The following is a 50,505-nucleotide window of genomic DNA, read 5'->3' as shown; positions in this document are numbered from 1 at the left end:
GTTTTGATGGATAAAAGCATTTGCTGATGTCAACACTATACTTTATTATTTAATTCTGACACATTTTGCCTAATTTTTTAGTCAACTTATTCCATGTATACGTCAAATACTTGTAGTTTTGTATGTACTTGTATAGGTTTGTCTAGTAAATTGTCAACTTAGGACAAGCTCTTTATTTATCAAAAATGGGAGTGGGGGGACTTGAACCCCCACGACCGTTTAAGGTCAACGGATTTTCATTCTCTCGCAGCTTTCGCTACTTCCTTACAGGTTTTGAGAATTGGACTCTCCCTTTACCCTCGTCTTAACGTTAGGGTAGCTCCCGTCGAGTCTCTGCACCTTCCCGGAATTTTAACTTTGAAATTTGAGTTTTGGATTTAACCCCAAAATCAATTCTCAACTCTAAAGGTTCTGGGCTTGGCTCAGGATTGCCATATCTGTTCACTTAGATTACAGATTTAGGTTTCCCTGAATTTGAGAGCTTCCACTTGAAAGATTTCTCTATCAAGGCTCAGTTTTCTAAGTCCGTAGCGTCTACCATTCCGCCACACTCCCAAAGGGTTTTTTGTTTAGGGTTTTTTGTTTTTGTATCTCAAAACACCCTTGATAATCCTACCATTAACTGCGTTTTTTGTGCAAGTAGTTTGAAAAAAATTTTTTAACTTTTTTTTAAGTTGGATTTTTCACAAGCTACGGTGTTTGATACACTTGCATTTAACAGCCGATTTCTATTGTCACACAATCTTACCTGGTTTTTATAATTTTGCCAAGTATTTGGCAATTTTTTTTTCATTGTCAGCTACAACTCTTGAAAATAGGCAGGTTCAGGGGAGATAGGGACATAGGGCAGGTAGGGGAAGAAAGGGAAGTTAATAACCCAGTCACCAGTCCCCAATCACCAGTCCCCAATCACCAATACTTTCCTTAGTTGACAGGTTGGGCATATCATGGGTAGTAGATGCACCAAATGGTATTCTCAAATCTAAACAAAGAATTATGGTTGTAGCACTACTGTATTTAGCTTTAGCGGGAGCTTATCTTCTGGTAGTACCAATGATTGTGATGTTTTATCTCAAGCTGCGTTGGTATTCTGCCAGTTCTGTAGAACGTGGATTCATGTACTTTTTGGTGTTTTTCTTCTTTCCGGGTCTGTTGCTGCTCTCCCCAATTGCCAATGTTCGACCCCGGCGCAGACAAATTGTTTAATTTGTTCAATTAGTATATTGGTAGGTCATAACTCTCATGCGACGTATTGATGCAATCGGTATTACTTTGGGCGTTTTTTTGGCTGGTGGACTGGCTTATGTAGGATTACAGTTAGTCGGTTTAGATGTCCAAGACGCTGGAATTTGGAGTCAAGCTTTACTGGTTGTGGGTTTGATAGGTTGGTTAGCCACATATCTTTTCCGTGCAGGGAGTAAAAAAATGACCTACCATCAACAACGGGAAGAGTATGAAAAAGCGTTCTTAGAAAAGCGACTAGATGAACTCTCTCCCGAAGAATTGGCGAAATTACAAGCTGAAATTGAATCAGGTGATTAGCGACTGGGGATTGGGGACTGGTGACTGGGTAAGAAAATTTTAGATTTTAGATTTTAGATTTTAGATTGGAATTGACAAAAACAATCAAAAATCAAAAATCCAAAATCCTTTCATTGAATTACCAATTACCAATAACCAATGACCAATTACCTGATAACTGACCACTGACCACTGACCACTAACAAATGACTGCAATTTCTCGTTGTTTTGAAACTTTAAGACGGAATCACGAGTGCGCTCTGATTCCGTTTATTACTGCTGGTGATCCTGATTTAGAAACTACTGCTCAGGCTTTGCAGGTTCTAGATCGTTCTGGTGCGGATATTATTGAACTGGGTGTTCCCTATTCTGATCCACTGGCAGATGGTCCGGTGATTCAAGCTGCTGCTACCCGCGCTTTACAAAAGGGTACTACTTTGGATCAAGTGCTGGAAATGTTACAAGCTACTACTCCCAGTTTGCAAGCGCCAATTATTTTATTTACTTATTACAATCCAATTTTACACCGAGGAATTGATAAGTTTCTGGGGCAAATTAAGGCTGCTGGTGTGGCAGGTTTGGTAGTTCCTGATTTGCCTTTAGAAGAGGCAGCAGGGCTACTGAAACCAGCGAGTGAGATGGATCTTGATTTAACACTTTTGGTAGCTCCTACCAGTTCTGCTGAGAGAATTGAAGCGATCGCCAAAGCATCCCAAGGTTTTATCTATTTGGTAAGTGTTACCGGGGTAACGGGAATGCGATCGCAAATGGAAAGTCGTGTTTCTGACTTACTCACACAAATTCGCAGTTTTACAGATAAACCCATTGGTGTGGGTTTTGGAATTTCCGATCCTGAACAAGCGCGGCAAGTGCGAGAATGGGGAGCGGATGCAGCCATTGTTGGTAGTGCGGTGGTGAAGCGTTTAGCAGAAGGAACACCAGAACAAGGACTCTCGGCGATCGCTCAATTTTGCCAAACTCTCAAGCAAACAATCAAAACTCCCTCTTGATGATTTGGGAAAAGTAGATTAAAAAAGATAACAGCGTAGTTTTTTTATCATTCCCTGGTGGACAATTTGACTGATATAGTCTTGAATATTAACAATACATACCAGGCTGAAAAAAAACTACCTGATATATTTGCTTATAGGTTGAGTCCTATGTGAATTAAAGCTAGGCAATAAATTTATGAGTGTGAGAGAGAGTATAATATTGTGTCAGTCACAATTAAATTATGGTTTGGTATTAGTTGAGGGGTAAATTTTATGAGTGAAAGTATGGCATTTATCGGCGGAGTGGCTGTAGCTGGTTTAGCGGCTCTCCTGTTGCTCAAAGGAACGAATACCCCTATACAACAACCTAACTTTGCTGTGGCTCCACAAATGCCATCTGCGGTTGTAGCGCCCCAATTGATGCAGCCTTCAATGCAATATCCCCCTAACTATGGGCAACCAGTATATCCTAACCCCCAACCCATTGCACCCAATTCCGACCAACGTCTGGAAATGGAAAAGCTGAATATGCAGATGGAGAAGTTGAAAACCGACAATGAACAACTCAGATTACAAAATCAGCAACTCCAAGGTCAGGTTCAAAGTTTCACTCAACATCAGTGGCAGTTAGCTCAACAGCAAAATCAGCAAAAAGTCGCTGCTGCACTACCATCTGAACAAAATCCCTGGTGGTCTTCACCTATAATTTGGGCTGTAGGTGGGGCAACTCTGACTATTGGTGGTGGTGTGGTTGTCGCTGGAGTTCTATCCCTGTTCTCTCCTAAGCAACGTCCTACCCGTACCGTCCAAGTAATTCACCCCTATCACGGACCCACACCTCCTTTAGCTACAATTAGACGGGCTGAATTTTTACCATCTTCCCGCCCAGAAACCAGAAGAGTGGAAACGGCGGAATACGACGAATTACATTAATTGGTAATGGGTAATTGGTAATGGGTAATTGGTAATGGGAAAAAGAACATTTCCATTACCATCTGATTAATTAGGGTTTGCTGAATAAACCTAAAACCTTGATATATCAAAGGTTAGAGGCTGATAAACACAGAAATTAGTGCAAGGGTTTTGAAGGGTATACCGGAAAAAGTGTGCATTTTTTGGGATTTCAAGAGATGGCAAAGAAATTTTCAAATCTCCTCCTGACTCCTGACTCCTGACTCCTGACTCCTGACTCCTATGCCCTCACAGAAAGACTTTCTCAGCAACCCCTAATTAGCACTATCTTCCTTTTCCTCAGTGGTGGGTGTTTTGGAAGTATTTGCTTGATTTTGATTGGGTTTTTGGTCTTGGTTAGGAAGAACCTGTTTAGCAGCGTTTTCTGCTGCTTGTTTAAACAATGGTTCTAGTTTATTTTGCCAATATTTAATATTAGGTAATTTTTCGGGTTGGTCTCGATAAGCTAAAACTTTATCCCATTGACCATTATCAATAGCTTTATTAATTTCATTAGCTATTGCTTCAGCCTTAGCCCAGTCTTGCTGCCATTGATTAATTATTTCCACAGTTTCTTTAATACCAGAAGCTGCATTTTGAGGAATGGTTTTGAGTTGAGCGATCGCCCCCGGTAAATCTCCTGATTCAAATTTCTGCCTAGCCGTTTCGACAATTTTTTTCTGCTCCTCACTAGTTGGAGATTTTTCAGATTTTACTGGGTTGGGAGTAGCAACAACAATTGGTTTTGGTTGTGGTTTGGGAACAGGTCGAGATGCAATTAAAGGCAGATCATCTACTGTTTGAATAGAAATTCCTTGATCCCGCAAACAAGCAATCCATTCATTATTATTAATAATAACATCAGAGTGCGCCCAAGCCAAACGACCAGATTTAAGTTTTAATTCTATCCAACCGCGTTTTGTTCTTTTACCAGTGACATCGAACTCACTAGCATCACCAAGAGTCTTTAAAATATTATCAGAATTAATCGCACTAGGTTCAGAACGGACATTAGAATTAGGCTTGACTATAGCCAGGCAATTTGTAGCTGAAGTGCTACTTTTCCCAGTCCAATTAGCAGCGATATTTGTCACATTTGGATATAAATTTGTTACCAAAGCTGCTGCACCACCAGCTAATAATAAACCAATAATCAGGGGTAATGGATCAGGTTTGTTATCCTGTTGTTGAAGAACAGGTTGAGGAACAACAGGACTAGAATTACCAGGTGCAACTGCGACGGTTTGCTGTGAAAAGATTTGAGATAGTTTGCTGGTAGAAGCGGGTTTGGGGGGATGGTAGCTAACTTGTTTGGGAGGTTCGGAATAAACAGAAGATGTAGAAGTCATATTCACAAACTCTCTACAAGCTTGTAGTGCTTCTGTTGCGGTTTGGTAGCGATCCTTGAAGTGATAACGCACCATTTTACTGAGAATTTCCGCCAATTGATAATTGACAGGTCTAAAATGCTGCCAAATAATTTCACCAGTATCAGGATCTTCTGGAAATTGGTTAGCGGGTACTCCAGTTAAAGCTTGAATAGCAATAATTCCCAAAGAATAAATATCACTATTAGGACGGGGTTTACCTTGTCCTTGTTCTGTGGGCATATAGCCAGGAGTGCCTATAGCAACTGTAGCGGTGAGTTGTGCGCCAATAGAGACTAAAGGCGACCTTAATTGTTTAACTGCCCCAAAATCTACCAAAACTAATTTATAATCAGCAGCACGACGGATGATATTATCTGGTTTGATGTCACGATGAATTACACCTTGTTGATGGACAAATTCTAAAATTTCCAACACTTCCAACAACAACTGCATCACCTGGTTTTGACTCCAAGGTTGGCCGGGTATCAGTTCTTCTGTGAGAGTATGTCCGTCAATATATTCTTGAACTAAGAAAAATTCTTGATTTTCGTCAAAATAAGCGAGTAGTCTGGGTATTTGGTCATGATTACCCAATTTTTCTAAAGTTTCTGCTTCGCTGTTAAATAGACGTTTAGCAGTTTCAAAGATTTTTTGGTCTGTGCTGGCAGGTTTAAGGTGTTTGACAACGCAGATGGGATTACCAGGCCGCCTAGTATCTTCAGCAATATAGGTTTGACCAAATCCTCCCGTTGCCAAAATGCGTATGACTTGGTATCTATGGTCTAGTAGTTTGCCAATCATCATTCCCTCCCCAGTTTTAACACCTAATTTTGCAAACGGTAATAAATATCTCCAAATTTTCTGTCATGAGATCCGCTATCTTGAGAAAAGATTTAGACTAAAATTGCAGTTTTTTAATAAAAACAACAAATTGTTACTGTTTGTTTAGTATTTTTCTTAACTAACAATGCCACCTAAGATAACAAACTCTACCACATGGCAGCAAGCTGAAATCCTCATGCAACCGACTTTTATTCGCGTTGTTGATAATATTCGTAAGCATCTGGATACATCCTCTTGGAAAGGAACTTACCATGATGTACTGATTTGGCCACCTGGTACAACTGATGAAACCAAGGCTATGGTGACACAGTTGTTGCAAGATATGGAAACTGCCACACCGGAACAGGTGGAAGATATTAAGGCCAATCTTGCTTTGTTGCCTATGCCCCATCCAGGATACCATTTGCGCTTGCAACGTCAAGAGCAACAAGTGAATGTGGATTTGTGGGATCTGTGTTATCAAGTGTGTTTTGTTAATTACAGTCTAGAAAATACAGATGTTGATATTGATACTAATTTATTAGATGAGTTTGGGGAAGTGGATTGGCAACATTTGGAAAATAAGACTAAGCAGTTAGTTCAACAGGTATTTGACAGTTTACCAGAGGGTTAATGTCTGGGGAGTGGGGGGTTTGGGGTGTTGTTTCGGATTATACATAAGGTATCAGGCAGGGGGCAGGAGGCAGGAGGCAGAAGGCAGAAGGCAGAAGGCAGAAGGCAGAAGGTGTTAATTTTTTGAAGATGTGGATAATAAAACTTGATAAGGTTGGTTATTTTGTTCCCAGACTTGAATCAATTTGTACAACTGTGTATTACGGAAATAGGATTCTTCGTATGCCAGTCTTAAAATTTTCTCTAATACTTCTGGTTTAACATCATTACTGTTCCAGAACCTTCAACAATTATAAAAGTTCCTGAGTAAGCACTGCGTCTCATCCGAATTTGATTAGCAATAAATTCAGGTGTGATAAATTCTCTCATCTCTGAGGATCTTTTAATTCAACAGTTAAGTCCCATCTATCATGAATTATACCAGGTGAGTGAGTCGCTAGTAAAATATCAATGTTACCTATTTCTGTAATTTCTTTTAAATCTTTTAAAAAATTCACTTGCCATTCTACGTGCAGTGACAGTTCTGGTTCATCAATTAAAATTAATGAATTTTGTTTAACTTTAAATAATAATTCATAAAGCATAACTAATTCATGTTGTTCTCCAGACGATAATTTTTCAGGGGATAAGGAATTACCGTCATAAGTAAATGTAAACCCTTTTTCTTTGTCAATATTTATTGCTTTGTAAGAAAATCTTTGATTTATTATTTTCTTCATCAGTTCTATTCTTTGAGAGAGATTATCAAATACAGCAAGCTTTTTTTCTACATCTTCTATATAAACTGATAAAACTTGTTTGATGTTGTCATCTATTTGTTCGGAAATTTGAAAGTTGGTATTTTCATCTTTATCTAAGAGTCCAGCATTTATTAAATGTTTTCTCTTTGTTTCAATTTCATCTAGTTTTTTAAGAAGTTGATCATTTGCAAGAGAATTTGTTGATGCTTTTTGAACTAATCTAACGGGAAATGTTCTATCTAGTGATTGTGATAATGTACCATATTCAGCTAATTTTTCCTGGATGTTTTCTGCCAGTTCATTGGCATAAGCATTTACAGATGGTATCATTTCCTGATATTCTGATATGTTTAATAATCTCTGGGATTCTATTAAATGAATATCTATAGAATTAATTATATCTTGTAACCATTCTGGTATTTTTTTAGGTTGGAATCTATAGACAAGTTTTACAGTTTCTTCAAGGTTTTCTAGAGCAAGTACAAATCTTTCTTTATCGCTCATCGAATCTTCATTAATTTTAAAAGGTATCCTAAATGATTTATTTTCTACACGGTCATCATGATAATTTAGATAAAATTCATATTCATCGCTACTAATATTTGTTTTGGCAACAATTCTTATCTCGGATTTTTGTGTATTAACATCAATATTTGATCCTGCTTGTACATGAAAATACAGACAACTACCATCATCAAAATCTATTTGTATCTCTTTGAAAGGGAAATTTGCTAATTCTAAGAACTGAAAACTAAAAATATAATTCAATAATTTCAATATCGCAGTTTTACCAATACCATTTAAACCGTATATAATAGTTATTCTGTCTTCTGTATTCAAGGGAATAACATGATTGAAAATACCAAAAAGTTCTGTTACTGAAATTTGCTTAATTCTCATGTTGTCCTCATGAAAAAGTAATTGAACTGGTTGTTATCGCTGATGATGTTACAGTAAATTAAGATTATAGGTTTTCTTGCTTTTATCTTTATATTACCCGATTCTTACCACAAAACCCCTGAACATAGTGAAAACCAGATTTGTAACCAGAGATATCTCCATTGTGTAAAGATTTCCAGTAAAGTGCCTAATAGACTTAACACAGATTAATATAGTAGTAAAATCACTACATCTATACGATAAAAAATCAAGGCATCTAAAATATATATCTGTGTAAAATGATACAATTTAAATCATTATTACCAGGTTGTTATCAAATCAGCCCTTTCCGGGTTAGGATGATAACTTAATGATGACTTGATTAAATATCAATATTGAGTTCTGAAGATTTTATGGACAAAAGTCCACCAGATGGCAGTAGTATCCTCCCCTAAGCTGGCGAGAAAGTCTCCCAGCGAGGGGGAGACATTAGGAGGAATTTATTATGCTGACACAAGATGTTCGCAATTCATTGGATGTTGCTGACTTAAATCAATTAAAATGTGATTTAAATAATCTACAACCTGTGGATGTGGGGGAATATATTTCAGAATTACCTGAAAAACAAAGGGCGATCGCTTTTCGTTTACTGAACAAAAATCAAGCTATTGATGTATTTGAATATTTACCCACAGAAGTACAAGAAGAACTGATCAACTCTTTACATGATGCCCAAGTAGTACATCTTGTAGAAGAAATGAGTCCTGATGAAAGGGCATATTTATTTGATGAATTACCCGCAGGAGTTGTTAAACGTTTATTACAACAACTTAGCCCAGAACAAAGACAAGCAACAGCAACAATTCTCGGTTATCCTGAAGGTACTGCGGGCAGGGTAATGACAACAGAATATGTACGGTTGCGAGAAGGTTTAACTGTAGGTGAAGCGTTAAGCAAAATTCGTTTACAAGACGAAGATAAAGAAACAATTTATTATGCTTACGTCACCGACGATAACCGTAAATTAGTTAGTGTTGTTTCTTTGCGTCAGTTATTATTTACATTTCCCGAAGTCTTAATTAAGGATATTGCTAGTTCTCATGTTGTGAAAGTGAAAACTGAAACCCTACAGGAAGAAGTTGCCAGAATTATGCAACGTTATGATTTAATTGCCATGCCTGTGGTGGATAGGGAAGAGAGATTAGTCGGGATTATTACCATTGATGATGTCATTGATATTTTAGAAGAAGAAGCTACAGAAGATATCCAAAAATTAGCTGCTGTGAGTGGCGATGAAGAAGCTTTGTCTCCTCCTCATGTTACCATTCGTAAACGGTTGCCTTGGTTATTAGGTATCATGGCATTGTACATCGGTGCGGCTAGTGCGATCGCTCCCTTTCAACAAGTTATTGCGGCTGTACCGGTTCTAGCAGTAATTATGCCCATATTTTCTAACACCGGGGGAACTGTCGGTATTCAAGCCTTAACCGTGACTATTCGCGGTTTAGGTGTAGGAGAAGTAACAGCAGAAGATACTGGGAAAATTCTCCGCAAAGAACTTTTAGCAGGTTTAGGAACAGCTATTGCATTAGGTGTAACAATGATCGCCCTTTCTCTTATTTGGGCAAAACCGAATGAAAGATGGGTAGCTTTAGTTGCCGGAAGTGTCATGGCAACGAATACAATGGTGGCGGTGAGCTTGGGAACTTTGCTACCAATGGGATTACAAAGGCTAAAATTAGATCCAGCTTTAATGAGTGGTCCATTAGTAACCACCATGCTGGATACTATCGGTTTTGTCACCTTCCTGAGCATAGTTTCTATTGCTTTGAAAGTCTTTCATTTACCAACTTAAAATTTGGTAATGTGGAATAGGGAATAGGGAACAGAACAATTAAAAAACTCCTGAAGTGCGAAGCGTGGCGAAGCCATACTTCTGAACTCCTGAACTCCTGTACGGGCGTTCGCGAAGCGTGCTGGAAGCATCAGCATTCGGGCAAACAATTATTAATTGTATGAAAAGGTTATTTTCCTGTAAGGGCGAAGCATTCAGGCGATAAATTATCAATTTTATGAAAAGGTTATTTTCCTGTAAGGGCGAAGCATTCGGGCAAACAATTATTAATTGTATGAAAAGGTTATTTTCCTGTAAGGGCGAAGCATTCGGGCGATAAATTATCAATTTTATGAAAAGGTTATTTTCCTGTAAGGGCGAAGCATTCAGGCGATAAATTATCAATTTTATGAAAAGGTTATTTTCCGAATGCTTCGCCCCTACTTCGTCCCTACTTCGCCCCTACGACTCCTGACTCCTTACTGAAAATATCAATGCCTACAACTACTTGGAATCGTCATCACATTCTTTCTTTATCTGACTTCACAACGGCTGAATATAATGCGGTTTTACAAACTGCGGCTTCATTTAGAGAGGTTCTATCACGCAGAACTAAAAAAGTACCCACTTTGCAAGGACAGGTAGTGGCAAATTTATTTTTTGAACCTTCTACCCGCACCCGGAGTAGTTTTGAAATAGCTGCTAAAAGGTTAAGTGCAGATACTCTGAATTTTGCTGCGGCTACATCTTCCATGACTAAAGGAGAAACAATATTAGATACCGCTAAAACCTATTTAGCAATGGGTACAGATATTATGGTAATTCGCCATAAAGAAGCAGGAGTACCCCAGGCGATCGCCCAAGAAATGGATCGTTTAGGTGAAAAAGTCAGTGTCTTAAATGCAGGTGATGGACAACATGAACACCCATCTCAAGCATTATTAGATTTATCTACAATTTGTAGTTTAATTAATCCCGAAAAACCGAGAATCGAATTATTAGCAGGTAAAAAAATTGCCATTGTTGGAGATATTTTACATTCTCGCGTTGCCCGTTCTAATATTTGGAGTTTAACCGCCAGTGGTGCAGAAGTGCATTTAGCAGCACCTCCCACTTTATTACCTAAATTCTTTGCTGAATATTTAGGAGGTACAGCAAATGCAGAACGGTTATTTATCCATTGGCAACTAGAACCAGCTTTAGAAAATGCTGATTTTGTAATGACATTGCGTTTGCAAAAAGAACGAATGACAGCCCATTTATTACCCAGTTTAAGAGAATATCATCAATTATTTGGAATTACTAGAAATCGGTTGAAAGCCTGTAAATCAAATGTGAAAGTTTTGCATCCGGGTCCAGTTAATAGAGGTGTAGAAATTAGTTCAGATTTAATGGATGATCCTGAATTTAGTTTAATTCAAGATCAGGTGACTAGCGGTGTAGCTGTGAGAATGGCATTGTTATATTTTATTGGTGGTGGTAGGGGTTAGTAAAAGAGAGTTAAGGCGGTTAGTTAGGTGTTTTTATGGTATCTAACTTTCACCTTAATTTTTACCCACATTCCGCACTTCATCAAGTTTTCTGGTGCTTCAGATATCAATAATATGTGTATTTACATAATTTATGCGGTTTTGCACACCATACTTATGTGCCTGTTGCGTCAGTCCTGCATTAATAACTATGGACTTTTTTTTGATTTACAGTTAAAATACACTAATTTGATAGAAATAGTGTATTTATGAAAAATTTATCCGTAACCAGTCAAAACTTTGATCCCACTTTAGAAGAGAAAAAAGAAACCACCTCCCACCAACCAAGCAGCAATATTTGGAAAAAATTAAGAGGAGGGTTTTTTGTTGTTTTCGGATATTTGCTTTCTCCATTATGCTGGTGGAATGATTTATTATTCAATCTACCGATAGCGTACTTTTTTGGTTATGTGTGCAGTTTTTTGTCAGAAAATTTACTTTTACCTTGCACAATTATTGGTTACTGGTTATCAAATATTATTGGTATTCTCATGATGCAATTTGGAGCAGGTGATATTTTTCAAAAACAACCCCAGGAGCGTAATCTTAAAAAAGAGATATTCAATACTTTGATTTCTTCAACTGCATATACCTTATTAATTGTGTTTTTACTTCAGTTGAAAATTATTGATATTCCTCTAGAAATTTTCAACAATTCATAAACAATAAAATCCCCAATTGTAACCAAGAGGGGATTTAAAATCAAGATTCATGATTAAAAAAATAACTGTAAGCATTCAGCTATCAGCTAACAGAAATCAGCTTTTTAAGGGTTAGACTAAAAATCACATATTGATAATCTACTGATTTATCCAATATTCTGACTACTGACTCCTGACTCCTGACTCCTGAATTATTACAAATAACTTAATTTTCACTTGCTGTAATTAACTGTTGAATATCGCCAATTTTAAAATCTTCTTTACCGACAATTAACGGTAATTTACCATTCCACTTTTCTAATGCTTGTCTTTGTAATAATTCTGGAGTCAAAATATTTTTTAATAAACTCAAAGATTCAGCTTCACCCTTGGCTAAATTTACCTTAGCTTCCGCTTCCTTAGCTGCTTTAATCGCTAAAAATTCCGCCCGTTTTGCTTCCTGTGCAGCAACTTGTTTTGCTTCTACAGCTTCTATAAACTGATCAGAAAAGTTGATATTAACTAAAGATACATCGTCAACTACAATATAATAATTATCTAATCTTTGTCTTAAAAAATTATCTAATTTATTTTTCACATCTTCACGTCTAGTAATGATTTCTTCTGCTGTATATTGAGCGACTATAGCTTTTACAACTTCTGCAATTGCTGGATCAATAATCATATCTATAATGTTTTTTTCATCGCCAATTTGTTGAAATACTAGATTTGTTTTTATGGGTTGAATATGCCAATTTAGCACTACTTGAGTAAAAATATTTTGTAAATCTTTAGATATAGACTCAGTAGATATAGATTGTTTTTGGATTCTAATACTTAATTTTTTAACTGTATTCACTACAGGAATAATTAAGTGTATTCCTTCGCCTAATACTGGATCTTGCACTTCTCCAAACTTCATTAATACACCACGCTCACCAGCATTAACTATAACAAAAGGAGTAACTAAAATAGTAATTAAACATATTAAAGCTGTGAGTTTACCTGCTTTTTTGAAAGTGTGATATTTTTTCATCTCGGTCGTATTCTTTGATCATGTTGATACAATATTCTGTAATTATGTCTATCGTGCAAAATTATATGATGACTTTAGTAACTATACACTAAATATACAAAAATACTGTAGTTAATAGTATATAGATTCCCGACTTCTTAAAGAAGTGGGTTATCCGGGTATTACAGCAAATGTCAAGTTGAGTTACTGATCATTATAGTCAAATTTACCAGTGTTTACAACTATAAGAATACTGAAAAATGTATTCACTAATACTGCATTTAAAGAGAGTTTATGAAATACTAACATAAAATTTTCTTAAATACCACTTGCATAATTTCTGATTGTTTTAATTCTAACTACCTGCTTCTATATGAACCAAGACCCTTATTTTCTCTCAGAAATATCTGATTTTCTTTATCCACGTAGTGCATATTATGGACAGTTTGAACCAGAATATTTATTATTTAATGCTCATCTTCAAGATTTTTCTCAAAGGGTGAACTACATTTGTGGTCTACAAACTGGTGGTAAACTTTCCCCAGAGGATGCTTATAAACAAATTCAGATTCTTTGGAAAAACTTAAAAATGACTAAGAAAAAATTGTTAATTTCCTAGTAATACCATTTCTGTAGAAGAATGTGCCAAATTTCTGAATATCTTGCTTCCTTCTTTGTGTACTTTGTCTTCTTTGTAGTTATTTGATTCTTGAATTTGGTACACATGATTGGTATAAATATCTGATTATATCCCCGAATGACCAAAAAATTCGGGGATTTATCTACTGATTTTTTACCTATTACATATTAGTAGGCACTGAGCAAACTGTAAATAAGACTCGTTAACACTAAAGAAGTAATGACTACATAAATAAATTGTCGCAGGAATAAAAAAGTCAAAAAAGAAATAAGGACTCGTAAAACTGGAACAGCAATTAATATTAAAAGTCCTAGTTGAATAATTGCCCGCCGACTACCTGATAAAATTGCTGTGAATACGCCAATGGGTGAGCAAAATTCAGGAGATGTCCCCCGAAATATATGATATTGAGCAGGTTCTGAACCATGATTGATTAAATATAATATTCCTCCTATAAATACTACAGAACTGGCAATCAAAACACCATATCTGAGTAAATTACTGAGCAGATTTTCTAATAATTGCTCACCCGCCAATTTTTCTATTTTATGATTATTTGCAATTACACCCTGATAATTGAGATGATTGACATGATTAAAATGTTGTTTTTCTAGTTGTTGAATATCTGAATCTGGTTCTTCAGATATTAAAGCTAGAGTCATTACTTCAGTTTCTTGTTGTATTGATGAAGTCCAACGAAAACCCGAATTTAATCTATACATAATTATAACCCACCTATAAGACTGTTGTACACCATTTTGATAGCCATTACGACTAGCACAAGGCTAAAAATTATTCTCAATGTTTGGGTTTTAGCACCAATTAAAATTCTTGCTCCTAAAAAAGCGCCTGGTAAAACTCCCAACATTACTGGCATGGATAAACCAGGATCTATATATCCACGACTTAAATAAACACCGGCAGAAGCTGCTGCTGTAACACCGATCATAAAATTGCTGGTGGTGGTGGAAACTTTAAAAGGTAGACGCATGGCTTGATCCATTGCTAATACCTTAAATGCTCCCGAACCAATTCCTAATAAACCAGAAAGCACACCGGCAATTAACATAATGCTAAACCCAGCAGATAAGGCATTTATTTGATAAGGTATCACACCGTTAGGTGTGGGATAAGTGCCATTGAGTTGGAGATATTCCGCAATGGGATCTGGTTCGGCAATTTCTTGATTTTCTGCTTTTGGGCGTTGGGATAAATATGCTGAATAAATTAAAACAACTGCCAAAATAATTGTTAAGAATTTCACGGAAACAAAGGCAGCTAATAAAGCTCCAATCATTGCACCAATGGTAGTGGCAACTTCCAAAAACATTCCTAACCGCAGGTTAGCAAATCCTTGTTTAATGTATGTAGATGCTGAACCTAATGATGTGGCAATTACTGAGACTAAAGATGCACCAACAGCATAACGAATATCAACACCAAACACTGAAGTTAATAAAGGAACTATAACAACTCCGCCTCCTAAACCTGTTAATGATCCTACTAACCCAGCACTAAATGATCCCAGCCAAACTAATAAAGAAAATGTGAGTATAGTCAAAATTTTTTCCTCTTGGTTTATTAGTCATTATTCACTATTCATTGGTATTTTGTCATTAGCTGTTAGCAATTTTTAGTAAGTATTGAGCCATCAGCTATCAACGGTCAGCAAGAGGTGAAAATAAGGGGAATTGTCCTTTGTTATCTGTTCAGTAAATTCATTAGACTTAAACTATGACTGTCAATGAAGACAAAAGTACCTAATCCAATCAAAACATAGGGCATGAAACGATGACCATATTGGGTGAAAAGATGAGCGATCGCCTGGTTATGAGTTAATTTATATGCCACATAACACAATAATCCCACGGACAAAAAGAACACACCCAAAATTAATAAAAGACTCTGCCAATTACTACTAGCAAATATCGGTACATAAATACTAATGTTGTCTGTACCATTAGCGAAAGTAATAGCAGCTACACTGTAAGTTTGCACATTAAAAAATTTAGCTAACAATGATTCATGAGATGTTTCTGTATTTGTATCTACTTCTTCTGATTCTTCATCTTCGGAATTTAGTAAAGTTTTGATGCCGATGATGATTGGTATTAAACCAAATAAACCAATCCAAGGACGAGGTAAAATTAAACCGCCAAAGAAACCAGGTAAACTCACCATAACTAAAGCTGTAAAACCTGCATATTGACCTAAAATTATATGCCATTTACGGAATTTGACATTTACTTGTGAAAAAAACAAAGTTAAGATGACTAAATCATCAATATTGGTGGCACTAAAAGCGGCCGCCCCTGTACTAATTGCTGTGATTACACCACTCATAGGAATTTGAGATTTGAGATTTGAGATTTGAGATTTGAGATTTGGGAAATTACCACCTGTTAATAGTTATTTCTTTCCGCAAAACTCGCATGAATTTCATCAACTCGTTGCTGCATTCCTGCTACTAAATGGGGGGAGCGTTGTTTTTTAATTAAAAACCAACTACAACTAGTAACAAGATAGATTAAAAACAAGTAAGGAAAAAGATTATAAGGAGCTTCTGGAACAGGAAAAAGATTACTACTAGGAATACCCACACTTCCTAAAATGGGAATCATCATCAAACCCACCGCCAACATAGAAAATACTATATCTATGAGACGGAGTTTATTAATTTTGTGTAGATAGACTGGAGCAGCAACAGAAATCAAAATATAAACAGTTAAAAAACCATAACTACAAATAGCACCCAAATATCCCATACACTCAAAGAGTTTGATGTGGAAAAAAGACATGATCGCCGGAACTAAAAATGTCAAAAATGAACACATTGTAACAGCAACATGAGGAGTTCTATTTTCTGCGTGGGCATTACCTAAAGACGCATGAAATAAACCATGACGTGCCATTAAAAAAGCTACTCTAGCAGCAGGGTTAACACTTCCTAAAATGCAAGCAAAGAAACTAAATAATGCTCCTAAACCTACTAATTCTCCTAAAAAACCAACTCCTACTTGTTGAGAAAGAAAAGCTAAAGGTTCTTCTGTTTCAGTAATAGATACCCCAGTACCACTAAAACCCAAAACTTCTATGTAAGTAGTAGAAACAAAAAATAAACCTGCAAGAATAACACTACCCATCACTGCTTTAGGTATTGTACGTAATGGTTTTTTGGCTTCATCTCCTAAGCTAGTGGCACTTTCAAAACCAGAGAACCCAAACATAACTAAAACTAATCCAGTGGCTATATTACCGGGATTCACACCAGATAAAGTTAATTGAGACATATCTACAGCAAAACCTTTGTGCGCCCAAATAATCAGGCACAAAATGATAATTAAAACTAAAGAAACTACTTCTAACCACAGCATAGCTACTGCTGAAAGTTGAATATCTTTATAAGCTGCATACCAAGAAATTCCTGCCCCAATAGCTAATAGTGTAATACTCGAAGGATGAATACCTAAATGGCTAATAAAAATCCCAAAAAAGTTAGCAAAACCACAAAGAACTGACATTCCTGTAAATAAATAAGCCAGTACCAAACTCCAACCACAAATTACACCTGCGGTTGCTCCTAAACCTTTGGTAATGTATGAGTATAAAGAACCAGGAGAAGCGGAACGACTAGCGAATTGGTTGATATTAATGCTAACTAATAATAATCCCATCAAACCAATCACAAAACTTAGCCAAGTACCATTTCCTGAGAGCGCCACAATCAAACCAATGTTAGATGCAGGTACAGTTGTTGGTGCAATAACCGCAAAAGATTGAGCTAAAACTTCTGAGAAAGAAAGGCAATTTGGCTTTAAGCCGTGAAAACTTTGAGGTGATTTAATTTCTGTGTTCATCTTCAGGATTCTCTATTGTGAAATGATGTGTGAAATGACGCATACATAGATGGACAATAGGGAGATTTTGATTGTTGTCTGAGTAATACCTGATGGCAAGTAATAAAAATTTACAAAAGTTTAAAGTTTTCCTTTTGTTGTGCATATTTACCAGCCAATTCCACAGAAATAAATTCCTGATCTGTATTGGATTATGGCTAATTTTTAGTTATACCTTCTAGGCTATTCAGACCTGTGATTTATGTGTACAAAATTCCCTTAAAGAATCTGTAGCTGCTGTTGATAGATTAACCCCATATCTATTCCTAGCAACTACTATTAGGATTTGTGTTTTCTTTGACAAATCAAATATTACATGATGCTTTGATATTATGCAAGTGGTTTATCTATTTTTTTCTGATATTTTTTGTAAAATTATTTTCTTTTGATAAATACTCAAAAGAGCATCGGATTTGGTGGGAATTAAATTTGTATAAAAAATTCTTTTCCAAGATTTAATAAAAGTATGTAAAAATACACTACTTAATCATGAGTTATTTAGAGTGTTATATAGGTAAAAGCCTATAAAATTATAGATTTTTGAGATTTTTTAATATGCAAATTCAAGTTAATACTGGGTATTCTAATTGGCTAAATGATATTCTTGCCCATTTGAATTAATTATGATAATTTAAACTAGCGAACAGTTCAGTAAGCAGAAACATGATTGTTTTTTCATTTCTACTTTGGGTCAAATGGATAATCTAAATATTCTCAAATCAGGAATTACTACCATGAAAAGTCTCAAGTATATATTGATGATTGCGTTATGCTGTATCAGTTTATTATTTTCTGAATCTGCGTTAGCAGATCCGCCCAGATATAGGAAAAATCCTGATTACATAGCCCTGACTCAACAATTGAACCAGTTAGCAAACGCAAAAGCTACACAAACTTTACCCCAAGGCTATACACCAGAACAATTAGAGCAGAAAATCAGTGATTTAAAATTACAAAAATTAGCCTTTGAATCAGGGATTGATTGGGGGCAATGTATTAATAAAACAGGTAAAACAATAGCTATTTATGGACCAGAACCAAATTTAGAAGAAGATGATTATTCCCCAGGATCAGCTTTATATTTTTTAGGTGATAATCAGACAACCAAAAATAAATGGAATTGTCAAGGAGTTTATATACCTTCAGATGTTAAAGCTGTAGCTGTTGGTTTAGATGGAGAAAACCAAGAATTAACAGGTGATTCAATTGTTAAAGTTACTAATGGCACTAAGTTAGTTTTGACAACTAACCCAGATACAGGTGTTATTGAGTTTAGCCAAGCAGGAACACAAATTCTCAAACCTGGTGAAATTAACTGGTTTATTCCTAATGTTTCTCAGGCTATTGTAGATGCAAGAGTGATTAACGCACCTGCTCAAAAATCTTAATTTTTACTGGTTAGTCGTTATTAGTCATTTCATTAAGCATTTCATTAAGTATTCAGCTATCAGTAATCAGCTATTATTCATGATTTTCTTCTTTGCTAATGGCTGAATACTGACGGCTGAAGACTTATGGTTTAATAATTATGGTTTAATAATTATGGTTTAATAATTATGGTTTAATAATTAAATTCATACCAATAGCCCAAGCTAAAGCAAGCATCCAACCTGCAAGTATATCACTAGGAAAATGAACTCCTAAATATAGTCTTGTCCAAGCAATAATTAAGAGGTAAAAACTACCAATAATTAAAACTAACCACCGCCAAGGACGATCCCAAGTTAAAATTACTAAAATTGCTACTAATGTCATAGTTGTCATGGCATGACCACTAGGAAAAGCATAATCCAATTCTGGTGCTTTTGATATCCATAAATTAGGGCGTGTTCGCTGTATAATTTCTTTGGCTGTGTGATTGATAATTAAATTTCCTACAGCAGTAGTGATGAGATAATTAAAAGTTCTCCATCTGCGGTTGCGTAATAAAGTTATGGCGATCGCACTCAACACAGGAAATGCAGTCCAAAATGATCCCCACTTAGTTAACACTACTGCGATCGCATCTAGTTGAGGATTAGCTATACTATGAATAGCCATCAAAATCGGCACATCCCAAGAAAAGCTATCTTTATTCTGCCAAATTTTCACCGCCATAATTTCCACAACTTGCAAAGGTAAATACACACCTATCAACATCAGCAACAAAGAACGCCAATTAGAAAACAGCAGGTTTTTGATCACCATAACCTTTGATGTGTGTTCCTCTTTCATCATTTTCATTTTATTCATAAGTTAAGAAATTAGCTATTAGTAATTAGCTATTAGTAATTCAATACTTTTCGGTTAACCCTAAAACAACGACATAACGTAGGTTGGTTTGAGGAAAGAAACCCAACATTTACAAGGGTTTGTTGGATTTCCACACGGTAAACCCAACCTACAAAAATCCTTAATCTAACAGTATTGCCTCAAAATTAATATTATTACACTGCCAAAAGCGCAAATTACACAAAAGTAAAAGATTTATAAGAAATTTTTCATAGTAGCTGCGTTTATTTTTTATTTGATGCAAATATTTCTATTTAAGTAACTTATTATTAGCGTTTAATTAGGATTTATTATTATTTAACTAGCAATAAAATCCCCCATAGCTGTAGTTTGTATTTCCTCAACTATTGATCATTTTTTCTCTATTCGTCAGCAAATAATCACCACAAAATCAACAAAAAATTATTTCATTTTCAGACCTTGACAATATACTTTTCCCAGGTGTACTATTAAAATACGGTAAGTCAATCAAGATTACGGTGATTAATCCAAGTGAAGACAATCAGGTTAAGAAAATAACAACCTAAATTTTCACCAGAGGGAAAACTCATCCTTGAGAAGTTATTACAGATCACAGCTAAAACCCACTACAAAACAGGAACATGGACTACTTACTACTACCAGTTTTCAGCTTTTTCATCGGTATTATTGTCGGTTTAACAGGAATAGGAGGCGCATCTTTAATCACTCCAATGTTGATTTTTATTTTTCAAGTACCGCCTTCTATTGCTATCAGTTCTGATGTTGTAGCAGCCACATTAATGAAAGTAGTAGGTGGAGTCAAACACTGGCAACAAAAAACCCTAGATATAGAAATAGTTAAATGGTTGGCAATGGGTAGCGTTTCTGGTTCATTGTTAGGTGTAGCAGTTTTACATCAACTCAGAAACAGTAACCTCAACATAGATAATTTTTTGCTGCGGTTATTGGGAGTAATGATTTTAATTGTCACATTCACAGCATTAATCCAAATGTTGTTAGTGAAGTTTTTCCCCAAAGTCAATTTACCCGAATTACCAACATTAAATGTTAAAACTAATCAAGGGCGGTTTTTAACATTGTTAATTGGCGCACTTTTAGGTTTTTCTGTGGGTATGACTAGCGTTTCTTCCGGTTCTATGTTTGCCTTGGTTTTGATGGTTTTCTTTCGTCTTGATGCCCGTAAATTAGTAGGTACAGATATTACTCAAGCCGCAATTTTATTAATATTCACATCTTTAGGACATCTCACATTAGGAACAGTTAATTGGGGTTTAGTGATACCAATTTGGATCGGTTCAGTTCCCGGTGTAATTATTGGTGCTAAACTTTGTGAAATTACACCTCAACGCCCTTTGAAATTGATTATATACAGCATTTTAATGATGGTAAGTTGGAAGTTAGTTTTACCAGCATAAGTAGGGGTTAACCAAAATCACATTTCTCCATCTTAATAGAGATTTAGTGAAATAAAAAATATCTGTAAACCTGAAAATACTTTTCCAATATTTTATTTTCAAATATCTTATAACAATGATTTGATCATTTCTAAAGTACCACGTTCATACATAATAAATAATCCCAAACCAATTAACACAAATGGAACTAAAGCCTTACCATAACGAGTTAGAATATAACCAATAGCAGCTTGACGACTTAATAAATAGGCAATACCACACCACACCCCTACCATAGATAAGAAAACAATCAGAATAATTCCTAAACTACCAAAACTCTGACCAGCAAATAGGGGAATATAAATACTAATATTATCACCACCATTAGCCAGCGTTACAGCCGCAACTTTATAAGTATTAGGGTGAAGAATACTTAATAAAAAAGCAAATATGGGATTGGGATGTGATGACTCTAATAAATCACTATTTACTGTTTGTACTTCTGTATTTTCTTCTTCTCGATTCAATAAATATTTAATGCCAATTACTATTGGTAATAATCCTAATAATCCAATAAATTCTCGCTGAATCACTAAGCCACCAAAAAAACCTGGTAAACTAAGAATAATAATAGCTAAAAAACCAAGGTATTGACCGATAAAAATATGTCTACGGCGAAAATTACTATCTATTTGTGAAAATAAAAGTAGTAAAATAATAATATCGTCTATATTAGTGGATGCAAAAGCGATAATACCCTGAGCAAAAGCAGTAATTAAACTATTCATGATGATTGAAGATTAATGATGTAGAATGAATGATTTATTGATATCTATAATCACAGGAGTTGTAACTTTTATTGCTACTAATATTGATGATCTTGTGATTTTGCTGGTCTTTTTTGCCCAAGCTGATGATAATTTACAACCTTGGCAAATTGTTTTAGGTCAATATTTGGGTTTTACGATTCTTGTCATTCTCAGTTTACCTGGTTTATTGAGTGGTTTAATTATACCTACAAACTGGATTAGTTTATTAGGTTTGATTCCTTTATCTATAGGTATTAGTAGTTTAGTTAATCAAGAACAAGATACCAATTTATCGGCTGAAATTAATACCGAGATTACACCATTTGCATCATCAAGTCAAAGTAATTTGTTAAGTTCTCAAATTTATACCATTACTCTAATTACTATTGCTAATGGCAGTGATAATATTACTGTTTATATACCTTTATTTTCTACCAATAAACTAGATAGCTTTTTAGTGATTATACTTGTCTTTTTCCTCCTATTGTCAGTTTGGTGTTACGCAGCTTATAAGTTAACCCACCAGAAGCAAATAGCAAATTTTTTAACTAATTATGGTAGTTATGTTGTACCTTTTGTAATGATGGGTTTGGGTGTTGTAATCATCTATCAAAATCAGGCATTAAGTCCGATCAAACTCCTTGGTATTTGTTTGTGTTTGTTAGTTTTGATGAAAAAGAATTAATTGATTAATTGATTAATTGATTAATTGATTAATTGCTTTTCCCATATTTATTAGCTGATGAGTCACACTAAATGTAATACATGGGATCATTTTGAGTGCGAGTTTCTTTTTCTTGACATAAGTCTTGGAGTGTGTGACTACGCAACACTTCACTAGAAGCGGTGTTAGCTTTTTCCCAAATTTCACGCACTAGAGTCCTTTCTATAGTTGGATTTTCAGAATTTTCTTTCTCTTTCCGTTCTCCTTCTACCAAGGTGACTATTTCTAGTAAGGTTATTTGCCAAGGTTCACGCACTAAAAGAAAACCACCTTTTGAACCGCGCTGACTCTGCACCACACCCGCACGTCGCAGTTGAGTGAGAATTTGTTCTAAGTAACGCTCTGGGATGGGTTGCTTGGCTGCAATTTCACTTATAGTTAGAGTAACTTTTTGATCATGGTGGCTGGCTAGTTCTAGCAGTGCTAAAAGTGCGTATTCCACCTTGGCGGAAAGTTCCAGGAGACGGTAGCTTTGACTATTCACGTCTGTATTTAAAATACTACTGTACATTGATAGATTTAAGAACCTTTTTACGAAAGAAGTCTACTTTAAAGTGTTAAATGTGATAGCTTCTCACTTGTTTTACTAAAATATCATAAATCTATCGGATTACCGTAGTTATTTAATATAATTCCCATAGTTGCTCTATATTGACCAGAAATCAACACATTTGTAGGGTGCGCCCGATGTCAAAATTGCTTGATTTACTTGATTTGTGCGGTCTGACTTACCCTAGAAGATATTTTTGGCGTGACTTTCTGATCCGAAATCATATATACTACGGTTAGAACATCGGAAAATAGTAATATAATATACTTATGCCTTTAAATACAATTATTTTCGGGTTATCTACTGATAATGATCGCCAAAAGTTTCATTTTTCCAGGCGATCGCTCATACCCAGTCAAAAAAATGCCCTCTGGCAAATAGAAAGCGGCTTTGTCATGACTTATACTTACTTAGAAGACGGTACAACAGTAGCTTTAGGTTTATGGGGACCTGGGGATATAGTGGGTGAAATGCTGTCAAAAATCAAACCCTATTGCATAGAATGTTTAACTAATGTAGAAGCGAATATTTTAGCAGCAGATAACTTGCAGCAATTTACAGATGCTTTACTTCAGCACATCCATCAAGCAGAAGAATTAATGTTAATACGTAGCCATAAAAAAGTAGAAACTATGCTAATTCAACTTCTAGCATGGTTATCTAAAAAATTTGGCTCACAGGTAGAAACAGGGAGATTAATTAATATGCGACTGACACATGAAGACTTAGCCGCCCTTGTTTGTTCTACCCGTGTTACTATCACTAGATTATTAGGACAATTAGAAGATGAAGGAGTAATTGATCGAATGTCTTTGAATCGGATTATTGTCAAAAAAGAAAATATTTGGTATTACGAGATTTAAGTATAAGCATTCAGCCGTCAGCCAGAAATAAGAAGCTCATCAATAATAGGTTTTAAATTGGTTGAGGATTTACAGGATAAGTAACTAGAAAGCTGGTAAAATATATTAAATTTTTGTCCTGATTTGATATAATATCTATGATTGGGAGTAAAATGATATAGCTATTAATTAGCTAACTATAGTTCCTAACTCTAGTTGCTAATTATCTAGTTAATCCTAATCATGGTTAATTACTGACAAATATCTGTTTTCATCCTGTAAATCCTCTAATCCTGTAAATCCTCTAATCCTGGAAATCCTGATTCTGACAATATTGAAAAATACCTGTTTTATCCTATCACCCCATATTGACAATGACAGCCATAACCATTAACCTAAATCCTATCGTCAGATTTACCGATGATCAATTTTATCAACTCTGTCGGAAAAATCCTGATGTAAAATTTGAACGCAACGCTAAAGGAGAACTATTAGTCATGTCACCCACAGGAGGGGAAACTGGAAGAATTAATTCAGAAATTAATGCTGATTTTGGTGTTTGGAATCGTCAAACTAAACTAGGCGTGTGTTTTGATTCTTCCACCTGTTTTAAACTTCCTAATGGTGCAAATCGTTCTCCAGATGTTGCATGGATTAAAAAAGAAAGATGGGATAGTTTAACCACAGAAGAAAAAACTAAGTTCCCTCCCATTGCCCCTGATTTTGTTTTAGAATTAATGTCACCTACAGATAGCTTGCAAGAAACACAAAAGAAGATGCAAGAATATATGGAAAATGGTGTAAAATTAGGTTGGTTGATTAATCCAAAAACACGCCAAGTAGAAATTTATCGTTTAGGTAAACCAGTCGAAATATTAACCGCACCCTTAGAATTATCAGGGGAAGATATTTTACCAGGATTTATTTTAAACATGGCAATAGTTTGGTAAATGAAATTTTAGAGAAAAATACAATATGATGACAAATTTAGAAATAGACGAAAACTTAATCAAAGAAGCACTTGAACTGAGTGGTTATAGTGATCAAAGTGCTGTAATTGCAGAAGCTTTAAAACAATTTATACAACGACGAAAACAACAGGAAATTATAGAACTATTTGGTACAATTGAATATGAAGATGATTATGACTATAAACAACATCGTAAAATTTATAATTCTCCAGCTAAAATTAAAGCTTTTTGAATTAAAGCAGGTGCTATCCGAAAATTAACAGATTCTAGTGACATAATCAATGGTTTCACTTCCGAAATCACACCTTTTTCTTTAGCACGTAGTAACATTCCTAGTGTACCTATAACTTTTAAACCCATTTGTTGAGCAATACCACGAGCATTACGTTCATCTATAATTAAAAATACATCTCCTAATTCTATTGCTAGTGTGATAGCTTCAGCTTCTCCTGGATCAAGTTGGGTTTTTAAAGCAGCAACTAAAGCTAAATTAGCCACTGGTTGAACTATTGGCCAATCTTCATTAATACCTACTTCTTTTTGTACAGCTAATGGTATGAATATAAAAGAGAAAACCTGTGGTAATATTTCTAAACGTCCTATTCTTTCTAAACCAATCAAACAGGTACTATTAGTAACAGCAACTTCACTCACAGATTCATCTCCTGTTCTAATTCTTCAGGTGGATAATTAATTACAGGAACTCCCATTTTTCCCAGTAATTCTATATATGTACTCTTGGAGTAACCTGCTAGTTTAGCAGCTTGTCCTAAAGATAATTTACCAGATTCAAATAATTTAACTGTCAACAATAGTTGTGCCTCATCAATAGAAATATTTGCAGGTAATTCCAGCCTAAGCTCATTCATAACTTCTACCTGATAATCATTTTGTGAATCATATCTTGAACTTTAGCATACACAGCTAAATATCCTAAAAATTATAATAAAATTAATTATAAAATTAAAGCCAAACACAAATCCAAACACAACGACAACTAAATGCGTATCTCTTTCAATTGGTTACGGGAACTCGTAGAAATTAACCAAACTCCAGAAGAACTAGCCCACACCTTGACAATGGCAGGGTTTGAGGTTGAAGATATAGAAGATCGGCGCACTTGGGCGGATGGCGTTGTGATCGGTAAAGTGCTGCAACGGGAACAGCACCCCAACGCGGATAAACTAAGTGTCTGTACAGTAGATGTAGGTGCAGAGGAAACATTAAACATCGTTTGTGGTGCGTCCAATGTCCGCGCAGATATTTATGTACCAGTTGCAACCAAAGGTACTTACTTACCCAACATTGACTTAAAAATTAAACCCACAAAACTTAGAGGTGTACCCTCTAACGGGATGATCTGTTCTTTAAAAGAACTGGGTTTACCTACCGATGTAGACGGGATTCATATTTTCACAGAAGAAAATCTCACTTTAGGTAGTGATGTACGTCCTTTTTTGGGTTTAGATGATGTCATTTTAGATGTCACCGCAACCGCTAACCGTGCAGATGCTTTATCTATGGTGGGTATTGCGCGGGAAGTTGCAGCTTTAACCGGTGGAAAATTATCTATTCCCCAACCACCAGCAGTCACAATTAATAATAATGCTGGAAATTTAAGCTTGAAGATTTCCGAAAATAAAGCTTGTCCTGCATACATTGGAACTGTTGTAGAAAATATCAAAATTGCCCCTTCTCCTGAGTGGTTAAAACAAAAATTACTTGCTGCGGGAGTCCGTCCCATTAATAATGTGGTAGATATCACCAATTATGTGTTATTAGAATGGGGACAACCGTTACACGCTTTTGATCAACAGCGTTTAAAATCTGTAGCTGGTGGTGAAAATTTAACCATTGGTGTGCGCTTTGCTGAAAGTGGGGAAACTCTCAAAACTTTAGATGGACAAACTCGCAATTTATCTACTCAGAATTTGTTAATTACTGCTAATAATCAAGCTGTAGCTTTAGCAGGAGTTATGGGTGGTGAAGAAACAGAAGTTTACGAAGGTACAACCAGTTTAGTTTTAGAAGCTGCGTTATTTGATTCTGTTGCTATTCGTCGTTCTTCTCGCGGTGTGGGTTTAAGAAGTGAAGCATCGGGAAGATATGAAAGGGGTGTAAATCGCGCCGAATTAGAAACAGCTTGCAACCGCGCTTTATCCCTAATTCAAGAATTAGCAAATGGTGTGATTATTCAACAGGAAATAGTTGATAATCGTCCTGATGCTGCTACATGGTCACATTCTATTGTTTTGCGGTTAGATAGAATTAATGAAGTGCTAGGTCCCATTGATTTAGGATTAGAAACGGGAGAATTAGAAGCAGCAGATGTAGAAAGAATTTTGACTGCTTTGGGATGTGAATTAACTGATAACAATGACCGCACTTGGACGGTAAAAGTACCAGCCTATCGTTATCGTGATTTAGAACGGGAAATTGATTTAATTGAAGAAATCGCCCGTCTTTATGGTTATGATAATTTCGTTGATACTTTACCAGAAAAAACCGAACCTGGTTATTTACCTTTAGATCAAGAACTACTGCGAAAAATCCGTGCTTATTTCAGGGCGGAAGGTTTAACGGAATTAATGCAATATTCTTTAGTTAAACCAGGGGAAGACAAACAAATTGTTCTGAGTAACCCTTTATTTGCCGAGTATTCAGCTTTGCGAACTGATTTAATTTCTGGATTGATTGATGCTTTTCAATACAATTTAGAACAAGGAAATGGAGCGTTAAATGGTTTTGAAATCGGTCGCATTTTCTGGCAAGAAGAAGAAGGGTTAGATGAAGCGGAAATGTTAGCTGGTATCATGGGTGGTGATACTAGCATTGGTAAATGGTCTCGTGGTGGAAGAGAACAACCGATGACTTGGTTTGAAGCGAAAGGTATTTTAGAAAATGTCTTTCAACAATTTGGTTTAGAGGTAGAATTTCAACCTGAAAATAGAGATTACCGGTTACATCCAGGACGCACTGCTTCTTTATGGTTGGGAGGTAATAGACTGGGAACTTTTGGACAAATTCACCCCCAACTGAGAAGGGATAAGGGTTTACCAGATGAGGTTTATGTGTTCCAAATTAGTTTGGATACTTTGTTAAATGCACTGGATAATGATGATTTACTAATTCCCAAGTTTAAATCCTATTCTACCTATCCCCCAAGTGATAGAGATTTGGCATTTTTTGCACCTGTGAAAGTCACAGTTTCCGAACTGGAAAAAGTGATTAACAAAGCTGGGAAAGGGTTGTTAGAATCGGTGGAAGTCTTTGATGAATACCGTGGTGAAAATGTACCTGCGGGTCAAAGAAGTTTAGCTTTTCGTTTAGTTTATCGTGCTGGCGATCGCACTCTCACTGATAATGAAGTTGAACCTGTACATAATAAAGTGCGGGAAGCTTTAGTAGAAAAATTCGGTGTGAGTTTGAGAAGTTAATTTATCAAAGTCCGCTGATAACTGCACCTTGGGCATACATAGGGAATAGAGTGACTGGTGATTGGTGATTGGGGACTGGTGACTGGTGACTGGTGACTGGGGACTGGTGATTGGGGACTGGTGACTGGGGACTGGTGACTGGGGACTGGTGACTGGGGACTGGTGACTGGTGACTGGTGACTGGGTAAAAACTAAATTCTTACTATATATTCCCAATTCCCAATTCCCAATTCCCAATTCCCAATTCCCAATTCCCAATTCCCTGTTCCCTGTTCCCTGTCTCCACGACAAGACTTTCTCAGCAACCCCTACTTAATAGAAAATTGCATTTCTAAAAAACTATCAGTTTCCTAGACAAAACTCATGAAATTCTGTCTGGAAAATGGCTCTAAAAATCTTGACTTTATCAGATATAAGTTCACAATATAAGCAAGGGAATTTAAAATTTTAACTCAGTTCTATTCAAACCAGTATTTCAGGAGGTGATCCAAAAATGGGCATAAAAATTTATGACCTCTACCCTAATCATGATGCACAGTTTATTCAGGAAGCAACTCCTGGGGAAATGATCAATATCAAAGGTGGTTTTGGTAGAAGAAGAAGGAGAGATCCAAACACAACATTAGAAAGTAGTGATATTTCCGCGCTAATGGAAGACATCAATACTAATCTCGATAGATGGAGAATGGACATTGACACCACACTTGAGGACTTGAGACAGTCAATCAATTTTTAACAGATTGGCTGGGTAATTTAACCATAGTTTCCATATTCGTGTGTTTTCTGTTTAGAAATGGATAACGCACGATTTTTTTATTAATAATTGATTATAGCAGGAGTCGTAGGGGCGAAGCATTCGGAAAATAACCTGTGATAAAAATTGAGAATTTATCGTCCGAATGCTTCGCCCTTGCAGGAAAATAACCTGTGATAAAAATTGAGAATTTATCGTCCGAATGCTTCGCGCGTACTTTCATGATCAATGGATGTCCTAACTACTTTGTATACGGCTATAATTATCAGTTGTCAATTCTCAATTGATGACGTTTATAAATCCAGAAATCCAGCGTATATTCATTTGTAAATCGAAAATCTATTATGATTAGGACTAAGCTGAATGCTGACTGTAAAAGTATATAACTCAAAAATTAATCAGCTATAAAAAAGACATAAATTCATGATTAATGTCTGATCAACCCAGTTCAAACCCTTGATTTTCCAAATTTTCTTCAATAAAAATAGGAGTATCGGTTGAGCAAAGAAAAACTTAACCGCTCCCACAAATTCTCATCATTGTTCTAATCACTGAGAACAAGTCTTTTAGGAGGAAATTATGGCTAGTATTAAACTCTCTGAATTGCAAGTAGCTGGTTCTGAATTATTCCAAGATTCTGAAAGCTTTCTTAACGAAATGAGTGATGCTAATTCCATTGCTGTCTATGGTGGATATGACAGCAATGTGAGCGATATGTCCACACTCACAAAATTAGCTGAAGCTTTTGTAAATACCTATGGTATTGGACATATCGCTTACTTAGCTAAGTCCTACAGCGAAAAATGGTACTAATTACAGTTTCGTTGTACACCGATTGAACTTTCTGAAAACAAGTCTTTGAGGAGGAAATTATGGCTAGTATTAAACTCTCTGAATTGCAAGTAGCTGGTTCTGAATTATTCCAAGATTCCGAAAGCTTTCTTAACGAAATGAGTGATGCTAATTCCATTGCTGTCTATGGTGGATATTATGATAACCCTAGTGATATGTCCACACTCACAAAATTAGCGGAAGCTTTTGTAAATACCTATGGTATTGGACATATCGGTTACTTAGCTAAGTCCTACAGCGAAAAATGGTACTAATTACAGTTTCGTTGTACACCGATTGAACTTTCTGAAAACAAGTCTTTGAGGAGGAAATTATGGCTAGTATCAAACTCTCTGAATTGCAAGTAGCTGGTTCTGAATTATTCCAAGATTCCGAAAGTTTTCTTAACGAAATGAGTGATGCTAATTCCATTGCTGTCTATGGTGGATATAGCGGCATTAGTGATATGTCCACACTCACAAAATTAGCTGAAGCTTTTGTAAATACCTATGGTATTGGACATATCGCTTACTTAGCTAAGTCCTACAGCGACAAGGGCTACTGGTAATTTTGTAGTTCCCCATAGTGCAATTTTTAATCACTGAAAACAAGTCTTTGAGGAGGAAATTATGGCTAGTATCAAACTCTCTGAATTGCAAGTAGCTGGTTCTGAATTATTCCAAGATTCCGAAAGCTTTCTTAACGAAATGAGTGATGTCAATTCCATTTCTGTTTATGGTGGATACTCTGATAGCGATGTTAGTGATATCTCAACACTGACAAAATTAGCGGAAGCCTTTGTGAATACCTATGGTATTGGACATATCGGTTACTTAGCTAAGTCCTACAGCGACAAGGGCTACTGGTAATTTTGTAGTTCCCCATAGTGCAATTGTTAATCACTGAGAACAAGTCTTTGAGGAGGAAATTATGGCTAGTATTAAACTCTCTGAATTGCAAGTAGCTGGTTCTGAATTATTCCAAGATTCCGAAAGCTTTCTTAACGAAATGAGTGATGTCAATTCCATTGCTGTTTATGGTGGATATGACCACTCTGTGAGTGATATCTCAACACTGACAAAATTAGCTGAAGCCTTTGTGAATACCTATGGTATTGGCCATATCGGTTATTTAGCTAAGTCCTACAGCGATGGCTACGGCTACGGCTACTAATAGTCTTTCTTGTAGTGAACGACTGAGCTAAATGGCTCTCCTGGGATCAACGGTAAAAGTAATTTATGTAATTCACATATATCTAATTAACATAAGTTGACTATTTTACCAATAAACCAGGAGAGCCAATAAAAAAATCAAAAAAATCTAATTTTTACAGCATTAAATAAATGGCACGAATTATTATTGCTGACCTGCATCCTATTGATTCAGAAGTATTTATCAATGAAATCAATAATCAGGAGTATCAAGCAGTATTTGGTGGTGTAGATGGTTCTAGTTATCAAATTCTAAATTTTGGTGTTAAGACTCTTGAATTTATGCTTGTAATTGCGGCTATTGATGCTATTTCATTTTTAACAACCTCATTCATAAACAAAGATTATGAATTGAGTGGTAGAGACTTTTTATTAGAAAGTATGTACAATATTCAAGAATAAGTATGATTGTTAAATGCGGAAGCAAAAATAAGGATTTTTCTGGAAAAATATCAAATATTATTGATTAAAAATTTTTCATGTTCAGTAAAGCTATGTCATTTCTTTTAAGTTCTCAAAACGTTTTTCCTTATCTCATTTCCCAAGGAATTTGTACTCAAGCAGAACAGTCATTGAGTAAAATTGAGTTAAAATCTGCCAAAAATTTTAATTTATTAGTTAGCTTGCCCGATGGTAGTCAATTGTTAGTAAAACAAGAACGTCTTAACCGAGAAGGTAGAACTCGTGGTGAGTTTTTAGATGAATGGCAAGTTCATAATTTTTTCCAAACCTTCCCAGAAGTTAGTCATCTACGCTCATCTTTATCAGAAGTAATTCATTTTGATGCTGAAAATTCCATCATTGTTTTTAATTATCTCAATAACTATCGGGATGTAGCAGAATTTTATGCTAAGGAGAATTTATTCCCAACTAAAATTGCTCGCTCAATAGGAGAAAATTTAGCTTCAATTCATCGTTTAACTTTAGACCGTCAAGAGTATCAGCAATTTTTCCAAAATTCTGAAGTGATCACACAGCCAACAAGTTCTCAGATAAATGGGGGAGTAAATAGAATTACACCAGAAGTATTTGGTCACGTTACATCTGATGGGTTGAAATTCTTTGCACTTTATCAACGTTACGATAATTTAGGAAAAGCGATCGCCAATTTGAAAGAGGCTTTTCATCCTTGTTGTTTAACTCACAATGACCTCAAACTTAACAATATTTTGCTTTCTTTAAATTGGGAAACAGCAGCAGAAAGAGAAATATCTTCAGAATTTTTCTTGCCTGATCAAGATGATCAAATTATTCGTTTAATTGACTGGGAACGTGGTTCTTGGGGAGATCCAGCCAATGATTTAGGATCAATAATTGCTAGTTATTTACAAATTTGGCTATATAGTATGGTAGCTAGTAGAACCATACCCATTGAAGAATCTTTGCGGTTAGCGGCAATTCCTTTACATCTAATACAGCCTTCCATAGCAGAATTAATGGCTACTTATTTAGCTAACTTTCCCGAAATTTTAGAGTGTAGTCCTGAGTTTTTACAACGAGTTGTACAATTTACCGGTTTTTCTTTAATTACATCTATTCAAGCTAAATTGCAACATGAAAGAACCTTTGGTAATTCGGGTATCTGCATTCTTCAAGTCGCCAAAAGCTTATTGTGTCGTCCTCAAGCATCTATGACCACAATTTTTGGCATGGAAGCCTCAGAATTGATACCTACCAATTTATCAATGACTGTCGCTTGATACGATTTTAGATTTTGGATTTTGGATTTTGTGCTGTTCCCTGTTCTCTACACCCTACACTAGAAACTATGCAACTATTAGATTCGGTACAGTCTCAACTTGCAGAACTGCCCCAGCAATTGCAGACATCACTAGAAGATATTGTCAATAACATTACAATTGAATCTCACCACTGTATCAAGCATCCAAAGTACAAATCTTTAGAATTGCCAGAGTCAGTGATCCCTCGCTTTGAGAAGTTACCACTGGAGATGCAGCAACAGCACTTAAAGTTACAATTGCGTAATTTTATATACAGTGCTTATTATAACGTTGCCACAAAACCTGACCAAAATCCTGATGACGAGGAAAGCAATAGTAAAGTAAACCAAAATCTTGAAAATAATAGTTTATTCGGAGTGGATTTAGAATTCTATGATCTTTTGCATACCAGGAACAAAAGTCAAGGCTACTGGAGTCATAGCTGGCAGATAGTCAGGGAAGAAACAGATGGCAGTTTGGCAGTGCATAAAAATGGGTTAACACTGCACGTTGATCCTAACTTGCATCTGTTACCAACAAAGCAAAAATTAACTGTTGGTAAGTTTGTATCTATTAAAATGCCGAAGAATTTGGTGCAGAAGGGATTTTATATGGCCGTAGCAAATGCAGGTTCCCAAAATAATCATGAGATTACGCGAATTTACTTTAACTTAACACCTGAAGGGGCAGCAGCCGTGATGGAAAGTTTAACAGAAGCACTAAATAATATCGACATTTCATTTTCGTTTAAAGCACTATATAATCCTGTCGATTATCGACGTTATGACTCAGCCGTGCTTTACTTTAACAAAGGCAAATATGAGCTAGTTCACCCAATATTACCAAGAATATATGAGGAAAATAAATCCTATTTTCAAGAGCAAGTACCTTTGTTTACTAAGTTATTAGCACCGGGGTTAGCTTGCGCTGAAGAACCAGAGCAAAAATTTGGTGAGCAGGAAAGTTTTGGTACTCATCGCTGTCAAATTATTGCTAATGGTTTAATAGCAGCTTGGCAGCAAGGTGATCATAGCCCAGAAGGTCGTATGACATCTATTATTCAGCAATTTTCTGCGATGAAAATTGACTTACAAAGTCCTTATCTTAATCCCCGTTCTCAGGATATTTACACTCCTTTGTTTTAGTTGCACGTAAGAGCATTTAGCCCAGATGCTAAATGCTAATGATTTTAGCATCAGTACCGTTGATAAATTTGTTTGGCTTCTCATTTTAGAGGTAATGGTATGATTCAAGAAAATTTTGAGCAAAATCAACAATTAGATAAGATATTTAAAGACGCACAGTTTCAACAAATTATCAAAGCTATTATCCTTGGTAAATATGCCTGGGCTTGCGTTTTATTTCTCCACTTTGCTGGATGCGACCCTCTAGACTATATACCCCATGAAATTTATAGTCAATTAATCCAAGATCACTATATTTTTACTGGAGATAAGCAGCATTTAAAGCAGGATAAAAAATTAGAATTTTCTGGTTTAAAGGTAAATTGGGGTAAATTTACGAGCAGTAAACATAGTTCAAATTAAATTTTGGTTACTCATAAATATATCCCCGACTTCTTTGAGATGTTGGGGATATTAACATGAACATTAAAGTTCAGTTAAGCTTATTTCTCGCAATGAATAAAAAGCCAGATACAAATCATAGGTTTTCAATTCTTTACTCGTGGGTTGTTTTGTTATTTATAATTGCCTTAGCTGGCTTCGCTGAATATTTGTGGAGAAGATTTTTGTGGAGAAGATTGATAATTTTTATCTTCTTCTAAATTGGCTTTTATTTCTAATGTTTTCACTTGTTGTTTTAACCAATTTGTAAATAAATCACCTATGATTTTAACCCGCATCTGTTCATTTAATTGGGGTTTAATAATTTCCTCTACCATAATGATATGCGCTCCTTGAGATGTAATGATTGGTTTGAGAATTTGGGGGGGGTTGGCTGCAAAAATAGCGGCGGCTATTTCTGGTCTAAAATCACTGCGTTGGCGCATACCTTGATATCCTCCAGCACGACGAATTTCGGGAGTTTGAATATATTGACGAGCAATTTGGTGGAAACTGATTTCACCTTCTTGCAAAGCATAAAATATTTCTAAAGCTAAATCTTCATCATCTAATATCACTTCATAAGTTACTGCGGCGGTGTAGTCGAGTTGGTGAGCATAAAAAAATGGTTCAACTTTATCTGCAAATAAATGCTCGGCTAATTTTGCAGATACTAAGTTAGTATGGGCGATTTCTTCAAAGTTATCCAAAGAAAGATAATATTTATTTAACCATGCCCAAGTGTCTTCTGCTTTAATCAGTTTGTTGGCTAATCGTAGGCTATCTGCTGCTTGTTGTAGTTCTTCTGTTGTGATAGTAATATCTTCTTTGATAGCAGTATCCGCAATTATTTTTCTAGTGGCGATCGCTTCTAGTACATTAGGAATTTGGCAAGATATTTTAACATGGTAAAGAATATCCTCAGAAGAAATGCTGATAAATTTTGACATCTTCTAATTCTCCATTATTAATAATTGAGGAGTCAGGAGTAGTTTTACTCTTGACTCCTGACTCCTACTATATTAAAGGTCTAGACCATTATGTTGCAGCTTTTTGAACGGATCTAAAATAAAGTCAATAACGCGACGTTGACGCACAATAACTTCTGCGGTTGCGGTTTGACCTGGTGTTAAAGGAATACGTTTGTTACCAGCTTGAATATAAGGTTGTTCCAAGGCAATTTCTAACTCATAAGTTTCTAAGCGAGTGGGGCTATTTTCTGGAATTTTAGCATCAGGTGAAATCCAGGTAACACGCCCTTGCGTCACACCATATTCCTGGAAAGGATAAGCATCAAACTTGATTTTTACTGGCATTCCTACCTTCACAAAACCACTTTGTTGACTGGGCATTTGTGCTTTCAAAATTAAAGTAGCACCTTTGGGGGCAATTTGCGCCAGCATCTGTCCTGTTTGCACAACAGAACCGGGTTTTTTCACAGGTAATTCAAAAATTGTGCCATCAATAGGCGATCGCACTACTCGTTGTTGTAATTGCAATTCCAATGATTTAATCTGACTTTTGGTTTGAGTAATTTCTGATGTCGCTGAAGTAATTTGTGTTTGTAAATCTTTTAGTTGTTCCTGATTTTTCAACAATGTTAATTTACCTGCTTGTACAACACTTTGATAGCTACTTTCCTGTTCTTGTAAACGCAGTTTTGCTTGTTCAATATCTGACTTAGCTTGAGTCATCATTGAGTTATATCGGCTTACCTCTTCCTGAAGACGCAACTGAGATTGTTTAATATTAGCTTTAGCTTCTTCTGCTAATCTTTGACTTTCTCCTGCTGTTTTTTCTATTTCCACAAATCTAATTTGAGGAATTACACCTTGCTGTAAAAGTTGACGATATCGAGCAACTTCTAATAAATCTCGACTTAAACGACTTTTAGCTAAATGATGGGCAATTTGGGTAGAATTGATGCTTTGTTTTGCTTGTTCAATTTGAGCGAGTCTTTCCCATTGTTGCAGATTATATGCACTTTGTTTAGCATCCAAGTTTTCTCTTGCTTGATTAACTTGAGCGAGTTTTTCTAATTGTTGGGACTGGTTTTGTTGTTCTTGGATATTTATCGCCAGTAATACTTGATTTTTGAGTAATTCTAATTGAGCTTGGCGATTAACTAAACCTTCTAATTTGGCCTGGGTTTGTTGCAGTTCTGTTCGCAAAACTTCCGAGTCAATTTCTACTAAAACCTGTCCAGCTTTAACTGTTGCACCTTCTTGAACATTGACAGCAATAACACTACCAGTAACTGCACTATCTAATGTTTGGGTTGCACCTTTTGGTTCTATTCTACCACTAGCATTTCCAGTTTCATCAACTTGAGAAAACATTGTCCAAGGTAAGGCTACTGCTGTAAAACTAACTAGTAAATAGAGCATTGAGCGTGTCCAGGCTTTGGGTAAGGCATCTAATAATTCTTCTGTACCATAAAACCAATCTTTTGCTGTAGTTGCTGTCTGTTTTTCCTGTTGAATATCAGCAGAATGAGTTTGTCCTGATATAAAAACGGATGAGGATGAATTGTAAGTTGATTGTGGCATATTTTAATGATTTGTCAATTTGTAAGGTGAAAAATTACTTTTTCAAGTAAGAAGTCAGGAGTCGTAGGGGCGAAGCATTCGGAAAATAGCCTGTGATAAAAATTGATAATTATTAGCCCGAATGCTGATGCTTCCAGCACGCTTCGCGAACGCCCTTACAGGAGTCAGAAGTTAGAATATTTGTTTGTAGCAGGAATCCACAGGAGAAAGTTTTTTCATCAACAACCAATGACTCGAAAACTTTCATTGATGCTGAACCCTGAATCCTTACTTTTTTTAAGCCAATTTATATGAAAAAGCCCTTTGATTTTTAAATAAATTTAGTTGAAAATGCAACATACATATTAGAGACGTTGTATGCAACGTCTCTTGATTTATATTGAAGATTAAGGTGATTGGTGATTGGTGACTGGTGACTGGGAAGAAAATCAATAATTACCTGTTCCCTGTTACCTGTTACCTGTTCCCTATTTCCTATTCCCTTCTTACTGTCACCTGTCACCTGTCACCTATTTACTGATTTAACCTGTAGCGGCTAGTTGTTGTTGATTGAGATAATAATAATGTCCTTTTTTAGCAATCAATTCTTCGTGATTACCGCTTTCCACTAAAACACCGCGATCTAAAACTAAAATCAGGTCAGCATTACGCACAGTAGAAAGACGATGGGCAATAATTAAACTTGTGCGTCCTTTAAGGATTTTTTTGAGATTGTTCTGAATAATTCTCTCAGATTCAGCATCAAGATGACTGGTAGCTTCATCTAATATTAAAAGGCGCGGATTTCCTAATAATGCACGTGCTATGGCTAGGCGTTGGCGTTGTCCTCCTGATAACATTCCTCCACCTTCTCCAATTTGGGTTTCATAACCCATTGGCATCCGTTTAATAAACTCATCTGCACCTGCCAATTGTGCTGCTTCAATAATTTCTTCTAAACTGGCTTCGGGGTGAGCTATGCTGATATTTTCCCGAATTGTACCACCAAATAAAAATGTTTCTTGGTCAACAACTCCTATTTGCGATCGCAAGGATTTTAAGGCAATACAAGTCACATCTTGATTGTCAATTAATACTCTACCATCTGTCGGCAGATATAACCCTAAAATCAATTTAGAAAGTGTGGTTTTTCCTGAGCCACTGCGACCAACTACGGCTACATTTTGTTCAGGTTGAATTTCAAAACTTAAATTTTCTAGAATGTTAACCTCGCTGTCTGAATGATAGCGAAATGTCACATTATCAAAACAAATTCTTCCATGTAATCTTGATAAACTTTGCCGGGGTTGTATTGCTAAATCTTCTTCTACTTCGGCTTCTAAGACATCATTAATCCGCTCAGTGGAAACAATCACTTCTTGTAATTGATTCCATAATACAATTAACCTTTGAAAAGGTTGAATAATGTTGCCCAATAACATATTAAAAGCCACTAATTGACCAATAGTTAATTGATTTTGAATCACTAACCATGCTCCAAACCACAATAAACCAGTGGTAGCTAGGGATTGAATGGTAGAACTAATTATTTGCAATTGGTTGCCGATTACCTGAACGCTAAAATTTTTCTTAGTCAAGTTATTTAGCAATTCTTCCCAATGCCAACGCACTGTTTGTTCAATAGCCATTGATCGAATAGAAGAAATACCAGATAAACTTTGAATTAAGTAACTATTTTCTTTAGTTACTGCACCAAAGACTTCACGGCTCATGCGTCTTAAAAAAGGCGTAGCTAAAAGAGCTAAACAGACAAAAGGTGGAACTATTGCTAATACTAACAAAGCCAAAGGTGGACTATACCAAAACATCAAACCGACATAGATAAACACGGTCAGTAAATCTAAAATAATAGATAATGCTTCACCAGTAAGAAACCGTTGAATTTTTTGATTTTCTTGGACGCGAGAAACAATATCACCAACATAACGCGACTCAAAAAATGACAAAGGTAAACGAAATGTATGTTTAATAAATCCCACCAATAAGGCTACACTAATTTTATTGGCTGTGTGGTCTAATAAATATTGTCTGAGTCCATTGATGATAACACGAAATAAGCCAAAAATTAGCAAACCAAACCCAACAGTATTTAAAGTAATGGTGCTACCTTGAACAATGACTCTATCTAATAATAGTTGAGTAAATAAAGGTGTCACCAGTCCAAAAACTTGAATTAATACCGAAGCTACAAATACTTCTAGTAATACCTGAAAGTGAGGTTTAACTAAATCAAATAACTGCCAAAATGGTGTATTCGTTTCTGGGGTTTCTTTGAGTGATTTTGTCGGTTGTAATAACAACGCATAACCAGTCCAACCGGCTTTAAATTCCCCGATAGTGAGGGTGCGTTGACCAATAGCAGGATCAGCAACAATTACCTGTTTTTTGGTGATTTCATAGACAACGATGTAATGTTTACCTTCCCAGTGGGCGATCGCTGGTAACGGTTGTTGTGCTAATTTATCTAAACTAGCTTTTACTGGACGAGTAGCAAAACCAATACTTTCAGCCGCAGAAGTTAAACTCCGCATAGATGCACCAGCACGGTTAACATTAGCAAGTTCCCGCAAGCGATTTATACTGAAATTTTTACCCCAATAACGGCTAATCATCACTAAGCAAGCTGCACCACAATCAGAAGCACTTTGTTGTTCAAAATATGGGTAACGTTTGCTAATTTTGCGCCACCAATTACTGGCGGTGACAGTAGGACTAGGAAAGTATTTTTGGCGTTGTTTGGGGTGTTGTTTCGGTTGTGGTTGAGGTTGGTTTCTCGGTTGGGGAAATTGAATGACATTGGGATTTTTGGGTTTAACTTCGCGCTTGATCGGTTCGGTAATTGGTATATTTTCTGCTGCAATTAATGTACTAAGTTGCGGCCAATGTTGTATTGCTTGTTGCCAATCAGCTTGACGTAAAATGTAAGCTATTGTTGGTTCTGTTGCTTGCCAATTTCCCTGTGGGGGATTTGCCAAAATATTACCAGGTGTTAATTTTGTACCTTGAGCATTTTGTAATTCTCCCTGCCTTACTAACAACAGTTTAGCATCTTTAATGATTTGGGAATTTACAGTACCAATATCTAAATTTTGTTTGGTAAATAAGGACAATGCTGTTAACATTTCCTCTACTGATTCATGGCGGGGAATAGCAGAGTTTTGGCACAATAACAGCAATGTATCCCAAAGTTCTGCCTTCAGGAATAGGCGCTCCCATACTGTCGAAATCTTATTAATTACCTCCTGGGGAAGATAACCTATTTTTAAATTCATAGAAGCTCTAGCTACATAATTGCTAAACTTCTGTTCGGGAAAAAGTGTCAACTCTCCAAAGGATGAACCAGATGCTAAAGTCGTAATTAAATTATTTTCACCATCTAATAGTCTGACTTTACCAGCCAAAACTAAATAAATTCCTGGTGCTGCGGTGGCTGATTGCCAAAATTGCTTGGCTATTGGTGGTTCAATAATTTCTAAGGCTTGAATACAATTTTCTAAGTCTTTTTTAGACAGAGAATCACCCAAAATTTGGGTAATTTGTGCGGCTAATTGTTCCTGAGAAAAAGTTGATGTCATTTTCTTACCTCCCAAGTTTAGTTATTGGTCTGAATTAAATTAAATGACCAATTGAAACTAGGTTCGGAGTTAGATTGCAAATCGCAAATGGTGATATTAGCATCCTGATTTGGCAGATTTTTTTGTTGTTGGGAACTTTTGGATTTGGTAGAAAGTCCCATTTGTTTAAGCAAGCGATTAATGTGGCGATCGCTAATTTCAATTCCTAATTCATTGGCTAAATGTTTACTCAACCATTGAGCAGTCCAAGATCCAAAAGCATAGCCATATTCACGGGGACTATGAGTGACCAATTCTTTCAATCTTTCAATATATTGATTATTAACTGTTTTCGGTCTACCTATCCTTCTTTCATTCCATTTATGAGCCATTCCCGCCTCAGCAATACCGATCCAATATCTTGCCATCTCCTGAGAACAACCAATAATTTCACAGATATTAGATTGAGATTTACCCATATCTGCTAACAAGATAATTTCAATGCGTCTGCGATATTCTGGTTGTAAATCAGTTTGCAAGTTTTTTAACAATGTTCTCCTTTGAAAAGGTGTTAAAAACTTGCTATCGTGTGCATCGTAAAGATCCAAAACTTGATTTTGATGAGCAGAGGATGACATAATTCTTACCAGTTGCCGAATACTGTAAAATTTGGGCTAATTCACCTGTTACATCTGTTGCTAAAATCCAGATGTAAAATTCATAAATCACTTCTAACTAACTAAATATTTATGATATTTATGACGTGCTATGCAGCTAAAGCTGGCTGAAAAAATATACAGTAAAACACCTTTAAATCTTTATAATTGATTAATTCATAATTAGTTTTGAATGGAAATTTAGATCCCAAGCAAAACCTGGCTGCTTAGAGAATTGTTAAATTATCAGCAGTCTTTTAATTATGAATTATGAATTATGAATTAGTAATTACTAATTGTTTTTAATCCTGCAATGCAGGTTCATCTAGCACCTTGCAAAGATTTAAGTTAGTTAGGTTGTGATTACCCAATCAGATTAACTGTGTTCCACAAATTGCAGCCTACAAATCATTTTGTTGGGGACAGGAAGCTATTTATTTTTTAACACTAGCTTAACACTATAATTTTCTCATCAGCAGATTTTCATAAATCTGAAATTGTTTCTCAGCCAAGTTATCAGCCAAGTTATCAGCCAAGTTATCAGCCAAGTTATCAGCCAAGTTATCAGCCAAGTTATCAGCCAAGTTATCAGCCAAGTTATCAGCCAAGTTAAAAGACAATAGACTTGTCCGAAAATTAAATGTGCGTTTTCTAAAACCCTTGTAGAGACGTTCTATAGAACGTCTCTACATTAATTCCCGGAAATGTCTAATGCCAAATTTCTTCATGCTTTGTCTTGAAATACTATTAGTCATGGCATAATTTTCCTACATATTCACGAAAGTTTTATGAAAGTTTATACAAGGGCAGATAGTCTTTCTTGAATCTTTATACTAATCTTACATCAAATTTATATTTTTTGACGCAATACTTTAGTTTGATGAAATGCACCTTGATCTAAAATATTTAAATTCTTCATTTAAATTCTTCAATTTTGCAAAAATATAAAAAATAAATATGTTTTCCTAAAAAATAGATAAACCTCTACCTATTGAAGTAAACATATATTCTATTACCATCGGAAATATACCAAATTTTTATCTATCTGTAGTATGAGAATTTTCAATTAGATTTGTAACCTGTTAGTCATAAGTCAACTGATTTAATAAATCTAACCTGCGATAAATAATGAAACAAAAAATATAGTGTACTAAGTAGGAAGTAAGGGTTTCGCAATGCTAAACCCCTACCTGAATGTAATACCTAGATCCCCAACTTCTTCAAGAAGCAGGGGATCTATGCACTTTTGATTTTACGTTTAATTATGTTAACCTACTGATATAGCGTTTCCTAGTCTAATGAAGTAAACACCAATTTATTCACTGTTCCCTAAAACACAAAAACTTTGTACCTCACTAGCATGGGAATAGCTATAAAAAAAGAAGCTGTGTAATTTACCAGCTTCCATGATCGGTTAATAAATTGCCAATTGATGCAGTAGAGATAATCCTGTTTGGGAGAAATAGGATTACCATAAATGAAGCAGAAGTGTGATAAATCAAGGTGCTACACTCAAGGTACTATCAGCCATAAGGAAGATTTCACCGTAACTTTTCAATTTCCCATTTTACTGTCAGTGCTAAAGATGATCGTAAAAAACTAACATCTAAAATAGCCGTAGAATTTTGCTAACAATCTCAAATTTCGGGTTAGCCATTACCCAAATTTGTAATTGTTTAAACTGTCGGGAAAAAAGAACCACCAATAGTTACGCTTCATCTGTCTTGGTGTAAAAGGTAAACATTTGGTTGTTAGGAAAAAGCCTAACGGTAGGCTATTTCCACAGCTATTTATGTTGTTATTTATAATTTATAGGATTTTACGGATGTATATTTGCCATTCTGGCAGAATCTTACACTGGCTTTGATAATTGATAATTGATAATTGATAATAGATCCCCGAATTGTTGAAGAAGTCGGGGATCTGGGTATGACGTTTTTTAAGGTTGAGTTACTGAGAAAATCCTGTACATCCTGATTCAGAAATCAAACTTCTGCGTAATGTTCCTGTTCTCGTTCTACAAAACTCTGGACACGGTTGCGATAGCTTCTCAAACTATCATCTACCCAATCGCGATCGCTACTGTTAACAAATAAATGTACCAAAGGTTCACTAGCATCGGGTAAAACCAACACCCAACTATCATCATAAGGTTGACAAATTTTCACCCCATCAATCAATTCCAAATTCTGCGCTGGATGAGTTTCCACCAAATAACGCATTAATGCCCCCTTAGCAGTCCAAGGACAACGGACAGTATAACTTTTATGAATCACCCGTGGTAATTCTGAACGTACAGCAGCCAGCGATCGCTCTTGAATTGTCAGCATTTCAATCAACTTGGCAATGCAGAACATAGAATCAAAACCCGGATGCAACTGCGGAAAAATAAAACCAGTATCCCCACTTCCCCCTAAAACCACATTAGTATTTTTTTGACAAGCTTCCATCAACGCTGTAGGATTCGCCTTAGTTCTAATTACCCTACCATCATGACGACGTGCTACCTGTTCCACCGCACTAGAAGCATGAACCGGTACAACTACCGAACCTCTAGGATTAGATGTTAACATCATTTCCACCATCAACGCCGTCAGCATTTCTCCCCGCACGGGATAACCAGACTCATCCACTAAAATCAACTGTTCCCCATTTGCTGATACCTGCACCCCAAAATTAGCCTTGAGTGCTTCCACCACATGACCTAACTGAGTTAACAAACCTTCCCTCGTAGTAGTCGTCATCGCAGTTTTATTCACACTGGCATTCAAAACCACCGCATCAGCACCAAACTTATCTAACATCTGCGGTAACACCGCCCCTGAAACCGCATAAACATAGTCAATTACAACCTTTGCCCGACTATTACGCAAAGTTTCCACATTCAAAAGCTTTTCAAAAGCAGTACAGTAACGTTCAATCACCTGACTAGGATATACCACATCACCTATTTCGTGACTTTGCGCCCTCCGCATATCTTCTTTAAAATACGCCCCCTCAATTTTCTTTTCCTGGGCTTTGGTAATATTAATCCCCTTGCTATCCATGAATTCAATCAGGATATAATCAGGACGATCCGGGTGTACCCGCACATGAATACCACCCGCTACCCCAATTTTGGGAATCACGGTTCTAGTAATAGGAATAGCTGTCGAATCAAGATTTTGCACATCTACACCTACCGACATCAACCCGGCAATGAGAGAACGAGTTACCATTCGTGACACATTCCGCTGATCACGGGAAACACTCACCTGAGAACCGGGTTTTAAAGTCGAACCATAGGCAGCACCCAATTTGACAGCAAATTCCGGGCTAATATCAATATTAGCTAAACCTTGTACCCCCCGTTGACCAAATAAATTTCTTTGGGCAGTGTTACCCCAAATCAAATTAATGTTTAAAACAGCACCTGATTCAATTTTCTTACTTGGCCAAACTCGCACCCCAGGGCTGATTTGTGCTTCTTCTCCCACCGTAGAAAGCGAACCCACTACAGCAGCTTCTAATACATGAGCGCGGCGATCAACACGAGTCCCACGGGAGATTATACAAGCTGATAATTGGGCTTCATCGCCTATTATTGCGCCATTCCAAACTATAGGACGTTTTAAATTTGCATCTGCCCCAATAGTCACATTATCACCAATAATCGTCCCATCTTCAATTTGTACCCTTGCCCCAATGCGACAATTATCACCAATTATGGCAGGACTTTCAATTCTCGCACTGGGATCAATATAAGTATTTTGACCTATACACACCCCAGAAGCAACTTCTTGATATGCAAACTCTAGTTTTACCTTCTTAGCTAAAGCATCATATTGCGCTTCCCGATAAGCATCTAAATGACCCACATCACACCAGTAACCTTGGGCAATATAACCATAAATCGGTTCATTTTTCGCCAATAGTAAAGGAAATAAATCTTTAGAAAAATCGGATTCTGTATGTTCTGGTAAATATTCCAAAACTTCTGGTTCTAAAATATATGTTCCTGTATTCACAGTATCAGAAAAAATTTCACTAGTGGAAGGTTTTTCTAAGAATCGGTTGATACGTCCTTCTTCATCTGTAATTACTACCCCAAATTCAATCGGGTTAGGAACACGGGTTAAAATTAAAGTAGCTTTAGATTGTTTTTGTTTGTGAAATTCAATAGCTGCCGTCAGGTCAAAATCTGTGATACTATCACCGCTAATCACTAAAAAAGTTTCATCCAAAAGTTCAGCAATATTTTTAACACAACCTGCTGTTCCTAAAGGTTGGTCTTCTTCGATAGAGTATGTCATTTGTACGCCAAAATCGCTACCATCTTGGAAGTAATCTCGCAGGACATCGGGTAAATAGTGTAACGTGGCTATTATTTCTGTAATCTTATGCCGTTTGAGAAGATTGATAATATGTTCTGCAATGGGTCGGTTTAATATCGGCACCATTGGTTTTGGTAGATCACAGGTTAAAGGACGTAATCTTGTCCCTGAACCACCTGCCATTAGCACTGCACGCATAAATCCTCCTAATTACAGCCTTGGCTGCATCGAGATTCGTTATAAAAATTGGTTCTTCTTTATTTAGTCTCCTATGAATATTGATCTTTGAGGAACTTCCACAAGAAACATTTGATAAAAATTAAGTAAATCGACGCTTAAAATTATGTAACTAGTATTATTACAGCCCCGTATTTACATTACCCTTATTATATTTAACATAGCTGTAAATTTTCCCTAGATATTCCTATAAACTGCTGCTAATTCAGAACAATCAACTAACAACCAAACCTAAGTGTTCTGGATTTATTAGTAGCACTGGACATAATATACAAAAGTAATATAAATTTATATATACTTCTATATTTTTATTAACAATCTCTATAAATACCCCCATATTGGCATTGACTACCAAGCCGCATTCTGGAATACTATTCCTAACTAATATCAAGACATTGCAAAGTTAAGAGTCAAGTTTTACCTGCACCAACAGCGAAAAGCTTTGAAAAACTGTATTTTGGTAAGCAACTCTCTGCAATGTTTGTGACTCGTGATGCACAATTTTCTGCATTTACCACAGGAGTAGATTGTAATGGAATTAATTATTGTTGGGTTAATTGTGACTTATGTATTGGGCGCAATGAAATTCTGGTCTGGTTTTAATAAGACTCATTTTACACAAACATTACTGAATCGTATTGGATTTAGTTTATTATGGCCAGTGTTGTTTATTGCTAATTCGTCCTATCGTCGCAATTTTAGAAGAGCATTAAGAGATTAATTCATAATTCGTAAACAAGGGAATAGGTGACAGTTTACAGGTGACAGGTGACAGTGTAAAAGGGAATAGAGGGAAAATAAATTCTTTTTTCTTTATCCTGACTCCTGTACGGGTTTAGCACTGCTAAACCCGTACTGACTCCTGACTCCTCCGGCAATTATGAATTATGAATTATGAATTAAAAAGCTTGAATCCACTCTTTAATAGAATACTCTGTCCAGATGCCATTTTGCCAATAAGGATCAGCGTCCACTAATTGACGAACGGTATTTTCGTCTTCCGCTTCATAAATTCCAAAAACTTTTGTGACATCTTTTGTAGGACCCAGGGTAATTAAAATTCCTGCTTCTTTTTGTTTTGCTAGTCCTTCTAAGTGTGCTTGACGGTGGGGTTCACGTTTGGTTAGTACGTCTTCGCAGTAGCTTCCCCACATTACGTATTTTGGCATGGTGTTGTTATTTTTATCATTTGTTAAAGATTTATTTTATATGTATTGTGAATGGTAGTCAATTATGATTAGGGGATATTTGGTATAATTTATATGATTATATATTAGCTGGATATGATGAAGAAATAGAATTTCAAATTTTACCAAATGGAGATTTATTAGATGAGCCTAACTAACTATAATGCCATGTCTGATGCTGAATTAAAGCAGTATTGCCTCAAACATCGTGGAGATAAAATTGCTTTTCAAACATATTTAGACCGCATCAATCAGCGTCCTCATCGAATTATTGCTAGTTTCAATGATCCTGACTTTGATGAAAAAGTACAAGCAGCTATTCGTGAAAAACTAGAAAGAAATCGTCAAAATATGTAATAGTAATATTCTACTATTTGCAAAAAATTAGATTAAAATATTCTTATTGCCTCAGTATTTCAGGAGCAAACCATCATGTCTTTAACCGTGAAAGAACTAGAAGAAATACAGACAGCATATCCAGATTATCGCATAGAATTAGTAGATGGAAGTATCATTATTATGAGTCCGTCGGGTTATGAACCAGAAGAAGTAGGTACTGAGTTTGCGCGAATTTTAGGAAACTGGGTTAGACCTCGTAAACTAGGCCGTGTAGTCGGTTCGAGTGCGGGTTTTAAATTACCAAATTCTGATTTACGTGCGCCCGATGTTTCTTTTGTTCGTGCTGAGAGATTGAAAATATCAACAGAAGATTATGCCGAATTAGTTCCTGATTTGGTAGTGGAAGTAAAATCTAAAACTGATTCTATAGATAAACTGAGAGAAAAGATTCAAGAATTTATTAAATTAGGTTCACAAGTGGGAATTTTAATTAATCCTAAAACTAGAACATTAGAAGTTTCTCAAAATGGTGAAACAGTGATTTTTAAAGATGGTGATATTTTAACACTTCCTGATTTATTACCTGGTTTTGAAGTGGTCATTTCAGAAATTTGGCCTCCTGTTTTTGAGTAGTGTCGATAATTAGTCCTATATGTATTGTTTCTGCAATATTATTATTAATAATATCATCTTTAACCTAAAATTGAACACATCAGATATAATCAAATATAACAATACACAAAAATCAGCAGAGTATTTCCGTAGTATTTCAGGAGAAAATCATCATGTCTTTAACCGTGAAAGAACTAGAAGAAATACAGACAGCATATCCAGATTATCGCATGGAATTAGTAGATGGGAGTATCATTATTATGAGTCCGTCGGGTTATGAACCAGAAGAAGTAGGTACTGAGTTTGCATCTTTGTTAAGAAACTGGGTTAGACCTCGTAAACTAGGCCGTGTAGTGGGTTCTAGTGCGGGTTTTAAATTACCAAATTCTGATTTACGTGCGCCCGATGTTTCTTTTGTTCGTGCTGAGAGATTGAAAATATCAACAGAAGATTATGCCGAATTAGTTCCTGATTTGGTAGTGGAAGTAAAATCTAAAACTGATTCTATAGATAAACTGAGAGAAAAGATTCAAGAATTTATTAAATTAGGTTCACAAGTGGGAATTTTAATTAATCCTAAAACTAGAACATTAGAAGTTTCTCAAAATGGTGAAACTGTGATTTTAAAAGATGGTGATATTTTAACATTGCCTGATTTATTACCTGGTTTTGAAGTGGTCATTTCAGAAATTTGGCCTCCTGTTTTTGAGTAGTTTTGATAATGGAAATTGGCAATTAGTAAATAGACAACAATTACCAATCACCAATTACCAATTACCAAGTTTTAACTTCTCAAACTCACACCAAACAGTATTGAACTGCAAATAGGTTGATTTTGGTGTTGATTTTTGTGTTGATTCTGGTGTTTATTTCTGTGCTTGGGTTTGAGAACCGGGAATAGTAACATCTATGGGTGTCACTGTAGCTGCTAACTGAGTTAATGGTGGTTTAATAGCGGTTTGATTTCCCACTACTAGGGTAACTAAATTTTCTGGTTTGAGGTATTTTCTGGCCACTCTTTGTACATCTGCTGTTGTGGTTGCAGTGACAGCTTTTTGATAACGAAACAGAAAATCAGCGGGATATCCATAATATTCGTAGCGCATTAATCGAGATAAAGTTTGACTGGGATCTTGAAAATTGAATACAAAAGAATTGAGGGTAGATTCTTTGGCATAATTTAATTCTTTTGCTGTTACCCGTTGATTTTGTATCCGTTGAATTTCTGTTTTCAATGCTTTCACAAACTGTACCGTAGCATCAGAACGAGTTTGTCCCCCAGAAATAAACATTCCCGGATAATCGAAACGGGGACTCCAGACACCATATACAGAATAAGCTAAACCTTGACGCGATCGCACTTCATTAAATAATCTTCCCCCAAATCCATTTAACACCCCATTCATGACACTTAATGCAGCATAATCAGGATTATCGAAAGTTCCCCCCAAATGTCCAATGAGAATATTACTTTGTGTTAGTTGGGGTTGATTAACAAAAAATACACCACCTAAATTAGCTGATGATACTTGCGGTAGTTGAGTTTTAGAAATGTTGGGATTAGATTTCCAGTCACCAAACTTTTCTTGAATGAGCGATCGCATTTGTTTGGGGTTAAAATCTCCTACAATTCCCAAAATCATATTATTCGGATAATAATATTGCTGGTAGAATTTAACCACATCTTCACGGTTAATTTGATCCAGAGTTGCATATTCTACCGTGCGAGAGTACGGGCTTTCTGGACCATAGATTAATTTTCTAAACTCCCGACTAGCAATATCATCTGGATCATCATTGCGACGAGCAATACCACCCTTAACTTGAGTTTTAATCAAATCTAACTTTTCTTGAGCAAAAGCTGGTTCTCGCAACACTTCAGCAAATAACCCAAAAACCGTTTCTAAATCTTCAGTCAAACTGTCAAAACTAGCAGTACCAGCAGTTTCACTCATCTCTGTTTCAACAGAAGCTGCTCGTTGTTCCAGTATCTCATTTAATTTATCTGGGGGATGTTTGAGAGTACCACCAGTTCGCATCAGTGAACCAACAACATCCGCTAACCCAACTTTATCACCTGATTCCCAACGGCTACCAGTTTTAACCAGAGTCGTGCCACTGACTAAAGGTAACTCATGATCCTCCATTAAATAGACAACCAAACCGTTATCTAATACAAACCGTTCATATTTCGGTAATTTAATTTCCGACAAAGGAGTAAACTGTAAATCTGAATAATGCTTTGCTGCTGCCGTCGCTACCCAAGAAAAATTAAAAGTCAGCAGAAAAGCAATCACCAAAGCGGAAATAAACCGCCAACTCTTAGAAAACTTCAATGAAAACTTCAACTTCTTAACCTTCACATTTAACCTCTCTTCTTCCTTTGTGTACTTTGCGTACTTTGCGGTTTAAAACTCTTATTTTGCAGGGAATAGGGAACGGAGCAGGGAGCAGGGGGCAGAAGGCAGGAGTTTTTTATTTTGGATTTTGGATTGTTTTTATCAACTTCAATTTAAAATCTAAAATCTAAAAT

Annotated in this window: 54 protein-coding genes; 30 read left to right on the top strand and 24 right to left on the bottom strand. The window is 36.0% G+C overall.

Going from position 1 to position 50,505, the window contains the following annotated elements:
• Positions 1 to 996 precede the first annotated feature (996 nt).
• The 4 genes from ndhL to H5968_RS13865 all read left to right on the top strand — a co-directional run bounded on the left by ndhL (position 997) and on the right by H5968_RS13865 (position 3,446).
• Complete coding sequence (gene ndhL, locus H5968_RS13880; RefSeq protein ID WP_096572750.1) at positions 997 to 1,206, top strand: NAD(P)H-quinone oxidoreductase subunit L; 210 nt, start codon at positions 997 to 999, stop codon at positions 1,204 to 1,206.
• 36 nt (positions 1,207 to 1,242) lie between these two features.
• Positions 1,243 to 1,542: a DUF3007 family protein gene (locus H5968_RS13875; RefSeq protein ID WP_187040425.1), complete on the top strand. Its 300-nt coding sequence runs from the start codon at positions 1,243 to 1,245 to the stop codon at positions 1,540 to 1,542.
• A gap of 185 nt (positions 1,543 to 1,727) precedes the next feature.
• Positions 1,728 to 2,531: a tryptophan synthase subunit alpha gene (gene trpA / locus H5968_RS13870; protein ID WP_187040424.1), complete on the top strand. Its 804-nt coding sequence runs from the start codon at positions 1,728 to 1,730 to the stop codon at positions 2,529 to 2,531.
• A 255-nt stretch (positions 2,532 to 2,786) separates the two neighbouring features.
• Positions 2,787 to 3,446, top strand: a complete 660-nt coding sequence (locus H5968_RS13865) for a heterocyst differentiation related protein (RefSeq protein ID WP_187040423.1) — start codon at positions 2,787 to 2,789, stop codon at positions 3,444 to 3,446.
• Between the two features lie 293 nt (positions 3,447 to 3,739).
• Here H5968_RS13865 and H5968_RS13860 read toward each other — a convergent pair whose 3' ends face one another.
• Positions 3,740 to 5,635 (bottom strand): serine/threonine protein kinase, encoded by a 1,896-nt coding sequence (locus H5968_RS13860; protein WP_187040428.1) that lies wholly within the window; start codon positions 5,633 to 5,635, stop codon positions 3,740 to 3,742.
• A 166-nt stretch (positions 5,636 to 5,801) separates the two neighbouring features.
• On the opposite strand from H5968_RS13860, the gene H5968_RS13855 reads away from it, so the two are divergent.
• Complete coding sequence (locus H5968_RS13855; protein ID WP_187040422.1) at positions 5,802 to 6,290, top strand: hypothetical protein; 489 nt, start codon at positions 5,802 to 5,804, stop codon at positions 6,288 to 6,290.
• A 242-nt stretch (positions 6,291 to 6,532) separates the two neighbouring features.
• Here H5968_RS13855 and H5968_RS25720 read toward each other — a convergent pair whose 3' ends face one another.
• Both H5968_RS25720 and H5968_RS13850 read right to left on the bottom strand, forming a co-directional pair.
• Positions 6,533 to 6,658 (bottom strand): hypothetical protein, encoded by a 126-nt coding sequence (locus H5968_RS25720; RefSeq protein WP_255427131.1) that lies wholly within the window; start codon positions 6,656 to 6,658, stop codon positions 6,533 to 6,535.
• Entirely contained in the window at positions 6,655 to 7,929 is a 1,275-nt protein-coding gene (locus H5968_RS13850; protein ID WP_187040421.1) for an AAA family ATPase, read from the bottom strand. Before H5968_RS13850 ends, H5968_RS25720 begins: the two co-directional genes overlap by 4 nt.
• A 484-nt stretch (positions 7,930 to 8,413) precedes the next feature.
• On the opposite strand from H5968_RS13850, the gene mgtE reads away from it, so the two are divergent.
• Entirely contained in the window at positions 8,414 to 9,763 is a 1,350-nt protein-coding gene (gene mgtE, locus H5968_RS13845; protein WP_187040420.1) for a magnesium transporter, read from the top strand.
• A gap of 39 nt (positions 9,764 to 9,802) precedes the next feature.
• Here the strand turns inward: mgtE and H5968_RS13840 are convergent, their stop codons facing one another.
• Positions 9,803 to 10,147, bottom strand: coding sequence for a hypothetical protein (locus H5968_RS13840; RefSeq protein WP_187040419.1), 345 nt, complete (start codon positions 10,145 to 10,147; stop codon positions 9,803 to 9,805).
• Between the two features lie 89 nt (positions 10,148 to 10,236).
• On the opposite strand from H5968_RS13840, the gene H5968_RS13835 reads away from it, so the two are divergent.
• Together H5968_RS13835 and H5968_RS13830 are read left to right on the top strand one after the other, a co-directional pair.
• On the top strand, positions 10,237 to 11,232 hold the full coding sequence (locus H5968_RS13835) for an aspartate carbamoyltransferase catalytic subunit (protein ID WP_187040418.1): 996 nt from the start codon (positions 10,237 to 10,239) through the stop codon (positions 11,230 to 11,232).
• A gap of 248 nt (positions 11,233 to 11,480) precedes the next feature.
• Positions 11,481 to 11,933, top strand: coding sequence for a hypothetical protein (locus H5968_RS13830; RefSeq protein WP_137667899.1), 453 nt, complete (start codon positions 11,481 to 11,483; stop codon positions 11,931 to 11,933).
• A gap of 205 nt (positions 11,934 to 12,138) precedes the next feature.
• On the opposite strand, the gene H5968_RS13825 is transcribed toward H5968_RS13830, so the two are convergent.
• Positions 12,139 to 12,948 carry a prohibitin family protein gene (locus tag H5968_RS13825; protein ID WP_187040417.1) on the bottom strand — a complete coding sequence of 270 codons (810 nt, stop codon included), beginning with the start codon at positions 12,946 to 12,948 and terminating at the stop codon, positions 12,139 to 12,141.
• 352 nt (positions 12,949 to 13,300) lie between these two features.
• Between H5968_RS13825 and H5968_RS13820 the strand changes: the two genes are divergently transcribed.
• Entirely contained in the window at positions 13,301 to 13,546 is a 246-nt protein-coding gene (locus H5968_RS13820; protein ID WP_137667897.1) for a hypothetical protein, read from the top strand.
• 188 nt (positions 13,547 to 13,734) lie between these two features.
• Here the strand turns inward: H5968_RS13820 and H5968_RS13815 are convergent, their stop codons facing one another.
• The 4 genes from H5968_RS13815 to H5968_RS13800 form a co-directional block, all read right to left on the bottom strand.
• Complete coding sequence (locus H5968_RS13815; RefSeq protein ID WP_187040416.1) at positions 13,735 to 14,289, bottom strand: DUF1634 domain-containing protein; 555 nt, start codon at positions 14,287 to 14,289, stop codon at positions 13,735 to 13,737.
• Positions 14,290 to 14,291: 2 nt separating this feature from the next.
• Entirely contained in the window at positions 14,292 to 15,128 is an 837-nt protein-coding gene (locus H5968_RS13810) for a sulfite exporter TauE/SafE family protein (protein WP_187040415.1), read from the bottom strand.
• 140 nt (positions 15,129 to 15,268) lie between these two features.
• Positions 15,269 to 15,910: a cadmium resistance transporter gene (locus H5968_RS13805; protein WP_187040414.1), complete on the bottom strand. Its 642-nt coding sequence runs from the start codon at positions 15,908 to 15,910 to the stop codon at positions 15,269 to 15,271.
• A gap of 59 nt (positions 15,911 to 15,969) precedes the next feature.
• Positions 15,970 to 17,424 carry an APC family permease gene (locus tag H5968_RS13800; RefSeq protein WP_187040413.1) on the bottom strand — a complete coding sequence of 485 codons (1,455 nt, stop codon included), beginning with the start codon at positions 17,422 to 17,424 and terminating at the stop codon, positions 15,970 to 15,972.
• A gap of 734 nt (positions 17,425 to 18,158) precedes the next feature.
• Here H5968_RS13800 and H5968_RS13795 point away from each other — a divergent pair.
• Complete coding sequence (locus tag H5968_RS13795; protein WP_255427130.1) at positions 18,159 to 18,851, top strand: hypothetical protein; 693 nt, start codon at positions 18,159 to 18,161, stop codon at positions 18,849 to 18,851.
• A 166-nt stretch (positions 18,852 to 19,017) separates the two neighbouring features.
• On the opposite strand, the gene H5968_RS13790 is transcribed toward H5968_RS13795, so the two are convergent.
• On the bottom strand, positions 19,018 to 19,695 hold the full coding sequence (locus H5968_RS13790) for a phosphatase PAP2 family protein (RefSeq protein ID WP_187040412.1): 678 nt from the start codon (positions 19,693 to 19,695) through the stop codon (positions 19,018 to 19,020).
• A 641-nt stretch (positions 19,696 to 20,336) separates the two neighbouring features.
• On the opposite strand from H5968_RS13790, the gene H5968_RS13785 reads away from it, so the two are divergent.
• Positions 20,337 to 21,131 carry a sulfite exporter TauE/SafE family protein gene (locus H5968_RS13785; RefSeq protein ID WP_187040411.1) on the top strand — a complete coding sequence of 265 codons (795 nt, stop codon included), beginning with the start codon at positions 20,337 to 20,339 and terminating at the stop codon, positions 21,129 to 21,131.
• Between the two features lie 107 nt (positions 21,132 to 21,238).
• Here the strand turns inward: H5968_RS13785 and H5968_RS13780 are convergent, their stop codons facing one another.
• On the bottom strand, positions 21,239 to 21,898 hold the full coding sequence (locus H5968_RS13780; RefSeq protein ID WP_187040410.1) for a cadmium resistance transporter: 660 nt from the start codon (positions 21,896 to 21,898) through the stop codon (positions 21,239 to 21,241).
• 25 nt (positions 21,899 to 21,923) lie between these two features.
• On the opposite strand from H5968_RS13780, the gene H5968_RS13775 reads away from it, so the two are divergent.
• Positions 21,924 to 22,604 carry a cadmium resistance transporter gene (locus H5968_RS13775; protein WP_187040409.1) on the top strand — a complete coding sequence of 227 codons (681 nt, stop codon included), beginning with the start codon at positions 21,924 to 21,926 and terminating at the stop codon, positions 22,602 to 22,604.
• A 67-nt stretch (positions 22,605 to 22,671) separates the two neighbouring features.
• On the opposite strand, the gene H5968_RS13770 is transcribed toward H5968_RS13775, so the two are convergent.
• Positions 22,672 to 23,154: an Rrf2 family transcriptional regulator gene (locus tag H5968_RS13770; protein ID WP_096569995.1), complete on the bottom strand. Its 483-nt coding sequence runs from the start codon at positions 23,152 to 23,154 to the stop codon at positions 22,672 to 22,674.
• A 308-nt stretch (positions 23,155 to 23,462) separates the two neighbouring features.
• Here H5968_RS13770 and H5968_RS13765 point away from each other — a divergent pair, with 308 nt between their 5' ends.
• The 3 genes from H5968_RS13765 to H5968_RS13755 all read left to right on the top strand — a co-directional run bounded on the left by H5968_RS13765 (position 23,463) and on the right by H5968_RS13755 (position 25,238).
• Positions 23,463 to 24,056 carry a Crp/Fnr family transcriptional regulator gene (locus H5968_RS13765; protein WP_187040408.1) on the top strand — a complete coding sequence of 198 codons (594 nt, stop codon included), beginning with the start codon at positions 23,463 to 23,465 and terminating at the stop codon, positions 24,054 to 24,056.
• A 353-nt stretch (positions 24,057 to 24,409) separates the two neighbouring features.
• On the top strand, positions 24,410 to 24,985 hold the full coding sequence (locus H5968_RS13760; RefSeq protein ID WP_096569991.1) for a Uma2 family endonuclease: 576 nt from the start codon (positions 24,410 to 24,412) through the stop codon (positions 24,983 to 24,985).
• A gap of 25 nt (positions 24,986 to 25,010) precedes the next feature.
• Entirely contained in the window at positions 25,011 to 25,238 is a 228-nt protein-coding gene (locus H5968_RS13755; RefSeq protein WP_187040407.1) for a type II toxin-antitoxin system VapB family antitoxin, read from the top strand.
• Here H5968_RS13755 and H5968_RS26125 read toward each other — a convergent pair.
• Positions 25,205 to 25,660: a DUF3368 domain-containing protein gene (locus H5968_RS26125; RefSeq protein WP_096569987.1), complete on the bottom strand. Its 456-nt coding sequence runs from the start codon at positions 25,658 to 25,660 to the stop codon at positions 25,205 to 25,207. The two genes, H5968_RS13755 and H5968_RS26125, sit on opposite strands and share 34 nt — an antisense overlap.
• Positions 25,657 to 25,875: a UPF0175 family protein gene (locus H5968_RS13745; protein ID WP_096569985.1), complete on the bottom strand. Its 219-nt coding sequence runs from the start codon at positions 25,873 to 25,875 to the stop codon at positions 25,657 to 25,659. The genes H5968_RS26125 and H5968_RS13745 overlap by 4 nt, the downstream gene beginning before the upstream one ends.
• Before the next feature lie 132 nt (positions 25,876 to 26,007).
• Between H5968_RS13745 and pheT the strand changes: the two genes are divergently transcribed.
• On the top strand, positions 26,008 to 28,443 hold the full coding sequence (gene pheT / locus H5968_RS13740) for a phenylalanine--tRNA ligase subunit beta (protein WP_187040406.1): 2,436 nt from the start codon (positions 26,008 to 26,010) through the stop codon (positions 28,441 to 28,443).
• On the opposite strand, the gene H5968_RS13735 is transcribed toward pheT, so the two are convergent.
• On the bottom strand, positions 28,408 to 28,701 hold the full coding sequence (locus H5968_RS13735; RefSeq protein WP_187040429.1) for a hypothetical protein: 294 nt from the start codon (positions 28,699 to 28,701) through the stop codon (positions 28,408 to 28,410). The two genes, pheT and H5968_RS13735, sit on opposite strands and share 36 nt — an antisense overlap.
• A gap of 235 nt (positions 28,702 to 28,936) precedes the next feature.
• Between H5968_RS13735 and H5968_RS13730 the strand changes: the two genes are divergently transcribed.
• Entirely contained in the window at positions 28,937 to 29,179 is a 243-nt protein-coding gene (locus H5968_RS13730; protein ID WP_187040405.1) for a hypothetical protein, read from the top strand.
• A gap of 91 nt (positions 29,180 to 29,270) precedes the next feature.
• Here the strand turns inward: H5968_RS13730 and H5968_RS13725 are convergent, their stop codons facing one another.
• Entirely contained in the window at positions 29,271 to 29,420 is a 150-nt protein-coding gene (locus H5968_RS13725; RefSeq protein WP_187040404.1) for a hypothetical protein, read from the bottom strand.
• A gap of 356 nt (positions 29,421 to 29,776) precedes the next feature.
• Here H5968_RS13725 and H5968_RS13720 point away from each other — a divergent pair, with 356 nt between their 5' ends.
• The 9 genes from H5968_RS13720 to H5968_RS13680 all read left to right on the top strand — a co-directional run bounded on the left by H5968_RS13720 (position 29,777) and on the right by H5968_RS13680 (position 34,507).
• Positions 29,777 to 30,010 carry a hypothetical protein gene (locus H5968_RS13720; RefSeq protein WP_187040403.1) on the top strand — a complete coding sequence of 78 codons (234 nt, stop codon included), beginning with the start codon at positions 29,777 to 29,779 and terminating at the stop codon, positions 30,008 to 30,010.
• 59 nt (positions 30,011 to 30,069) lie between these two features.
• Positions 30,070 to 30,303 (top strand): hypothetical protein, encoded by a 234-nt coding sequence (locus H5968_RS13715; RefSeq protein WP_187040402.1) that lies wholly within the window; start codon positions 30,070 to 30,072, stop codon positions 30,301 to 30,303.
• A 59-nt stretch (positions 30,304 to 30,362) separates the two neighbouring features.
• Complete coding sequence (locus tag H5968_RS13710; protein WP_187040401.1) at positions 30,363 to 30,596, top strand: hypothetical protein; 234 nt, start codon at positions 30,363 to 30,365, stop codon at positions 30,594 to 30,596.
• 61 nt (positions 30,597 to 30,657) lie between these two features.
• On the top strand, positions 30,658 to 30,897 hold the full coding sequence (locus H5968_RS13705) for a hypothetical protein (protein WP_187040400.1): 240 nt from the start codon (positions 30,658 to 30,660) through the stop codon (positions 30,895 to 30,897).
• Between the two features lie 61 nt (positions 30,898 to 30,958).
• Positions 30,959 to 31,201 (top strand): hypothetical protein, encoded by a 243-nt coding sequence (locus H5968_RS13700; RefSeq protein ID WP_187040399.1) that lies wholly within the window; start codon positions 30,959 to 30,961, stop codon positions 31,199 to 31,201.
• A gap of 170 nt (positions 31,202 to 31,371) precedes the next feature.
• Positions 31,372 to 31,641, top strand: a complete 270-nt coding sequence (locus tag H5968_RS13695; protein WP_187040398.1) for a hypothetical protein — start codon at positions 31,372 to 31,374, stop codon at positions 31,639 to 31,641.
• A 92-nt stretch (positions 31,642 to 31,733) separates the two neighbouring features.
• Positions 31,734 to 32,939 (top strand): aminoglycoside phosphotransferase family protein, encoded by a 1,206-nt coding sequence (locus tag H5968_RS13690; protein WP_187040397.1) that lies wholly within the window; start codon positions 31,734 to 31,736, stop codon positions 32,937 to 32,939.
• A 68-nt stretch (positions 32,940 to 33,007) separates the two neighbouring features.
• Complete coding sequence (locus tag H5968_RS13685) at positions 33,008 to 34,105, top strand: T3SS effector HopA1 family protein (protein WP_096569967.1); 1,098 nt, start codon at positions 33,008 to 33,010, stop codon at positions 34,103 to 34,105.
• 99 nt (positions 34,106 to 34,204) lie between these two features.
• Positions 34,205 to 34,507 (top strand): HetP family heterocyst commitment protein, encoded by a 303-nt coding sequence (locus tag H5968_RS13680; protein ID WP_187040396.1) that lies wholly within the window; start codon positions 34,205 to 34,207, stop codon positions 34,505 to 34,507.
• A gap of 167 nt (positions 34,508 to 34,674) precedes the next feature.
• Here the strand turns inward: H5968_RS13680 and H5968_RS13675 are convergent, their stop codons facing one another.
• The 5 genes from H5968_RS13675 to H5968_RS13655 form a co-directional block, all read right to left on the bottom strand.
• Entirely contained in the window at positions 34,675 to 35,475 is an 801-nt protein-coding gene (locus H5968_RS13675) for a peptidylprolyl isomerase (RefSeq protein WP_187040395.1), read from the bottom strand.
• A 72-nt stretch (positions 35,476 to 35,547) separates the two neighbouring features.
• Positions 35,548 to 37,074, bottom strand: coding sequence for an HlyD family efflux transporter periplasmic adaptor subunit (locus H5968_RS13670; protein WP_187040394.1), 1,527 nt, complete (start codon positions 37,072 to 37,074; stop codon positions 35,548 to 35,550).
• Positions 37,075 to 37,384: 310 nt separating this feature from the next.
• A complete protein-coding gene (locus H5968_RS13665) occupies positions 37,385 to 37,576 on the bottom strand; it encodes a hypothetical protein (protein WP_187040393.1) in 192 nt (63 codons plus the stop codon).
• 19 nt (positions 37,577 to 37,595) lie between these two features.
• Positions 37,596 to 40,649, bottom strand: a complete 3,054-nt coding sequence (locus tag H5968_RS13660) for an ABC transporter transmembrane domain-containing protein (RefSeq protein WP_187040392.1) — start codon at positions 40,647 to 40,649, stop codon at positions 37,596 to 37,598.
• A 17-nt stretch (positions 40,650 to 40,666) separates the two neighbouring features.
• Positions 40,667 to 41,266 (bottom strand): helix-turn-helix domain-containing protein, encoded by a 600-nt coding sequence (locus H5968_RS13655; RefSeq protein ID WP_187040391.1) that lies wholly within the window; start codon positions 41,264 to 41,266, stop codon positions 40,667 to 40,669.
• 478 nt (positions 41,267 to 41,744) lie between these two features.
• Between H5968_RS13655 and H5968_RS26120 the strand changes: the two genes are divergently transcribed.
• A complete protein-coding gene (locus H5968_RS26120; protein ID WP_187040426.1) occupies positions 41,745 to 41,897 on the top strand; it encodes a PT domain-containing protein in 153 nt (50 codons plus the stop codon).
• A gap of 1,372 nt (positions 41,898 to 43,269) precedes the next feature.
• Here the strand turns inward: H5968_RS26120 and H5968_RS13645 are convergent.
• Positions 43,270 to 45,795: a mannose-1-phosphate guanyltransferase gene (locus tag H5968_RS13645; RefSeq protein WP_187040390.1), complete on the bottom strand. Its 2,526-nt coding sequence runs from the start codon at positions 45,793 to 45,795 to the stop codon at positions 43,270 to 43,272.
• A 938-nt stretch (positions 45,796 to 46,733) separates the two neighbouring features.
• A complete protein-coding gene (locus H5968_RS13640; RefSeq protein WP_187040389.1) occupies positions 46,734 to 47,003 on the bottom strand; it encodes a YciI family protein in 270 nt (89 codons plus the stop codon).
• Between the two features lie 162 nt (positions 47,004 to 47,165).
• Here H5968_RS13640 and H5968_RS13635 point away from each other — a divergent pair, with 162 nt between their 5' ends.
• The 3 genes from H5968_RS13635 to H5968_RS13625 all read left to right on the top strand — a co-directional run bounded on the left by H5968_RS13635 (position 47,166) and on the right by H5968_RS13625 (position 48,685).
• Entirely contained in the window at positions 47,166 to 47,378 is a 213-nt protein-coding gene (locus H5968_RS13635) for a hypothetical protein (protein WP_187040388.1), read from the top strand.
• A gap of 75 nt (positions 47,379 to 47,453) precedes the next feature.
• The gene (locus H5968_RS13630) at positions 47,454 to 47,993 is read left to right on the top strand and encodes a Uma2 family endonuclease (protein WP_187040387.1); all 540 of its coding nucleotides are present in this window, start codon (positions 47,454 to 47,456) and stop codon (positions 47,991 to 47,993) included.
• A 152-nt stretch (positions 47,994 to 48,145) separates the two neighbouring features.
• Positions 48,146 to 48,685 (top strand): Uma2 family endonuclease, encoded by a 540-nt coding sequence (locus H5968_RS13625; RefSeq protein WP_187040386.1) that lies wholly within the window; start codon positions 48,146 to 48,148, stop codon positions 48,683 to 48,685.
• 153 nt (positions 48,686 to 48,838) lie between these two features.
• Here the strand turns inward: H5968_RS13625 and H5968_RS13620 are convergent, their stop codons facing one another.
• The gene (locus H5968_RS13620; protein ID WP_255427127.1) at positions 48,839 to 50,308 is read right to left on the bottom strand and encodes a pitrilysin family protein; all 1,470 of its coding nucleotides are present in this window, start codon (positions 50,306 to 50,308) and stop codon (positions 48,839 to 48,841) included.
• Positions 50,309 to 50,505 lie beyond the last annotated feature (197 nt).

Origin of the sequence: Sphaerospermopsis sp. LEGE 00249, from assembly GCF_014299995.1 — a bacterium.
GTDB lineage: Bacteria > Cyanobacteriota > Cyanobacteriia > Cyanobacteriales > Nostocaceae > Sphaerospermopsis > Sphaerospermopsis kisseleviana.
The sequence above is the reverse complement of the archived record's forward strand: the minus strand, read 5'-3'. Positions and strand labels throughout refer to the sequence as shown.

Excerpts from the sequence above, each read along its gene's own strand:
- ndhL (WP_096572750.1), top strand. The coding sequence starts at position 997 with ATGGTTGTAGCACTACTGTATTTAGCTTTAGCGGGAGCTTATCTTCTG.
- H5968_RS13875 (WP_187040425.1), top strand. The coding sequence starts at position 1,243 with ATGCGACGTATTGATGCAATCGGTATTACTTTGGGCGTTTTTTTGGCT.
- trpA (WP_187040424.1), top strand. The coding sequence starts at position 1,728 with ATGACTGCAATTTCTCGTTGTTTTGAAACTTTAAGACGGAATCACGAG.
- H5968_RS13865 (WP_187040423.1), top strand. The coding sequence starts at position 2,787 with ATGAGTGAAAGTATGGCATTTATCGGCGGAGTGGCTGTAGCTGGTTTA.
- H5968_RS13860 (WP_187040428.1), bottom strand. The coding sequence starts at position 5,635 with ATGATTGGCAAACTACTAGACCATAGATACCAAGTCATACGCATTTTG.
- H5968_RS13855 (WP_187040422.1), top strand. The coding sequence starts at position 5,802 with ATGCCACCTAAGATAACAAACTCTACCACATGGCAGCAAGCTGAAATC.
- H5968_RS25720 (WP_255427131.1), bottom strand. The coding sequence starts at position 6,658 with ATGAGAGAATTTATCACACCTGAATTTATTGCTAATCAAATTCGGATG.
- H5968_RS13850 (WP_187040421.1), bottom strand. The coding sequence starts at position 7,929 with ATGAGAATTAAGCAAATTTCAGTAACAGAACTTTTTGGTATTTTCAAT.
- mgtE (WP_187040420.1), top strand. The coding sequence starts at position 8,414 with ATGCTGACACAAGATGTTCGCAATTCATTGGATGTTGCTGACTTAAAT.
- H5968_RS13835 (WP_187040418.1), top strand. The coding sequence starts at position 10,237 with ATGCCTACAACTACTTGGAATCGTCATCACATTCTTTCTTTATCTGAC.
- H5968_RS13830 (WP_137667899.1), top strand. The coding sequence starts at position 11,481 with ATGAAAAATTTATCCGTAACCAGTCAAAACTTTGATCCCACTTTAGAA.
- H5968_RS13825 (WP_187040417.1), bottom strand. The coding sequence starts at position 12,948 with ATGAAAAAATATCACACTTTCAAAAAAGCAGGTAAACTCACAGCTTTA.
- H5968_RS13820 (WP_137667897.1), top strand. The coding sequence starts at position 13,301 with ATGAACCAAGACCCTTATTTTCTCTCAGAAATATCTGATTTTCTTTAT.
- H5968_RS13815 (WP_187040416.1), bottom strand. The coding sequence starts at position 14,289 with ATGTATAGATTAAATTCGGGTTTTCGTTGGACTTCATCAATACAACAA.
- H5968_RS13805 (WP_187040414.1), bottom strand. The coding sequence starts at position 15,910 with ATGAGTGGTGTAATCACAGCAATTAGTACAGGGGCGGCCGCTTTTAGT.
- H5968_RS13800 (WP_187040413.1), bottom strand. The coding sequence starts at position 17,424 with ATGAACACAGAAATTAAATCACCTCAAAGTTTTCACGGCTTAAAGCCA.
- H5968_RS13795 (WP_255427130.1), top strand. The coding sequence starts at position 18,159 with ATGGATAATCTAAATATTCTCAAATCAGGAATTACTACCATGAAAAGT.
- H5968_RS13790 (WP_187040412.1), bottom strand. The coding sequence starts at position 19,695 with ATGAATAAAATGAAAATGATGAAAGAGGAACACACATCAAAGGTTATG.
- H5968_RS13785 (WP_187040411.1), top strand. The coding sequence starts at position 20,337 with ATGGACTACTTACTACTACCAGTTTTCAGCTTTTTCATCGGTATTATT.
- H5968_RS13780 (WP_187040410.1), bottom strand. The coding sequence starts at position 21,898 with ATGAATAGTTTAATTACTGCTTTTGCTCAGGGTATTATCGCTTTTGCA.
- H5968_RS13775 (WP_187040409.1), top strand. The coding sequence starts at position 21,924 with ATGAATGATTTATTGATATCTATAATCACAGGAGTTGTAACTTTTATT.
- H5968_RS13770 (WP_096569995.1), bottom strand. The coding sequence starts at position 23,154 with ATGTACAGTAGTATTTTAAATACAGACGTGAATAGTCAAAGCTACCGT.
- H5968_RS13765 (WP_187040408.1), top strand. The coding sequence starts at position 23,463 with ATGCCTTTAAATACAATTATTTTCGGGTTATCTACTGATAATGATCGC.
- H5968_RS13760 (WP_096569991.1), top strand. The coding sequence starts at position 24,410 with ATGACAGCCATAACCATTAACCTAAATCCTATCGTCAGATTTACCGAT.
- H5968_RS13755 (WP_187040407.1), top strand. The coding sequence starts at position 25,011 with ATGATGACAAATTTAGAAATAGACGAAAACTTAATCAAAGAAGCACTT.
- H5968_RS13745 (WP_096569985.1), bottom strand. The coding sequence starts at position 25,875 with ATGAATGAGCTTAGGCTGGAATTACCTGCAAATATTTCTATTGATGAG.
- pheT (WP_187040406.1), top strand. The coding sequence starts at position 26,008 with ATGCGTATCTCTTTCAATTGGTTACGGGAACTCGTAGAAATTAACCAA.
- H5968_RS13730 (WP_187040405.1), top strand. The coding sequence starts at position 28,937 with ATGGGCATAAAAATTTATGACCTCTACCCTAATCATGATGCACAGTTT.
- H5968_RS13725 (WP_187040404.1), bottom strand. The coding sequence starts at position 29,420 with ATGAAAGTACGCGCGAAGCATTCGGACGATAAATTCTCAATTTTTATC.
- H5968_RS13720 (WP_187040403.1), top strand. The coding sequence starts at position 29,777 with ATGGCTAGTATTAAACTCTCTGAATTGCAAGTAGCTGGTTCTGAATTA.
- H5968_RS13715 (WP_187040402.1), top strand. The coding sequence starts at position 30,070 with ATGGCTAGTATTAAACTCTCTGAATTGCAAGTAGCTGGTTCTGAATTA.
- H5968_RS13710 (WP_187040401.1), top strand. The coding sequence starts at position 30,363 with ATGGCTAGTATCAAACTCTCTGAATTGCAAGTAGCTGGTTCTGAATTA.
- H5968_RS13705 (WP_187040400.1), top strand. The coding sequence starts at position 30,658 with ATGGCTAGTATCAAACTCTCTGAATTGCAAGTAGCTGGTTCTGAATTA.
- H5968_RS13700 (WP_187040399.1), top strand. The coding sequence starts at position 30,959 with ATGGCTAGTATTAAACTCTCTGAATTGCAAGTAGCTGGTTCTGAATTA.
- H5968_RS13695 (WP_187040398.1), top strand. The coding sequence starts at position 31,372 with ATGGCACGAATTATTATTGCTGACCTGCATCCTATTGATTCAGAAGTA.
- H5968_RS13690 (WP_187040397.1), top strand. The coding sequence starts at position 31,734 with ATGTCATTTCTTTTAAGTTCTCAAAACGTTTTTCCTTATCTCATTTCC.
- H5968_RS13685 (WP_096569967.1), top strand. The coding sequence starts at position 33,008 with ATGCAACTATTAGATTCGGTACAGTCTCAACTTGCAGAACTGCCCCAG.
- H5968_RS13680 (WP_187040396.1), top strand. The coding sequence starts at position 34,205 with ATGATTCAAGAAAATTTTGAGCAAAATCAACAATTAGATAAGATATTT.
- H5968_RS13675 (WP_187040395.1), bottom strand. The coding sequence starts at position 35,475 with ATGTCAAAATTTATCAGCATTTCTTCTGAGGATATTCTTTACCATGTT.
- H5968_RS13670 (WP_187040394.1), bottom strand. The coding sequence starts at position 37,074 with ATGCCACAATCAACTTACAATTCATCCTCATCCGTTTTTATATCAGGA.
- H5968_RS13660 (WP_187040392.1), bottom strand. The coding sequence starts at position 40,649 with ATGACATCAACTTTTTCTCAGGAACAATTAGCCGCACAAATTACCCAA.
- H5968_RS13655 (WP_187040391.1), bottom strand. The coding sequence starts at position 41,266 with ATGTCATCCTCTGCTCATCAAAATCAAGTTTTGGATCTTTACGATGCA.
- H5968_RS13645 (WP_187040390.1), bottom strand. The coding sequence starts at position 45,795 with ATGCGTGCAGTGCTAATGGCAGGTGGTTCAGGGACAAGATTACGTCCT.
- H5968_RS13640 (WP_187040389.1), bottom strand. The coding sequence starts at position 47,003 with ATGCCAAAATACGTAATGTGGGGAAGCTACTGCGAAGACGTACTAACC.
- H5968_RS13635 (WP_187040388.1), top strand. The coding sequence starts at position 47,166 with ATGAGCCTAACTAACTATAATGCCATGTCTGATGCTGAATTAAAGCAG.
- H5968_RS13630 (WP_187040387.1), top strand. The coding sequence starts at position 47,454 with ATGTCTTTAACCGTGAAAGAACTAGAAGAAATACAGACAGCATATCCA.
- H5968_RS13625 (WP_187040386.1), top strand. The coding sequence starts at position 48,146 with ATGTCTTTAACCGTGAAAGAACTAGAAGAAATACAGACAGCATATCCA.